Raw genomic sequence first — 57,671 nt, forward strand, 5'->3', positions numbered from 1 at the left:
ATTCGAACCCCTGACCCCTTGGGTGTAAACCAAGTGCTCTGAACCAACTGAGCTACGCGCCCATTCTTTAATGCGGATGCAAATATAGATTAGTTTTTCTATTGCACCAAGAAAAAACAAAAAAAATCAAATTATTTCAGCAACTGTAAAAGTACTTCCTCCAACAAAGACAAGATCTTCGTCTAAGGCACTATCTATAGCGGCTTCATAAGCTTTTGAAACCGAATCGAATACCCTTCCTTCCAAGCCAAATTGCGCTGATTTTTCAGCTAAAACCTCCGCTTCGAGACCACGGGGAATCTCAGGTTTACAGAAATAATATTGAGCATCTTTGGGAAAGAGAGGTAAGATAGATTCCAGATCTTTATCATTAACAACCCCCAGGACTATATGCAAATGCTGGAATTCTTCTCCTTTAATTTGTTTAAAAACAAGCTTTAGCCCCTTCTTATTATGGGCCGTATCACAAATTACCTTAGGTTTTTCCTGTATTATGTCCCATCGGCCTTGCAGGGAGGTATGGAGTTTTACACTGTTTAAACCGTTTTTTAAACAATCTTCAGGAATATTCCATCCTTTCTCCCTAAGCAACTTCACAGCTCCCAGGACACTCTTCATATTCTTATTCTGATAATCTCCTTTAAGATCGGTACTGTATTCAGAAAAATTGAGATCCTGAGCAAAAATAAGTTTTGCATTCAGATTTTTGGCGATTCCCTTAAAAACCGGGGTAGTTTCCTTATGCTTTTCTCCAATTACCACCGGAACATTCTTTTTGATAATCCCTGCTTTCTCCCGTGCTATTTCAGGGAGAGAACTCCCCAAGTGAGCCGTATGATCCAGGCTTATATTGGTAATTATACAGATTTCAGGAGTAATAATATTGGTTGAATCCAAACGGCCTCCCATCCCTACTTCAATTACCGCAATATCAACTTCCTGTTTAGCAAAATGATCGAAGGCCATACCAACAGTCATTTCAAAAAAGGAAAGTTTAGCATCGGTAATGAATTCTTTATGCGTTTTCACAAAGTTTACCACCGATTTCTTATCAATAAGCTGTCCGTTAATTTTAATCCGTTCTCTAAAATCCTTAAGATGCGGCGAAGTATAAAGCCCAACCTTGTAACCCACTTCCTGTAATACTGAAGCCAACATATGGCTGGTAGAGCCCTTCCCATTGGTTCCGGCCACATGAACCGACTTGAATTTTTTATGAGGCTCACCTAGGTACTTCGCAAACTGAAGGGTTTTGGTAAGATCTTTCTTAAAAGCTTCGTCGCCCACACGCTGGTACATAGGTAACTGCTGAAACATCCATTCAACAGTATTTTTGTAATTATTCACCTATTCTGAGAGTTTAAAATTATAAATAATTGTTCCCACTTGTCTGGAGGGAGCATTGTTATCACTGTTAAAACGAGTAGCCATAGCGGCCCGTCTCGCAGGTTCGGTAAGGCAGGAAGCAGAATTGGTAGTCCCTTTTACTCCCGGGGTTGCATTAACTACCTGTCCTGAACGGTTCACTTCAATACGCACCACTACAATTCCCGATTCATTACAATCCTGTACAAATTTTTCTTTATTCAAAGCCCTACGACCTCCAAGACGGTAATTACCGTCCCCATCGAGACCAGCACCGTTTCCATAATAGGAGTTTGCGCTGGGATCACCATCAGGCGAACCCTTGTCTCCGGCCAGGTTATCATTTCCTTCACCCCCTGTTTCTGAACCGCTGCGCTCAGGCCCATTAAGGATGCTACTCATCGCGTCGGTGGTAGATTTATCCGGTTTTGGTTCGGGTTTTTCTGCCGGGGGTTGTTCTTTTGGCTTTTCGGGAGTTTCTTTTTTCACCGGTTGTGGCTCCTTCTTCTTTTCGATAACCGGAGCATCCTCGATCTTTTGGGTAACTACTTCCTCTTCAATTACAGGTTCAGGTTGTGAAACTGGCTCGGGAGAAGTGGTTTTTTGCGGAGCAGATTTAACCGGCTCGGTGGGCTGGTTTTCTCCAGCACCAACTTCAGAGGTGCCAAAATTTATAGCAATTCCGTTCTCAGGAGGTGGATCTAAATATTTAAAACCTAAAAACAACATCAAAATAATCAAAAGCACGTGAAGTACCACCGTGATGGCAAAGGATTTTTTCTCGTGTTTTGTTTCAAGCATTGACATATTATTCAGGTTTTACAGCCAGTACGATCTTATAGCTATTTCGGTTGGCGATATCCATAACATTCACGGCCTTTTCAATAGGCACTCCTTCCTCAGCCCTTAAAATTATGGTTGGATTCTCTTCTCCAACGAGTTTTCTTTTAAGCGTTCTTTCTAATGCGCTGGCACTAACTCTTTCCTCATTCACATAAAACTGAAGGTCTTTAGTAATGCTAACTGCAATATTTTGCTGAGTTGTAGTTTTACCTTTTGCCTTCGGAAGAATGAGGTCTAAAGCTTCGGGAGTTATAACCGGAGAAGTTAGCATAAAAAAGATCAACAACAGAAATACGATATCTGTCATCGAGCTCATGCTGAAATCTGCACTAATTTTATTTCTGCTTCTTAAATTCATATTAAGCAGGTTCGTTTAATAAGTCTAAGAAATCTACTGCTGTAGCCTCCATTTGGTGGACCACTTTATCGGTTTTCACCACCAGATGGTTGTAACCTATATAAGCGATAATCCCAACGATAAGTCCGGCAACCGTTGTCGTCATCGCAGTATAGATACCTTCGGCAAGGGCTCCCATTTGTGCCTGGCCACTACTGGTAGCCAACTCATGAAAAGCAAGTACCATACCAATCACAGTACCCAGGAAGCCAATCATAGGAGCGGCTCCGGCAATGGTTGCCAGGATACTTACATTCTTTTCCAGTTTGTATACTTCCAGTCTCCCTGCATTTTCAATTGCCGTATTAATATCCTCCAAAGGGCTACCAATTCTGGAAATCCCCTTTTGAGTTAATCGGGCAACCGGAGAATCACTCTGTGCGCAACGCATTTTAGCCGATTCTATATTACCGTTTAAAACACTATCCTTGATTTGCAGCATAAAATTCTTATCTACCTGGCTGGCAGCTTTAATAGCAAAAAGCCTTTCAAAGTAAATATAGACTGCGGCAAATAAGAGTACAAAAAGAATAAGGATAATAATCTGGCCTCCAAGGCCACCGCTTAGCATTAGATCAAATAGCGAAAGGGTTTTTTCCTCTACTACAGGTTCGGCATCCTGAGCTGCCTGGGCAAGATCATCTTGCTGCAAAAAATATAGCATGTGTTCGATTTAGGTTTTTTATTGTAACGTGAGAATCTGAATTTAATTGTAAATATAGATTAGCCAATGCTTTCTCACAACTACATTGATCAGAATAAAAGAATAATTAATGGGCTACTAAAGAAACAAATGCTCGATAAGTACGAAACTAATTGCACCTACCAGAAATCCTGTAAGCGCCAGGGGAGCAATATTTTTAAGGTACCACATGAAGTCAATCTTCTCCATCCCCATTGCCGCAACTCCTGCTGCCGAACCAATAACCAACAAGCTACCTCCGGTTCCTGATGAATAAGCTATAAAATGCCATATCGAACTATCGACAGGGAAATCATACATTGCTATAGAGGCTGCTACTAATGGGACATTATCTATCACCGATGAAAGGATTCCCAACAATATTATCACTACATCCATACTGGGAATAGCATTTGAAAGGGAGTTTGAAGCGTAAAGCAAGGTTCCAGCCATTTCTCCATTTATGGAACCGAACACCAGGCTCTCCAAACCAGCCACGGCCAAAAGAATCCCAAGAAAAAACAGTATACTGGAGAACTCTATCTTCGATAAGGCTTTACTGGTAGAATATTGATATTTTTGGACCTTAGTAATATTCTTTATCGGTTTAACATATTCTGAAACCAGCCAAACCACTCCCAGACTAAAAAGAATACCTATATAAGGTGGTAATCCGGTAATAGCTTTAAACAATGGAACAAAAACAAATGCCCCCAATCCAACAATGAGCATTGTCTTACTGCTAAGGAGCCGTTCAGAGTCTGGGTCTATCACAGCTTTTTTAAGCACCGTCTGCCCTTTAAAGGCTTTTAGCCTGCTCCCTATAGCAAACGGAAGAATGAAGCTTATCAATGAAGGAATGATCACATATTCAATTAAACCAGGGGTAGTTACTTTATTATTAATCCAGAGCATGGTGGTGGTAACATCTCCAATAGGCGACCAGGCACCGCCGGCATTAGCGGCAATTATTATCATGGCCGCAAACCAAACCCGGTAGTCCCGCTTGGGAACAAGTTTCCTTAATAGGGTAACCAAAATTATAGTAGCTGTAAGATTATCGATTATAGCCGATAAAACAAAAGCCAGACCACCAATTATCCAAAGCAGTTTCTTTTTATTAGTGGTTGTAATTCTTTTTTTAATAAGGGCAAAGCCACGGTGAAGATCTATGATTTCCACAATGGTCATTGCCCCTATAAGAAAGAAAAGTATCTCGCTGATCTTGCTGAAATGATGCATCAGGTTATTATTAAACCCGTCCCTTTGTAATTTAGGGTCACCCTGAAGAATGTTGAAGACCTCTCCATGAGAATTGATAATAGAGAACCAACCCTGGTTAAAACCGTAAGCCATTATAGCCCATATAATGGTTGCCATCAGTAATGCCGATACCGCTTTGTCCAGCCGTAAGGGGTGTTCCAGGGTGATAAGCAGATACCCCAGAAAAAACAAGATTATTACAAAAGAAATCATTGAGTAATTTTTACACCAATTGTTTCAGAGCAATCTCAAAAGCTGTTTTGCTTACATCCGTTTTACTGCTATTATTATTGAAGGTATTCTGAATAGCATTCTTTATGGTCATGGAAGTATCGTTAAAGATAGACTCATCGGTCATTTGCACCCTTCGTTCCATAAAATATGCAAACACCCGGGCCATTCCACAGTTGGCAATAAAATCGGGGATAAGGCTAACCTTTTCATCGGTGTATTCCATAATAGGTCCAAAAAAGATTTCTTCATCTGCAAAAGGAACATTGGCTCCTGAAGAGATTACCTCCAGTTTTCGCTCTATCAAACTTGTGATCTGGTCTTTATTGATTAGTCGCGAAGCTGCACATGGCGCAAAGATCTCTGCATCCAGCTGCCAGATCTTTTCATTGATCTCCTTGAAAGGAATTAGGTTAGGGTGCTTAAGAGTATTTCCTTCTTTATTAAGGAATAGATCCTTTATTTCTTCAAAAGAAAAACCTTCCTGGTTTATCAAGCCGCCATCACGGTCAATAATCCCAACAATCTTAACACCCATTTGAGCAAGGTAATAGGCCGCAGCAGAACCTACATTTCCGAAGCCCTGCACTATCGCTCTTTTACCTTTAACTTCTCCGCCATAAATACCGTAGTAGTGCTTTACCGCTTCTGCCACGCCATAGCCGGTAATCATATCTGCCACAGTATATTTCCTGCTGGTATCAGGCGAGTACTTGGTATTTTCAAGCACCTTAATCACCCCCTGGCGCAACTGGCCAATCCTATTAATTTTATCGGCTTCACTAGGTTTGAAATGCCCGTTAAAAACCCCTTCCTGCGGATGCCAGACCCCACAGTTTTCGGTGATTGGGATCACTTCGTGAATTTCGTCTACATTAAGGTCCCCACCAGTCCCGTAATAGCTTTTAAGAAGTGGGGAAACCGCCTTATACCATCGTTCAAGTACGCCTTTCTTTCTTGGATCGTTAGGATCAAAATTAATTCCCGATTTCGCTCCTCCAATGGCAGGCCCTGAAACCGTGAATTTCACCTCCATGGTTTTTGCAAGAGATAGTACTTCGTTTTCATCTAGTCCGGGTCGCATTCGGGTCCCACCACCGGCGGCACCTCCACGTAGTGAATTGATTACCGTCCAGCCTTCGGCATCGGTTTCTGAATCGCGCCAGTGAAAAACGATTTCCGGCTCCTTATTTTCATATACTTTTAATAATTCCTTCATTTTAAGTGTGGTTTTTCACAAATATATAAACTAAGTTGCATATTATTGATATTTCAATAAATTTTTCAAAGATCAAAAATCACTCCCGCGGAGTGGTCTTTTTCTGCTCCTGTTACCGTTTTGAGGGTATTAACTTCACCCCTGATTTTCAACACCCCTAATAAACCAAAGATCAAGGCTTCTTTAAAGTCGATAATCTCTTTAGACGGAATGGTAAAATGGCATTGGGAATAATCCTTTAATTCTTTAATGATAAAACTATTGAAAGCACCTCCTCCGGTAACCAGTACATTGGAGTTTTGATCATTATCAAGAACACTTGCTATTTGCTGAGCTATATGGACTGAATAAGTATGCAATATGGCAGGGACATCATCCTCATATTTCTCGAGGACAGGAAACACTTCTTCAGAAACCCATTCCATTCCAAGCGACTTTGGAGGTTTTTGGGCATAAAACGGAAGTTGGTTCAATTCCTTTAAAAGTTTTTTATTTAACTCCCCCGCTGCGGCTAATTTCCCACCTTCATCAAATTCCTTCCCCAGTTTTCTGGCATAGTGATTTAAAACAGTATTTACTGCACAAATATCGTATGCGATTCTTTTTCCATTATCTTCCGTAGAAATATTGGCGAATCCTCCAAGATTTAGACAATATTTATAATCTGAGAACAACAACCTATCTCCAATAGGAACAAGCGGAGCTCCCTGGCCACCAAGTTCCACATCCTGTACTCTAAAATCACAAACCACCTTTTGCCCTGTTAGATAAGCCAACTCTTTCAAATTCCCAATCTGAAGGGTATACCCGTTCTCCGGTTCATGTTTAATAGTATGGCCGTGACTACAGATAAAATCAAGGTCTGTAATATTATATTTTTCGATAAATTTAGAGATCACCCCGGCAAGGTATCGGGTGTATTTAAGGTTTATATCTTCAAGGCTTTCTTCTGAAAAATTAATAGCAGCCGAAAGCGTTTCCTGCCAATTTAGGGGATACGGGCTGGTTTCAGCCTTCAGAATCTTATAAGACCATGCATTTTTATAATCGAAATTCACATAGACCAGGTCGATACCATCCAGGGATGTTCCCGACATTACACCTAAAATTTTATAATTCGCTTTTTTCATATTCGTAAAATTAATGAAAGTAAATTGAATATTACACATCAAAAAGTTATCTTTGGGAACCAAAATTAGATTTTCCTTAAACAAAATTAATATGGATTTCAAACTAACAGAAGAACATATAATGATTCGCGATGCGGCACGTGATTTTGCGAAAAACGAACTCTTGCCCGGCGTTATCGAACGAGATGAAAAACAAGAGTTTCCCACTGAGCAAGTGAAGATGATGGGTGAGCTTGGCTTTCTGGGAATGATGGCTTCCCCGGAATATGGCGGGGGCGGAATGGACACCGTTTCTTACGTACTGGCAATGGAAGAAATTTCCAAGATAGACGCCTCAGCTTCGGTTGTCATGTCGGTAAACAATTCCCTGGTTTGCTGGGGACTTGACACTTATGCCAATCAGGAACAAAAAGAGAAATATCTCGCTAAGCTTGCAACCGGTGAAAAATTAGGTGCATTTTGTCTATCAGAACCGGAAGCAGGAAGTGATGCAACTTCACAAAGAACCACTGCTATAGATAAAGGTGATCATTACCTTTTAAACGGTACCAAAAACTGGATCACTAATGGAGGAACCGCCGATTATTACCTGGTTATTGCCCAAACCGATAGGGAGAAAAAACATAAAGGTATCAACGCTTTCATCGTAGAAAAAGGTTGGGAAGGATTTGAAATAGGACCAAAAGAACAAAAAATGGGAATTCGTGGAAGCGATACACACTCCCTGAATTTTAATGACGTGAAGGTTCCCAAAGAAAACAGAATTGGGGAAGACGGCTTCGGATTCAAATTCGCAATGAAAACCCTTTCAGGAGGTAGAATTGGAATCGCAGCTCAGGCTTTGGGCATTGCCTCCGGAGCTTATGAGCTTGCTCTAAAATATTCCAAAGAAAGAAAGGCTTTTGGGACCGAGATCTGCAACCACCAGGCTATCGCCTTTAAACTGGCAGACATGCATACCCAAATTGAGGCAGCCCGCCATTTGGTGATAAAAGCTGCATGGGACAAAGATCAACATAATAATTATGACCTTTCTGGTGCCATGGCCAAACTCCATGCTTCAAAAACAGCGATGGATGTTGCAATAGAAGCCGTACAGATTCATGGTGGAAATGGTTATGTAAAAGAATATCACGTAGAACGCTTAATGAGAGATGCCAAGATCACCCAGATCTACGAAGGCACCTCTGAAATTCAAAAAATAGTAATTTCACGTTCTATCCTCAAGGATTAATTATTCTTAATTTAGATGTAAAAGCCCGGGCCATTTTTGGTGCGGGCTTTTATTTTTCATGAACTTGGTTATTCTATTTTAAAAGATCCTGAATTCATCCTGTGTTTAATTAAGCAATTATCATTTTACATTCATTTAATTAATTTTAATGAATTTATTTCTGATTTAACGCGATTATACCCTATTTTATTTATCGTTTTGGGTAATTTTGTAATAATTACTTAAGGACGAAAAGGACATGAAATTAAAAAAACAGGGGCTCTATTCACCCGAATTTGAGCATGACAATTGTGGAGCAGGATTTATTTGTAATCTTAAAGGAAAACGTACTAATAATATTATTCATAAGGCTATTGATATTCTCATTAGGCTGGAACATCGTGGTGCCGTTAGTGCCGATGGAAAAACCGGCGATGGCGCAGGAATTCTCATAGAGATTCCTCACGATTTTTTTAAAGAAAACTGTGATTTCAAGCTCCCGGATTTTAAAGAGTATGCCGTAGGAATGGTTTTTCTCCCCAGGTCTGTCAATCAGCGAAGAATTTGTAAAGAAATTTTTGAGAAAGAAATTACCGGCCAGGGACTTAATATTATCGGCTGGCGGGATGTTCCGGTGAACCGGGCCTGTCTTGGTAGTATTGCCTCCCTTTCTGAACCAAATATGCAGCAGGTTTTTATAGGGAAGGACGAAGAAATTTCGGCAACTACCTTTAATGCCAGGCTTTTTACAGCCCGAAAGATTGCAGAGCATCGCATAGAGAAATCAGGACTTTCTGAAGCTGATAGTTTTTACCTGCCAAGCCTTTCTACCAATACCATAATTTACAAGGGACTATTAATGCCCCAGGACATCAATGTATATTATAAAGATTTAAACGAGCCCGGAGTTGTCACCAAACTCGCATTGGTTCACCAGCGTTTTTCAACCAATACTTTCCCCACCTGGGACTTGGCACAACCCTTCAGGTATATGTGCCATAATGGAGAAATAAACACCTTAAGAGGGAACCTAAGCCGAATGAAGGCACGGGAAGAACTCTTTGAAAGCGAGATCTTTGGGGAAGACCTGAAAAAGATCGTCCCCATTACCGCCGATGGCAAATCAGATTCAGCTTCTATGGATACCGTTCTGGAATTACTGCTTCAAACCGGTCGCTCTCTGCCTGAAGCGATTATGATGATGGTTCCTGAAGCCTGGGAAAAAAATCCATCGATGAATGATAAAAAGAAAGCTTTTTATGAATATAATGCCTGTATCATGGAAGCCTGGGATGGTCCTGCTTCTATTCCATTCACCGATGGAAATTACATAGGAGCTTTACTGGATAGGAACGGACTTAGGCCTTCCCGTTACACCCTAACCAAAGATGGTTATGTAATAATGTCTTCAGAAACAGGAGTAATGGACATTAAACCAGAAAACGTTGAACTTCACGGCCGTCTGGAGCCTGGAAGGATGTTTTTGGTAGATATGAATGAAGGCAGAATAATTCGGGACGAAGAAGTTAAGAGCAAGATCGTTTCAGAAAGACCTTACCGAAAATGGCTAAACAACAACCTACTGCCTTTGGCCGAAGTTCCATATACCGGGAATAAAACCCCACAGGAAAAAATAGATTTCAACACCCGGCAAAGACTTTTTGGCTACACCCTGGAAGATATCAGTACCATTATTACACCTATGGCTACTCTTGGTAAAGAAGCGATCGGCTCTATGGGAGCCGATATTCCCCTGGCCGTACTTTCAGATAAGCCCCAGCTTCTCTTCAATTATTTTAAACAATTATTTGCCCAGGTTACCAACCCACCTCTGGATGGTATCAGAGAAGAGATCGTTACAGATATTAGCCTGGCCATTGGGGAAGATCGCAATATATTCGATATGATTCCGGAGCAGGCTAAGAAACTGCGTATACAAAATCCGGTAATCTCGAACGAGGATCTCGATAAGATCAAATACATAGACCAACCCGGTTTCAAGACCGAATCGATTTCTATTTTGTATGAAGCTGAGAAAGGTCTTAATGGGCTGGAGACCCGACTGGATGAGATAATTGATGAGATCAACGCTGCCGTAGATCGTGGTTGCAATGTGATAATTCTTAGCGACAGGAATGTGAACCCAAAACTGGCGCCCATCCCTTCGCTCCTTGCCTGTTCCTTTGTTCACCACCGGGTTAAGAAATACAACAAGAGATCTTCCTTCGGAATTGTTATCGAATCGGCAGAACCTCGGGAACCTCATCACTTCGCTCTTCTCTTCGGTTATGGTGCCAGCGCGATCAATCCGTATATGGTCAATGAAATAATTCAACAGCTCGTGGAGGACAAAGAAATAGATATTGAGAATGCTGAAGAAGCAGTTCAGAATTTCAACAAAGCCATAGGAAAAGGAATCGTAAAGATCATGAACAAGATTGGGATCTCTACCCTGCATTCTTATCGCGGGGCTCAAATCTTCGAGATACTCGGCTTAAATCAAAAATTTGTAGACAAATATTTCAGTAATACACCAACCCGAATTGAAGGGATTGGATTATATGAAATAGAAAAGGAAATTCAGAAGCGCTTTGATGCCGCCTTTAATCCACCTGAAACCGACACCGGCCTGGACCTGGAAATTGGTGGCGATTATCGCTGGAGGAGAAACGGGGAACGACATTTGTTTAATCCTGCCAGTGTTGCAAAACTGCAACAGGCTGTAAAACAAAACAACCCAAAAAGTTATCAGGAATATTCAAAGCTCATCAACGACCAAAATGAAGCTTTAATGACCTTACGCGGAATGTTCAAGTTCAAAGACCTGAATCCTGTTCCCATAGATGAAGTGGAACCCTGGACAGAGATCGTAAAGCGTTTCAAAACCGGGGCAATGTCATTTGGTTCTATAAGCAAGGAAGCCCATGAAAACCTGGCCATCGCCATGAACAGGATGAAGGGGAAGAGCAATTCCGGAGAAGGTGGGGAAGACCCACAACGTTTCAATAAGGACCTTGACGGGAACTGGAGAAACTCGGCCATAAAACAGGTTGCTTCAGGAAGATTTGGGGTTTCCATAAATTATTTAAGCAGTGCCAGTGAAATTCAAATAAAGATGGCTCAGGGAGCAAAGCCCGGGGAAGGCGGCCAGCTGCCAGGACAAAAGGTAAATCCCGACATCGCCAAAACCCGGAATTCTACTCCGTATGTAGGCCTGATCTCCCCACCTCCACACCACGATATTTATTCTATCGAAGATCTCGCGCAGCTTATCTTTGACCTTAAAAATGCCAACCGGGAAGCCCGTATTAACGTTAAGCTGGTTTCCAAAGTGGGTGTAGGTACCATCGCGGCAGGGGTGGCAAAAGCAAAGGCTGATGTGGTATTGATCTCCGGTTTTGATGGAGGAACCGGGGCCTCTCCCCTAACCTCTTTGCGGCATGCAGGATTGCCCTGGGAACTTGGTATCGCCGAAGCTCAGCAAACCCTGCTTTTAAACAATTTACGAAACCGGATTGTAGTAGAATGTGACGGCCAGTTAAAAACCGGTCGTGATGTAGCCATCGCTTGTTTACTGGGAGCCGAGGAATTCGGTTTCTCTACGGCACCATTAGTCGCTTCAGGTTGCATTATGATGCGCGCCTGCCACCTCAACACCTGCCCGGTAGGTATTGCCACGCAGGATCCGGAACTCAGAAAAAAATTCAAAGGTACCCCGGAGGATGTGATCAACTTCATGTATTTCATCGCCCAGGAATTAAGAGAGATCATGGCGAGTCTCGGTTTCCGAAGTATAAATGAAATGGTGGGGCAGAATCAGAAACTCGATATGAATCGCGCCATAGACCATTACAAGGCTCAGGGAATAGATCTTTCCAATATTCTGTATAAACCGAAGATCGATGAAGACATGCCGCTTTACAACACTCAAAAACAACAACACAATCTTGATAATGTCCTCGATTTTGAGATCCTGAAACAAGCTCATCCTTCAATTTATAGAAAGGAGAAAATGTCGTTGGATTTTGAAATCAGCAATATAAACAGAACCACCGGCGCGATTTTAAGCAACGAGATTTCCAAAATACACGGGGAGAAAGGACTTCCGGAGAACACCTTAAACCTTAATTTCACCGGCTCTGCAGGCCAGAGTTTTGGAGCATTCACCACAAAGGGTGTAAGTCTTAATGTTATTGGCAACACCAACGATTACTTCGGAAAAGGACTATCAGGGGCAACCCTTAGCGTTAAAAAGCCAAAAACAGCAAGTTTTAAATCCCACGAAAATGTGATAATAGGGAATGTCGCTCTTTATGGAGCTATTAATGGGCAGGCTTTCATCAACGGTATTGGAGGTGAGCGTTTCTGTGTAAGAAATTCCGGAGCCAAAGCTGTAATCGAAGGAATTGGAGATCACGGCTGTGAATACATGACCGGGGGAATAGCGGTGATATTAGGTAAGATAGGAAGAAATTTCGCGGCCGGAATGAGCGGTGGCATAGCCTATATTTTTAATCCTGAAGATAAAATAGATCATAATAATTTTAATATGGAAATGATCGAACTTGAGGAAGCTTCCGAAGAAAATAAGGCTGAAGTAAAAGAACTTATTGAAAAGCACAAAGCTTATACAGAAAGTGAGCTGGCGACAGAAATTCTGGAAAACTGGGAAGACAACAAGGACAAATTCATTAAAGTAATGCCTACTGAATATAAAAAAGCACTGAAACTACTGGAGGAAGAGAAGTTGAGAAATGCCGAAGTAGAACTCAAAACAGCATAAGAATGGGAAAACTAAGAGGATTTTTAGAATACGAAAGAAAGACGGAAGAAACGATTGAGGCTTCCCAACGGGTTAAAAATTATAAGGAATTCACCAAAGACCTGAGCCCAGAAGAGCTCCAGGACCAGGGTGCACGTTGCATGGATTGCGGCATCCCATTTTGCCATAGTGGATGCCCATTGGGGAACCTTATCCCTGATTTTAATCATGCCGTTTACAAAAACGACTGGAAAAAGGCACTTAAAATTTTACATTCCACCAATAATTTCCCTGAATTTACTGGAAGGCTATGCCCTGCTCCCTGCGAATCTTCTTGCGTACTGGGAATTATAGAACCCCCGGTTTCCATTGAGCTTATCGAAAAATACATCGTGGAACGAGGATTTAAGGAAGGCTGGATCACTGCTCAAATCCCGGAACACCGCACCGGAAAGGAAGTCGCCGTAGTTGGCTCAGGTCCATCCGGGCTTGCCGCAGCACAACAGCTTAACCGGGCCGGGCATTGGGTAACTGTCCTGGAAAGAAACAAAAAACCAGGAGGTTTGCTGCGTTATGGTATTCCCGATTTTAAGATGGAAAAACATATTATAGATCGCAGGTTGAAGATAATGGAAGAAGAAGGAATAAAGTTCGAGACCGGTGCAGAAGTAGGAAAAAATTATGAGGTTGAAAAATTAAAGAATTTTGACGCGGTTGTACTCTGTGGAGGTGCTACTGAACGAAGAAAATTACCAATCCCGGGAGCCGATACTAAAGGAGTGCTTCAGGCGATGGACTTTTTAAAACGCAATAATGAAGTTGTTGATGGTCTTGCTGAAATGACCGAAGACTTATCGGCTAAGGGAAAAGATGTCATTGTGATTGGGGGTGGTGACACCGGTTCAGATTGCGTGGGGACTTCCAACCGCCACGGCGCAAAATCGGTTACTAATTTTGAGATCATGCCAATGCCGCCGGAACACCGAAGCAAGGAGAACCCATGGCCTTACTGGCCCTTCACCTTAAAATCAACTTCTTCCCATGAGGAAGGCGTAAACCGAAACTGGAGTATATCCACCAAGGAATTCATCAAGGATAAAGAAGGGAATTTAAAGGCCTTAAAAACGGTGAATATCGAATGGGTTAAAGGGGAAAACGGAAGACCTCAATTAAAAGAGGTGCCGGATTCGGAAAAAGAATGGCCCTGCGATCTTACTCTTCTGGCCCTTGGTTTTACAGGTCCCGAAAAAAGCCTCGCTGAACAATTAGGCTTAGAAGAAGATACGCGTACAAATATTAAAGCTGAAAGAAATTACCAAACCAATATTCCCAACATTTTTGCGGCTGGAGATATGCGCAGGGGACAATCGCTAATTGTCTGGGCTATTTCTGAAGGAAGGGAAGCAGCTCATCATGTAGATAAATTTCTTATGGGAAAGTCTAAATTACCCACAAAAGGTCCGGGAGATCTACCGGCAGCGTAAGGAGCACCTGGAAGAATATTCGTGCATTAATTTAAATTAAGTTTATGAGACCCTGAATCAAGTTCAGGATGACGATTGCAACAATGAAGCATACGTCATGACGGACTTGATCCGGCATCTCATCATGCTCTGATTAAAAAGTTGAACTTTTTACCGTATAATGCCGAATTCCTTACTTCACTCTGTGAGACTCTGAATCCAGTTCAGAATGATATAGTTTCACACCTATTTTTTTGGAGGATAAGCTTCCAGGGCTTTTTGAACAATCTTTTGGAACTGGGTCTGGCGTTCCTTGGGAGAAGCATCCGGATTAAATTTACTCTCCACCACAGCCTGCCAGATAAGGGCATCGTCTTTTACATCAATAAAATCGAAAGTTATCTGCAGGTAGGTTTCAGGTCCTCCAAGAGGAATTCCGCCTGAAACTCCCACGCCCACATTTCGGCCACTTCCACCAACTCCTATACCTACGCTGTTTCGATTTTGTTCACGGAATTCATCGGTATAAACATTCACATACATATCTGCTTTTGAAGATGCAGAAAAACCTTTTTGCTGAAGTTGATTTTCCAGGCTTGCCAGGAGGCGTTTTTCATCCAATTGGCTTAGTCCAGAGCGAAAATCAGGGAATAGTGCATAAGTTGAATAGTTAGAAAAATTCACTTCCTGATCGTAATCGTACACCGCTTGCGGTGTATTACAGGACACTAGAAACAGAAAAAGCAAAAGTATATTGAAAGCCCTCATAAAGTCTGTATTTTAATGTATTAGCTTAAAATTACAGAAAAATGAGGGGTAAACCTTAGGGATTAACAAGAATTAAACAGGCTCCTTGTTAAGCATTTCCCACAACCTGTCCTTTAATTCCTGAAGCCCTTGCTGGGCCACCGAGGAGATAAACAACCAGGAAGCATTGAGTTTTTCATCGAGTTCAGCCTTAATTTCAGCCTTGAGTTCGGCATCAAGCATATCGCTTTTCGAAATAGCCACCAGGCGATCCTTTACAAGCATTTCCGGGTTATATCGTCTCAATTCGTCTAAGAGGATTTCGTATTGCTTCACGATATCAGGCGCATCGGCGGGTATAAGAAAGAGTAAAGTAGAGTTCCGCTCAATATGTCTTAAAAAACGGTGTCCTATGCCCTTTCCTTCAGCGGCTCCTTCGATAATTCCAGGAATATCGGCTACTACAAAGGTCTTGAAATCCCGGTATTGAACGATCCCAAGGTTAGGCTTTAAAGTCGTGAATTCATAATCGGCAATCTTAGGCTTTGCAGCGGTGATCACCGAAAGTAAAGTAGATTTTCCGGCATTGGGAAAGCCTACAAGGCCAACATCGGCAAGGATCTTTAATTCCAGAGTGATGTCTTTTAATTCCCCATCAATTCCGGGTTGTGCATATCGTGGAGTTTGATTTGTAGAACTTTTAAAATGCCAGTTACCAAGTCCGCCTTTTCCTCCTTCGGCCACAATTATTTCCTGACCATCTTCGGTGATCTCGTGCAGGATTTTCTGGGTATCGGTATCCCGAATTACGGTTCCCAGAGGCACTTCTATATACTCATCAGAGCCATCGGCACCAGAGCTACGTTGTTTGGAGCCGTTCCCACCGTGTTCGGCTTTTACGTGCCTTTTAAATTTTAAGTGAAACAAGGTCCAAAGGTTCTTATTGCCTTTTATGATAACATGACCACCACGACCACCATCTCCCCCATCGGGACCACCTTTAGTGATATATTTCTCGCGGTGTAAATGCGCAGATCCTTTCCCTCCCTTCCCGGAAGCCACATGAATCTTTACATAATCAACAAAATTCCCTTCAGTCATAATTCAATCTTATTTTCGTCCGTTTTACAGACGATTTATTTCTTCATCAATTCATCTACCACAGCACTCAGCCGGGCTGTAATTTCATCTATGGTACCTACACCATCCACGCCATAATACTTAGCTTGTTTTTTATAGTACTCTTTAAGGATAGCAGTTTCATCATAATAGACCTTGATTCGGTTTCTTATCACAGACTCATCGGCATCATCAGGTCGACCCGAAGTTTTACCGCGTTCCAACAGGCGTTCTACCAGCACATGGTCTTCTACTTCCAGTGCGATCATTGCGCTTACTTCAGTTCCTTTTCCCTGCAGGAGAGCTTCAAGAGCATCTGCCTGAGCCTCGGTACGGGGAAAACCATCAAAGATAAAACCATTACAACCCTCATTTTTAACCACTTCAGCATTTAGCATATTGATGGTAACCTCATCGGGTACAAGTTCGCCGCGATCGATAAAAGCTTTGGCACTTAGCCCAAGCTCTGTCTGGTTTTTAATATTAAATCTGAACACATCTCCTGTTGAAATATGTATAAGATTGTATTTCTCTTTTAAGATTGTTGCCTGAGTTCCTTTTCCGGCCCCGGGAGGTCCGAAGAGTACCAAATTTGTCATGTTGTTTTCTTTGCGTTTATATACCTGGCACAGATTGCGGCCAAGACCATCATAATCCAATCCGTAACCTACAATAAATTTATTGGGAATCTCAATCCCCACATATTTAATATTGAATTTTCCTTTATAAGCTTCGGGTTTATAAAAAAGTGTTGCAACTTCATAGCCAGCCACCCCTTCTTTCTCCAGAATTTCGTTAATGGTATTCAGGGTATTTCCTGTGTCTACAATATCTTCCAGCAAAATCACCTTTCGGCCTTTTAAGGAGTGGTTTAAGCCCATCAGGGTTTCCACATTCCCGGTAGATTCAGTTCCCTGGTAGGAACCGAGTTTGACAAAGCTAACTTCGCAATCTCCTTTAAATCTTTTAATCACTTCTGATGCGAACATAAAAGCACCGTTCAAAACCCCTAAAAAAATCGGGGTTTCCTCTTTATAATCTTCATTTAAACGAGCGGCAACCCGGAGGATAGCTGCATCGATTTCCTCTTCTGAAATATATGGTTCGAAACTGAGATCGTGTAATTTTATCAAAACTGAAATTTTTTAAAAACGCAAAGATAAGGATTCTCTATTACTAGATCGGCTGAATTATGTAAGATTAAGTAGGGCAATACGCCTTAAAAATTTATTTTTGCGTAAATAGGAAATTTTTATGCAAAATTATTTTTCTTCAGATTTCAAACTCGGTATCCTCGGCGGAGGACAGCTGGGGAAAATGATGCTTTACGAAACCCGCAAGTTCGATATCCACACCCATGTTTTAGATCCCAGCCCGGAAGCTCCTTGCAGAATATCCTGCAATTATTTTGAGCAGGGTGAACTTATGGATTATGATACCGTCATCAACTTTGGAAGAAAGGTAGACGTACTCACCTTTGAAATTGAAGGGGTAAACACAGATGCCCTAAGACAGCTTGAAAAAGAAGGTATAAAAACCTGGCCATCGGCAGACACCCTGGATAAAATCCAGAATAAAGCAACTCAGAAAAGATTTTACCGGGCTAAAGATATTCCAACTGCAGCTTTTGGAGTTTTCAATAATAAAGAAGAGCTACTATTGGCTATAGAAAAAGACGCGCTAAACCTGCCCTTTGTTTGGAAAAGTGCTACCGGCGGTTATGACGGAAAAGGTGTTGCTGTCATCAAAACCAAAGATGATCTCGACCAAATCGGCAAAGGTGAATGCATTGCTGAAAACCTTGTTCCCTTTAAAAATGAACTTGCTGTCATAGTAGCACGAAGTCCTTCAGGAGAGATAAAAACCTACCCAGTGGTGGAAATGGAGTTTCATCCTACGGCTAATCAGGTAGAATATGTAATCTGCCCTGCCAGAATAGAAGAAAAAGTCGCAGAAAAAGCCAGGTTATTAGCCAAAAAAGTTTCTGAAGCCTTTAATCATGTGGGACTTCTGGCCGTAGAAATGTTCCGGACTGAAGATGATGAGATCCTGGTCAATGAAGTTGCGCCAAGACCGCATAACAGTGGCCACTATAGCATTGAAGCTTCCTTCACCAACCAATTTGAACAACAGGTTCGAGCTATCTTAGACCTTCCTTTGGGAAATACAGAAAGCAAAGTTGGAGGAATTATGGTAAATTTAGTTGGCGATAAGGATCACGAAGGAGAAGTTATCTATGAAAATATTGAGAAAATACTGCATATGGATGGGGTAACCCCACACATCTACGGAAAAAAAATAACCCGACCTTTCAGAAAAATGGGGCACGTTACCATAGTCCATAAGGATCTGGCCGAAGCACGGAAAATTGCTGAGGAGGTTAAAAATTCAATAAAAGTAATAAGTAAATAAAATGAGTAAAGTAGCAGTAATAATGGGAAGCACCAGCGATATGCCGGTGATGCAGGACGCCATAGACATATTAAAGGGTTTTGACATTGAGGTGGAAGTAGATATCGTCTCGGCCCACCGTACTCCGGAGAAATTGTTTGAATACGGAAAAAAAGCACATGAGCGGGGCATCAAGGTAATTATTGCCGGTGCCGGCGGAGCTGCACATCTTCCTGGCATGATCGCTTCTTTATCTCCCCTTCCGGTTATAGGAGTGCCGGTAAAATCCAGCAATTCCATAGATGGCTGGGATTCTGTGCTTTCAATTCTTCAAATGCCGGGTGGGGTCCCCGTTGCAACCGTAGCCCTTAATGGCGCAAAAAATGCAGGAATACTGGCTGCCCAGATCATTGGAACTGCTGATAAATGCACCCTGGATAAGGTGATTTTTTATAAAGAAGGGCTCAAGCAAAAAGTGCTTAAAGGAGCTGAAGATCTTAAAAAGGAGAAATAAAAAAAGCCACGTTTTGCAACGTGGCCTATAGCAGTGTTAGTTCTAAAATCTGTAAAATAATTTATTAACCATTCTAAAATATTAATCCAGAAAAACTTTAAAAGAAGACCACACTGCCAAGTTTGTCTTATTTAAGCTCCGAATATACAAAATCCTGTTAAAGTATAGCCTTTGGATTAAAAATTATTGTAAAAACGTCAATTTAACTCTATGAATAACTCCAATCCTCTATTAAAGGAATTTGAATACGCCCCTTTTTCCAAAATTAAAACCGAACATTTTAAGCCGGCCATTACTGAAGCAATTGAAATGGCTCGCAGGGAAATTGAGCTTATAACAAAAAATAAAGAAAACCCGGATTTTCAAAATACTATTGAAGCCCTGGAATTTTCAGGAAAGGAACTCGATAGGATCACCAGCATTTTCTTCAATTTAAATTCGGCCGAAACCAATAAGGAAATCCAGGAGATCGCCCAGGAAGTGTCCCCACTCTTATCGGAATTCAGGAATGACATCATCCTTAACAAGGTTCTTTTTCAACGTGTAAAAGCTGTTAATGATAAAAAAGATCAGCTTAATCTCGATGAAGAACAAAAAACCCTACTTGACAAAAAATACAAGGCTTTTGCAAGAAACGGTGCTAATCTACCTGCAGAAAAACAGGACGAACTTAGAAAAATTGATAAAGAACTCTCTTCCCTGAGCCTGAAATTCGGCGAGAATGTTCTTGCTGAGACGAATAAATTTGAGCTTCACCTTACCCGGGAAGAAGACCTGAAGGGGCTACCTTCTAGCTTTAAGGAGGAAGCAAGTTCTGTAGCACAAACCAGAGGAAAAGAAGGATGGATTTTCACATTGGAATATCCAAGTTTCCTTCCGTTTATGAAATATGTTGAAAACCGTGAGCTACGCAAAAAAATGGCATTGGCTTTCGGATCTAAAGCATTTCACGGCGACGAGCTGGACAACAGGGAAAATGTACTGCAAATAGTGAAACTGCGCTATAAAAGAGCTCAACTACTAGGGTTTAAAACCCACGCCCATTTTGTTCTTGAAGAAAGAATGGCTGAAACTCCCGAAAAGGTAAACGGCTTCCTGGAAGAGTTACTTGAGAAAGCAAAACCAGCTGCCGAACAAGAATTCAAAGAACTGGAGGATTTTGCAAAGAAATTGGACAGTATAGATCGTCTTGAAAAATGGGATGCTGCCTTTTATGCAGAAAAGCTTAAACAAAAACGGTTTAATCTGGACGATGAGAAGCTTAAACCTTATTTTAAGTTAGAGAATGTGATCGATGGGGTCTTCGAAATCGCCGGCAGGTTGTATGGAATCCAATTCAATGAAGTTACCGATATTGACACTTATCATCCTGATGTAAAAACTTACCAGGTTAGTGATGAAAACAACAAGCCTATTGCACTTTTCTATGCCGATTTTCACCCTAGGCCAGGAAAACGTGACGGCGCCTGGATGACCGGTTATAAATCACAATACGTAAAAGATGGAAAACAGGAAAGGCCGCACATTTCAATAGTTTGCAATTTCACTAAACCTTCAAAAACCAGACCTTCACTTTTAACTTTCAACGAAGTAACCACCCTTTTTCACGAATTCGGCCATGCCTTGCACGGCATGCTGGCAGACACAACTTACCCAAGTCTTTCCGGTGCGAATGTTTATTGGGATTTTGTAGAACTTCCCAGCCAGGTTCTCGAAAACTGGTGTTATGAAAAAGAGGCTCTTGAGCTTTTTGCCAGGCATTATGAAACCGGAGAAGTTATCCCGATGGAACTGGTGCAAAAGATCAAGGAGTCGGCTAATTTCCACGAAGGCATGGCAACCTTACGTCAACTTAGTTTTGGACTACTGGACCTCAGCTGGCACGGCATAGATCCCACCGGTGTGACCGATGTCAAAGCACATGAAGATCAAGCCTTTGAACCTACAAAATTATATCCTGATGTTCCCGAAAATTGTATGAGCACCGCTTTTTCTCATATTTTCCAGGGAGGATATTCCGCCGGGTACTATTCTTACAAATGGGCGGAAGTTCTTGATGCCGATACTTTTGAATATTTCCAGGAGAACGGAATTTTCAGCAGGGAGATCGCTAATAAATTTAAGTCAATGATCCTTTCGCGTGGCGGAACAGAGCATCCTATGATACTCTACAAGCGTTTTCGAGGAAAGGAACCAAGCCCCGATGCCTTATTAAAAAGAGCAGGCTTGCTAAAGAAATAAAAGAACAAAACCGGGTTTTTGAGTAATTTCAACTAAATACCCGGTTTTCCCCTATTTAAACTTATATTATTTATACCTATAAATCGGCGGAAAGTTGTTAATTTTGAAAGGACATTCAAGAGACCTATGCCTAAACATTCGTTAGATCCCAACAAATGGGTAGATAAATACGCTGACTATCTTTTTAACTACGCAATTGTTCGGGTGAATGATCGCGAGATCGCTAACGACCTGGTTTCTGAAACTTTTCTTGCCGGTTTAAATTCAAAAGACAACTTTTTAGGCAAAGCCTCTGAGCGTACCTGGCTTATTTCTATTCTAAAGAGAAAAGTAATAGATTATTACCGAAGAATTAATTCGCAAAAAGGAAAGGCCGAAGTGCGCATAAATTATTCTGATGATGAAAACGACGGAGAATGGCTCGAAGAGCAGGTGGCCGATGATTTTGATCGCAGTGCTGAAGATGAAATGGAAAATGAGGAACTAAGGTTGGCTATATTGGAATGCCTGGACGAGATCAACCCGAAACATGCAGCAATTTTTAAAATGAAAACAATAGATGGCGCCGATACTGAAGCGGTGTGTAATGAATTCAAAATCACCCCGTCTAACCTTTGGGTAATAATTCACAGAGCCCGAACAGCTCTCGCCGCCTGTTTAGAAAAAAAATGGCTTTAATTATGCAGAAACCTAAATTTTTCATTCTCAATTGCTCCGATGCCGCCAACTGTTGTGACAAAAAAGAGTACAATGAGGCCAGTGTAAGGGAGAAAACCAGCATTATTATTCATAATCTTTTTTGCAAAAAATGCAGAGATTATTCTGCTAAGAACTCCAAACTTACTCAGTTGATCAAAAAGGCCAGGATAAAAGGCTGTACTTCAGAAGAGAAAAAAAATATTAAGGAGCGGCTTAAGCAGGAAATATCCAAGCAAGAATCATCTTCAAGCTAAACCAGAGCATCACCCAGGCAATAGGCAGGGCTTCCACCCAAAAAGCGGCAAAATACTCAGATTGCTTTCTACTAGAAAGCTTCAAGAAACATACACTTATTAGGACAATACCTGCAAGGGCAGCAAAATTCAGCATTTGAAACTCTTCTCTCAGAAACTCAATCAGCAAAATTAACACAAGCATTGCGTAGCCTAACTGGCGGGTTTTTTTTACTCCAAATTTCTGCGGAATTGTCGACAAATGCTCTGAATCAAATTCCAGGTCTCTTATCTCAAAGGGTAGAGTAATCACTATTATAAAAAGAGCTCTTTGAAAAAACATAAGAAGCTTATCCAATAAACTGACTTCAGGATGGTCCAGCATTGGTAGAATCACACTCACTCCGGCCCAGACCAGGGCTATTATAAATATTTTCATGCCGGCAAGGTCCCGTAGATTTCTCTTTTCTGTTAACACAGGAGCCGCATATAATAGCGTAAAAACCCCTAGGAAAGCACTTACCAACAGGACTTTCCAGGTTTGAAAAAAAGCCATATAACCCAAGCCCAGAAAAACCAAAAATGAAAAGACTTGTATAAAACGGAGATTTCCGGCAAGGCTTCTGTAATGAAGTTTAGCAAGGCCAGCATATTTGACGAAATTGTAGCCGGTAATACTTCCGAAGAAAATAAAAATAAGCAGATAGGGATCTGAATTGAGCCCATATTCCAGATAAGTCAATAAAGCTAAAGCAACCACCGCCAAAGCCACATGGACACTGGTGTTTATATACAGATCAAAAATATTCCTAAGAAGCTTCACGGAGCTAAAATAAACAATCTGAATTCAGTTGATTAGGAGCCTTAAAATCTTAACAAGTCTGATCTCTAAATTTTAAAAAATTAAGTTTAAAATCCGTAATTTCGCAGGACAAAACACAACTTTACTTTAATGAGAACAGATTCTTTTGCACTACGTCATATAGGCCCTAAAGAAAGCAATCTACAGGAAATGCTTCAAACCATAGGCGTAGACTCACTCGATCAATTAATATACGAAACAATTCCGGATGACATCCGTTTAAAATCACCATTAAACCTTCCTCCAGCTTTAAGTGAACACCAATATGCCGAGCATATTGGAAAAATTGCTGCTAAGAACAAGGTTTTTAAAAGTTACATAGGCCTTGGGTACCACCAGTCTATTATGCCAGCTGTGATCCAACGAAACATTTTAGAAAATCCGGGTTGGTATACCGCCTACACTCCCTACCAGGCAGAAATTGCTCAGGGAAGACTGGAAGCCCTTCTGAATTTTCAAACCATGGTGAGTGATCTCACCGGAATGGAGATCGCCAACGCTTCCTTACTTGACGAATCTACAGCAGCGGCAGAAGCTATTTCGCTTTTATATGCTTTGAGAGACCGCAAGCAGAAAAAAGGAAACGTAAATAAATTCTTTGTTTCTGAAGAAGTTTTACCGCAAAGCATTTCATTAATTGAAACCCGTGCGACTCCTCTAGGGATAGAAATCGTGGTGGGTAATCATGAAAAATTTGACTTTTCAGAGGAATATTTTGGAGCTTTGGTTCAATATCCTGGGAAATCGGGTCAGGTTTTTAACTACACCAATTTTATAACCAAATGTCAGGATGCAGGAATAAAAACCGCTGTTGCGGCCGATATTCTTAGCCTTGTCAAACTACAGGCTCCAGGAGAATTAGGAGTTGATGTAGTAGTTGGAACTACCCAGCGATTTGGAATTCCTCTTGGATACGGTGGTCCTCATGCGGCTTTCTTCGCCACCAAAGAAGAATACAAAAGAAGCATCCCCGGAAGAATTATTGGGGTGACCAAAGATATGGATGGCAATCAAGCCCTTAGAATGGCCCTACAAACCCGCGAGCAGCACATAAAACGGGATAAAGCCACTTCAAATATCTGTACTGCACAGGTACTGCTGGCTGTAATGGCGGGTATGTACGCGGTTTACCATGGTCCAAACGGATTAAAATATATCGCAGATACCGTTCACGCTTCAGCGGTGAGTCTTGAGAAAGAACTTAAGAAATTAGGATTTGACCAGGTTAACTCTGCATACTTCGATACTTTACAAATCAAGGCCAATGCCAGTAGTGTAAAAGAAATCGCAGAGAAGAACGAAATAAACTTCTTTTATCCAGATGACGAAACGGTCCTTATCTCGTTAAACGAAACAACCAATTTAGAGGACATCAATAAAATAGTTGCTGTTTTCGCTCAACTTGCAGCGAAAGATTCATCTCCTCTTGAAAAGCTTTCAGAAGAAGAAAAAATTCCTGCTGAATTAAGACGTACAACCGATTTCCTAACCCATGAGGTTTTCAACGCTTATCATTCGGAAACCGAATTGATGCGTTACATCAAAAAACTGGAACGCAAAGATCTTTCCCTCAACCATTCAATGATCTCATTGGGATCCTGCACGATGAAACTAAATGCGGCTTCAGAAATGCTTCCTCTAAGCAATCCGCAATGGGGAAACATCCATCCTTTTGTGCCGGTAGATCAAGCAGAAGGTTATCACTTTGTATTGCGGGAATTGGAAAAGCAACTAAATGAGATCACCGGGTTTTCGGCAACCTCATTACAGCCGAATTCTGGTGCTCAAGGAGAATATGCTGGATTGATGGTAATTAGAGCTTACCACGAATCGCGGGGAGAAGGTCACAGAAACATCTGTCTTATTCCTTCCTCGGCTCACGGAACCAATCCTGCTTCCGCAGTAATGGCAGGAATGAAAGTGGTAGTGACCAAAGCTTCAGATAACGGGAATATTGATGTAGACGATCTTAGGGAAAAAGCTATTGAGCATAAAGATAACTTAGCAGCCCTTATGGTTACTTATCCTTCAACCCATGGGGTTTTTGAATCAGCAATTCGGGAAATAACTACTCTTATTCACGATAACGGCGGCCAGGTCTATATGGACGGGGCCAATATGAATGCCCAGGTTGGCTTAACCAATCCTGGTGTTATTGGCGCTGATGTTTGTCATCTTAATTTACATAAAACTTTTGCCATTCCCCACGGCGGCGGCGGTCCTGGCGTTGGACCTATTTGTGTAGCCGAACAGCTAAAACCCTTCCTGCCGGGCAACCCGGTGGTAAAAACCGGAGGAGAACAAGCCATTGGCGCCATCTCTTCTGCTCCATGGGGCTCTTCGCTGGTTTGTTTAATCTCTTACGGCTACATTAAAATGCTTGGAAGCAAAGGCCTTCAAAAAGCCACCGAATACGCTATTCTGAATGCCAATTACGTAAAAGAAAGATTGAACGAGCATTTCAAAACACTTTATTCAGGAGAAAGAGGAAGAGCAGCCCACGAAATGATTCTGGATTGCAGGCCTTTTAAAGCTAATGGAATTGAGGTTACCGATATTGCAAAACGCCTTATCGATTATGGTTTCCATTCGCCTACGGTTTCTTTCCCCGTTGCAGGAACCCTGATGATTGAACCAACGGAAAGTGAAAGCAAGGCTGAGCTCGACCGATTCTGTGATGCCTTGATCTCCATTAGAAAGGAAATTGAAGAAACCTCGGCAGATGATGCCGATAATATGCTGAAAAATGCACCTCACACAGCCGAGATGCTTACTTCTGATGAGTGGAAATTCTCTTATTCAAGACAGAAAGCAGCATTCCCACTGGATTACATAGCCGATAATAAATTCTGGCCAAGTGTGAGAAGGGTAGACGAAGCCTTTGGAGACCGAAACTTAATGTGCTCCTGCCCACCTACGGAGGAATACGCTGAAGCATAAAAAAAGAGAAGGCGGAACGAAAGTTTCGCCTTTATTTTACGTCTTAATAAATAAATTAAATTAAGATTAGATATCTTTTACAGATCATTTTATTAATTTAGTTCTTAAACTGATAAGCCCCGGACATATGAACATAAAAATAAGCGGCACAGGAAGTTATATTCCAAACATAATCACCAAGAATGCCGATTTTCAGGAGCATGAGTTTTTAAACACTGATGGTTCTGGTTTTCCCCATGATAATAAAACTACGATTGAAAAATTTAAGGCAATAACGGGGATCGAGGAAAGACGATATATCGAAGATAATCTGAACACCTCAGATATTGCCACTCTTGCTGCTCAAAGGGCTTTGGAAGATGCTAAAACCGATCCGGAAACTTTAGACTACATAATCGTTGCCCATAACTATGGGGATGTTAAGGTGCAAAACCCTCAAAGCGATACCGTGCCGAGTCTTGCCACCAGAGTTAAATATCATTTGCGTATCAAAAACCCTAAATGTGTTGGCTATGATGTCCTTTTCGGATGTCCGGGCTGGATTGAAGGAATGATACAGGCACAGGCTTTCATCAAGGCTGGCATGGCTAAAAAATGTCTGGTTATTGGTGCCGAAGCCTTATCCCGCGTGGTAGATCATCACGACCGCGATTCCATGATCTTTTCAGATGGAGCCGGAGCAGCCGTTCTGGAAGCTACCGAAGAGGAAGGCGGTATCCTTTCTCATGAAACAGCTACACACAGTTTTAGTGAGGCAAATTATATTTTCTTCGGAAAATCCAACAATGCCGCCGCCACTGATGAGACAAGATATATTAAAATGAATGGTCGTAAGATCTATGAATTCGCCTTGAATCATGTTCCTGCAGCGATGAAATCTTGTCTTGAAAAAAGTGGTAAAGATATAAAAGACCTTAAAAAAATATTTATACATCAGGCCAACGAGAAGATGGATGATGCTATTATAAAGCGTTTTTACAGGATTCACAAAGAACCGGTACCCGATCATATAATGCCAATGACCATCCAGGAATTAGGGAACAGCAGTGTTGCTACCGTGCCTACCCTCTTTGATTTGGTTCGCAAAGGTAAAATTGACGATCAAAAGCTAAACAAAGGAGATGTGGTTATGTTTGCCAGTGTAGGAGCCGGGATGAATATCAATGCTATAGTATACCAATACTAGAATGTACGAAAACAGCTTCCCTAATAAACGTTATAAAAAAACGATGGAATTTTTGGAGGCTCACATTGATCATTCCGATAAGATATTAGATCTGGGGGTAGAAAATCCGTTTAGCAAAATGATGCGGAATCGTGATTTTAATGTGCATAATACTTCCGGAGAAGACCTGGATTTTAACACCAAGGCTGTTCAAACTTCAACATATAACGTGGTTACTGCGTTTGAAATTTTTGAACATTTGGTGGCGCCATTCAATGTTTTAAAAAACATAAAGGCTGATAAATTAGTGGCAACAGTCCCTCTTAAATTATGGTTTTCCAGTGCGTACCGAAGCAAAACTGATATGCGCGACAGGCATTTTCATGAATTTGAAGACTGGCAATTCGACTGGCTTTTGGAAAAGGCCGGATGGACCATTAAAAGCAGAGAAAAATGGACAAATCCAGTGAATAAATTAGGATTTAGGCCCTTTTTAAGATATTTCACCCCAAGATACTACGCAATCTATGCTGAAAGAACCTAAGCGAAATTATTCTTTTGGAGTTTAATAATAGCAACTTTTTAAAGTTCAGCATTTGAAAATTTATATAATCATTCCCGCCTATAACGAAGCCGGTTTTATTGGCGAAACCCTTCTGTCTTTAATTAACCAAACCTTAAAGCCAAATAGAATTGTAGTGGTGGATGATGGATCCACCGATAACACCCCGAATATTGTAGCTGAATTCGCTTCAAAATATTCCGAAGTATCACTTATTAAAAAAGATCCTGAAAGTGAAAAACATCTCCCCGGAAGTAAAGTAATAAATGCTTTTAATGAAGGTTTGAAGAGCCTTGATGAAGATTATGAGCTTATCTGTAAATTTGATGCAGATTTAATTTTTCCCAAAAATTACCTGGAGGTCATCACAAAACATTTCCAGGAAGATCCAAAAATCGGGTTAGCCGGTGGTTTCTGTGTAATAGAGAAACAAGGAGAATGGGTGTTAGAGAACCTTACCGGTAAAGATCATATTCGCGGAGCTTTAAAAACCTACAGGAAAGCCTGTTTTAAGGATTTTGACGGATTAAAACCTGCAATGGGGTGGGATACCTTAGATGAGCTGTTGGCGCAATACTACGGCTGGAAATTAAAAACAGACAAGAACCTATTGGTAAAACATCTTAAAGCAACCGGTAAAAACTACAGTAAATCTTCAAAATACAAACAAGGTGAGGCCTTTTACAGGCTACGCTATGGGCTCATAATAAGCCTGTTAGCTTCCGCAAAGCTCGCTTTAAAAAAAGGAAAACTCTCTTTTTTTAGCAATTATATGCAAGGCTTCTTCAAGGCTAAAAAAGAAAAACGGCCTTTTCTTGTAAGTGAAAAAGAAGGCCGTTTTATAAGAAAACTGCGCTGGGAAAAGATGCGCAGCAAATTATTTTAAACTACTCGTCCAGCATCATAAAGAGTGGTTTCCCGGAAGTTCCATTAGGAAAGGCTATCCCCAGCAAAGCTGAAACCGTAGGAGCTATATCAGTAATTTCTGAACGTTGGGTAGTGCTCCCCTGTTTCACTCCTGCCCCATAAAAGATCAAAGGAGCGTGGGTATCGTAAGTTAGTCCGCTGCCGTGGGTAGAACCTGTTCGGGAATATGTTATAGTAGCCGGATTTAAAACAAAAAGTACATCGCCACTTCTGCGCTGGTTAAACCCATTTTGCAATAAGGCCTGGATTCCCGTTGTATAACTCCCTGCGGTGAGTTCGCTTCTGGTAATTACTTTATCTATTTGTTCCTGTTTTAGGATATAAGCAGCAATAGTCTTTTCCAGGTTCTCTGCTTCAACTCCTGCTTCTTTCATTTTATCATAATCAAAAAATACCTGCCCATTGGAGACATTCATAATCAAGCCATCCTCACCAAATTCTTCAGAAACAAAATTCTCAAGCTTTTCAGTAAAAACAACATCATTAAAATAGCCTCCGGGAATATTAACAGATTGCAGATATGCAGGCACATCTACTGCGCCGTGATCAGCGGTAAGAAAAATAGTGTAATTACCTTCTCCCACATTTTCATCCAGGTAATCAATAACCTGAGCAATATTCAGGTCCAATCTTAAATAGGCATCCTGAACCTCTTTTGAATTTACCCCGAAGTTATGCCCAAGGTAATCGGTACTTGAATAACTTAAGGTGAGAAAATCGGTATACTCATCCTGTCCTAAGCTTTCAGCTTCAATAGCAGCAAGAGCAAAATCGGTGGTGAGATCACTGCCAAAAGGAGATATTTTGATAATTTCATAGTTTCCGTTATCATTTTTCAATTCCTTGAGATCATAAGGAAAGGAAGCCGTAGCTTTTCCTTTAAAGCCACCTTCAAAATCATTGATATCAACACCACTTTCAGCATAGGTTTTTATATCATAAAGCGGATTCCACACTTTAAAATACGACTCTGCTTTATTAGAATCATTAAAATCTTTTACCCATTGTGGCAGCTCGTCCATATAGAAAGAACTGCTAATCCATTTACCTTCATCCCTACCGTGGAACCAATATGCTGCATTGGCGGTATGCCCTGCGGGCAATATAGCGCCCCGGTCTTTTAGCCCTATCCCAATTGTTTTCCCTTTCATTTGAGTAAAAAGGCGGTTTTCGTCGGCAACACTGGTGGTTTTCATCCTGTGGGGAGACATTTTCCCAGCATCATCTGTTGTGCCAACAGGATTTACACTTTCATCACCGGCACAGTAAACAAACTGATTTTCAAATTTATTGAACCAGCTATTTCCTATTATCCCGTGATTCATAGGGCTGGTTCCTGTCCAAACAGAGGTATGCCCAGGCCCGGTGTAGGTAGGTACGTAGTTAAAATGATTATTTTTAAAGTTATAACCATCTCTTATCAATCTTTTAAAACCATCGTTGGAATAATGTTCCCAAAATCTGGTTAGGTAATCGTACCTCATCTGGTCTACCACAATACCAACTACCAAATTCGGTTTTTCTTCAGAAGATTTTTGTGCAAATAGCTGGAATGAAAACAAAAAGCTAAATACAAGAATAAAAGTATATTTCATTTTTATTAATTTTTGGAGTCCCTCAAAAATACTAAACTTCTAAAGCTAAAGTTTAATTCTACGTTAAATACTTTGGACTGTTTTTTTAGTATTTTAGCTTTACAAAAATTGGTTAATGAACTATTTGCACTCCGTTGGGGAATATTTTTTAATGCTGAAAGGGGTCTTTGGAAGAATGACTAAAAGATCGGTTCTAAAAGATCTTATTTTCAAGGAAATAGACGATCTTATTATAAGTTCTATCGGAATCGTAGCCTTTCTTTCCTTTTTCATAGGAGGTGTAGTTGCAATTCAAACCGCCCTCAATCTCACAAATCCATTAATTCCAAAAACACTGGTAGCATATGCCGCGAGGCAATCGGTTATTCTGGAATTTGCGCCAACTTTTATCTCTATAATTATGGCGGGAAAAGTGGGGTCTTATATCACTTCCAGTATTGGTTCTATGAACGTTACCGAACAAATAGACGCATTGGAAGTAATGGGAATCAACTCCCTTAATTACTTAATTTTCCCCAAAGTGATCGCGATGCTCACTTATCCTTTCGTGATCGCCATTTCTATGTTTCTTGGAATTGTTGGTGCCTACACGGCAGCGGTTCTTGGAGGCTTTGTTGGTCCCGATGCATTTATAGAAGGACTTCAGAACGATTTTAATCCTTTCCACCTCACCTATGCTTTTGTAAAAACCTTTTTATTTGCCTTTATTCTCGCCACAGTTCCTGCATATCATGGCTACTATATGAAAGGTGGAGCCTTAGAAGTAGGCCAGGCCAGCACCACCTCTTTCGTTTGGACGAGTGTGGTTATTATTGTAACCAATTATATTGTAACCCAATTATTATTAAGTTAGAAGGCGATGATAGAAGTTAAGAATATACATAAGGCATTTGAAGGGGAAGAAGTTTTAAAGGGAATAGATTTTGTCTTTGAACGCGGTAAAACCAATTTAATAATCGGGCAGTCCGGCTCAGGAAAAAGTGTATTACTTAAATGTATGTTGGGTCTTTTCCTCCCGGACCAGGGCGTAATTGAATATGATGGCAAGCCCTATACTGAGTTTAGTGAAGACGAGAAAAAAAACCTTAGTAAGCAAATAGGAATGGTTTTTCAGGGTGGGGCACTTTTTGATTCGATGACCGTTGAAGAGAATGTACTTTTTCCTTTAAGGATGTTTACCAAAGAAAGCCGAAAAAAGCTGATGAAGCGGGTTAACGAAGTACTGAAACGCGTAAACCTCGAAGGAAGCGAAAAGAAATATCCTTCCGAAATTAGTGGGGGCATGCAAAAACGTGTATCTATTGCCCGGGCGATTGTAAACCGTCCAAAATATTTGTTCTGTGATGAGCCAAATTCAGGGCTGGATCCAAAAACAGCTACGGTAATTGATAATCTTATCCAGGAAATCACCCGTGAATATGACATCACCACGGTCATTATTACCCACGATATGAATTCGGTACTGGAGATAGGTGAAAATATAGCGTTCTTAAAGAACGGGGTCTTAGCCTGGAAAGGTGACAAAGACCAGGTCTTTAAAACCGATGATGAAACCGTAACCGATTTTATTTATTCTTCCAACCTTTTTAAGAAGGTTAGAACTGCCCAGTTAAAAGGACTTTAATTAACCGTTTTTACGGCCAAAGTATCCAGCTTTAGCCTCACTTTTAACCAGGATTCAAACCTTTCTTTTTCCTGCTTTCTTTTAGCAGCAGAGATTCCCGGTTCCCAGGTTACTGTAAAAGTGGGGATCGTATCGGTCTTATCGAAATTTGTAGAAATAAGATTGGAATAGCCAAGCTCCTGAATTTCGCTGTAATTAATTTTTATTTCTCTACTTAAATCTGGGAACGAGAAATTATCCCCCCGGAATTTACTAAGCTCATTTTCCAGTAATACAATTCGGGCATCCTTATCTTCAATGATCTCCTGGTTGCGCACGTAGAGATCTTCCAGAATTCCACTTCGAACCTGAGTACTTAACTCGTTAATATCTCCACCCATTTCTCCCTGATGCACTATTAGTTTAGATTCCTTAAGTGCCTCCACACTTCCCATTTGTTCCTTCCAGGTATCAATGGTTCCTTGCGGCACCCTTTGACCTATAAGATAAACGTCAATGGTTTTCTCCTGATAATCCTGTGTGAATTTGATGGTCTCAGTCCCACTATAACGAACCACCTCGTTGATAAACTCTCTTGATTTCGATTCAAAAAGTTGCTTCTGTAGAAGATTTGCAAAAAGGATGACACTGGGGATCATAACAATAATGGCGATGGTAGAAGCAATTTGAGCAGTGCGCCGGCGCTTTCGGCTATTGGCATATTTCACCAGCGGAAAACCTAAGAGTTTGGTAACCACAAAGGTTGAAAGAGCAATAAACACGGCGTTTATTGAAAATAAATATAAAGCTCCACCTGCGTAAGACCAGTTGGCAATGGCCAGCCCATATCCCACTGTACATAAAGGTGGCATAAGCGCAGTTGCAATAGCAACCCCAAGGATGACACTTGCAATAGTTCCTTTTTTGGTTTTAGCAACAATGAGTGCCAAACCACCAAAAATAGCAACCAACACATCAAGAATAGTAGGGTAAGTACGGGCAATAAGTTCCGGAGTCTCTTCTTTTACCGGAGAGATAAGAAAATAAATATAGGCGGTGAGCACACTCAAACCAACCATTACACCAAGGTTAACAAAAGATTTCCGAAGGGTAATAACATCATTTATAGCAACCGACATGCCTACCCCTACAATTGGCCCCATTAAAGGTGAGATTAGCATCGCTCCTATCACTACTGCGGTGCTGCTCACGTTCAGACCAACCGAAGCCACAAATATAGAGAAGATAAGAATCCAGGCATTATGACCTTTAAAGGAGATATCTTTCTTAACGGCTTCAACGGTAGACTCTCTATCGGTATCATCCCGAATTTCAAGAAGGTCTTTGATGAAAATTTTCAGATTTTCAAAGAAACCGTGTGCATTTTTGCGCAATTCGGTTACATGGGGTTTATCCTGATCTAAAGAATTTTCCCCGGGTTGATTGTTATCCATGTAATCAGCCTAAATTATTTCCAAAACGCTCCTGAACTTTCTCCCTGAGCTCTTTTATTGATTGTTCCTTATCCTTGGGAAGCAGCAAAAGAACTTCATCAGTCTCCACAATTATATAATTATTGACTCCGTCGAGCACCACAACTTTCCCACTTTGGGTGCTTATTATATTCCCTGTAGAATCCAAAGGCAACAACCTGGAATTTATTACGGTGTTTTCCTGTTCATCCTGCGGAAGTTCTCTTTCCAGACTTCCCCAGGTTCCGAGATCATTCCATTTAAAATCCACCGGAATAACAAAAACTTTATCAGATTTTTCCATGATACCGTAATCTATCGAAATATTATCGGCCAGACCGTAGTTCTTTTCAAGGAACGCCTCTTCTTCAGGTGTATTCCAGATTTTATCCCCCTTTTCAAAAAGCCGGTACATCTCGGGAAGATACTTTTCGAAAGAATTAATTATGAAAGCTGCGCTCCAGATGAATATCCCGGCATTCCATAGATAGTTCCCGCTTTTCAGGAATTCTTCTGCTTTTTTAAAATTAGGCTTCTCAATAAAGTCCTCTACCGGGGCAAGCTTTGTAGTTTCTTCAGGGTTATATTTAATATAACCGTAACCGGTATTAGGAAAGTGAGGGCTTATGCCCAGGGTAATAAGTTTATCATCTTCCACAACCGCCTTAAATCCGGCCTCTACATTTTCAGAAAAATCCAGGTTATCATCAATCCAGTGGTCGCTGGGTGCTACAAGAATTAGAGCATCCTTATTCTTTTCTCTGATTTTAAGAGCCCCCAGTAATATACTTGGTGCCGTATTTCTCATTGCAGGTTCGGGAACTATCTGTTCGTCCTTTACCTGCGGCAATTGTTCTTTTACCAGGTGGGTATAATTCTTATTGGTAAGGATATATATATTTTCCTGCGGAATAAGTTTAGATAGTCGCCCAAAAGTAGTTTGGATAAGACTTTTTCCAGAACCCAGAATATCCTGAAATTGTTTTGGATTGGCCTGAGTACTTGCGGGCCAGAAACGGGAGCCCACTCCCCCGGCCATTAGAATCGCGTAATAATTTTTATTCTTCATATATCAGGCTTTTAGTAATTCTACTTCAGCATTAGGCTGAAACAGATAGATTCTACCTGTATTAATTTCAAGACATTCATATCTTTTAATCCGCCTTGGGCCTTTCTTAAAGGTTTTGCCGTTATAAATTCTGAAGATCCCACCGGTTGGAATTTCAAAAATATAATTTTTATCGTTTTCAGGATCAAAGCTTTTTAATGCCACCGAAAGTCTGGCGTCAGTATCACTGCTTGCGCGTGGATTCCGAAAATGATTCGCAATAACCGGTAAAAGACGTTGCGGAAAAACCTCTGGTCTTATAAACGGCAGCATCAATTCCCTGAAGGTTGATTTCCATTCGATTCCATGCGGTTTAATCGTTCTCCCATATTTTTCAAAAGCCAATAAATGGGAAATCTCGTGCACCAGTGTAATCAGGAACCGGTATTTATTCAGATTAGCGTTTACAGTAATCTGTTGAGAGCCATTGGGCATCCGTCTATAATCACCATGTCGGGTCTTGCGTTCATTAACTATTTTTAAATGAACATTATTCTCCCTGATGAGGCTAAAAACAGCAGGTATGGCCTGCACAGGTAAATATTTTTCAAGAATTTGCTTCATTAAATCTTATGGGGTGCTATTAGATACCTGCAACAATTTTCCGTTATAATATTTATTTCCGGTTAAACTAAAGTCCATGATATATTGCGCCATTTCTTTAGCTGAAAGCGGAGCCTTATATCCCGGAAAAGCTTCTTCCAGCATTTCGGTTTGTACCGCACCAAGGGCGAGCACATTAAAGGAAGGGCCGGTTTCCTTAAATTCTTCCGCGAGCAACTCTGTTAATGTAATTACTGCGGCTTTACTGGAACTATAAGCAGAAAGTCCCGGAAACTTAACACTTCCCTGCACTCCTCCCATCGTGCTAATATTAACAACATGAGAATCCTTATGAAAAAATGGGAGCAGCTTTTGAGTTAAACCTACCACGCCCATTACATTTGTTTTATAAATCTTCTCGAATTCCTCAAGGCTTATATCCTCAAAAGCTTTATTGATCAGAGCACCGGCATTATTTATAAGAATATCAACGCTATCAGCCTTACTTTTTAAGTAATCTGCAGCCCGATCTAAACCGGAAGATTCTGAAATATCGCAGGAAAGGCTGTGCACATTCTCAAGGTTAAGATCTAACACAGGTTTCTCATTTCTTGATAAAGCCAGCACCCTATGCCCGGCTTCAGCAAAAAGCTTTACTAGTTCAAAACCAATTCCTCTGCTTGTACCTGTTATTACAACTTGCTTCATTGCTCGTTTAGTTTTATTTCTTTTGTCTGAGTATTTGCCATTTTATAAATTCCCGGCTTTACTTTATCTATGAGGTCTTTCATATGTACAAAATCCAGGTTACCGGCTTCATCGGAAACGTGATGATAATACTCATAATTCGTAAAATCAAAAGTACTAATAGTCTGGGCGGGAATTTTAAATTCCTGGTAAAAGGGAAAATTATCGCTACGCTGAAATAATTTGAATTCTTTTGCCTGCGGGAGATAACCCAAAACCTCCTCTTGGGAATACTCATTGAATTTTTCTGCAAGGTTCGAGCTTTCATAGCCGGTTACATAAGCCAGATAATCTTTGCCTTCCATGGGCACTCCAATCATCTCAAAGTTTAGAACGGCATATAGCTCGAGTCCTTCTCGCTTTAGTTTTTCAGCTGCATATTTAGAGCCTTGCAGGCCCATCTCTTCCGCAGAGAAAAGCATAAACATCAGGCTTCTTTTATTCTCTTTAATTTTTGCAAAATGCTTAGCGAGCTCTACGAGCGCAACTGTTCCAGCGGCATTGTCATTTGCACCATTAGCAATAAAATCCCCGTTTACTTCTTTCCCTTCTCCAATATGATCATAATGTGCACCAACAAGAATAAACTCATCTTTTAAAACAGGATCTGATCCCTCTACAAAGCCAACGATATTATAGGCGTAGTGATTTTCGACCTGGAAGGTGTCCCGGTAACTGTCATAATAAGGCTGAATACCGTGGTCCCGAAAGGTTTTTTCTATCCGTTTTGCTGCTAAATCAATTCCTTCTCCACCGGTTGCACGACCTTTCAATTCATCAGAAGCAAGGTAACGCAACAAAGATTCTAAAGAATCTTCAGTATTATTTTTTTTCTCATCTTGTTCTTCTGTATCGGAGGTTTGAGCTGTTCCCTGGCAGCCAGAAACAGTTAAACCTAACAGGATCCCCAAAAAAAGCAGAAATTTTCTCATATGGCTAAAGATAAAAAAATCCCGCAATTAAGCGGGATTTTAAAGTTATAGAATGCAGTGAAAGTGGCTTTTAGGCCAGCATGGTCACCGGATTCTCCAAATATATTTTTAAGGTTTCAAGGAACGCTGCCCCGGTAGCTCCATCTACTGTACGGTGGTCACATGCCAGAGTTAGCTTCATAGTATTCCCAACAACGATCTGCCCGTTCCTAACAACTGGTTTTTCCACGATGGTTCCAACCGATAGAATCGCGGAATTAGGTTGATTGATGATACTGGTGAACTCTACTATCCCAAACATCCCAAGATTAGAAACTGTAAAAGTGCTTCCCTCCATCTCATCTGGCTGAAGTTTTTTATCACGGGCTTTTCCTGCCAGTGTTTTTACATTCCCTCCAATTTGAGTCATGGACATCTGGTCGGCAAACTTAAGAACAGGAACAACAAGACCTTCTTCCACCGCTACGGCTACACCCATATGAATGTGTTTAGCGATTTTAGTTGTATCTCCGGTCCACTGGCTATTCACCCGTGGGTGTTTACGCAATGCCATTGCACTAGCCTTTATTACCATATCGTTAAAGCTTACTTTAACATCTGGCATATTATTGATCTGCTTACGTGAAGCCATGGCGTTTGCCATATCTACCTCGATAGTCAGGTAATAATGCGGAGCGCTAAATTTAGACTCACCTAAACGTTTGGCAATTGTCTTACGCATCTGAGAATTCTTGATCTCCTCAAAGCTTTCTTCTCCCGCAGGCACATAAGCTTGTGTTACTGCTGGTTTCTTCTCAGCAGGAGCTTCAGCTTTTGTTGGTTTTTCTGAAGGTTTGTAGTCTTCGATATCTCTTTTTACGATACGTCCATTCTCACCGCTTCCTTCAACATCAGAAAGATCAATGCCTTTATCTTCAGCCATTTTTTTGGCTAGCGGAGAAATAAATATTCTTCCCGAAGATTTTTTACTCTCAGATTTACCGGAAGACTTCTCTTCTTTTTTATCTTTTTCCTCTTCTGGCTTTGATGTTTCTTCCTTCTTAGCAGCAGGTTTATCTTTAGCCTCACCGGTAGATATCCCTGAAACATCTGTTCCTTCCGGGCCTATAATAGCCAGAAGACTGTCTACTTTGGCAGTTTCACCTTCCTGAATGCCTATTTTAAGAAGCGTTCCCGTATAAAAAGATTCAAACTCCATAGTAGCCTTATCTGTTTCGATCTCAGCCAGGATATCTCCCTCTTCTACTTTATCTCCTTCTTTTTTGATCCATGAAGCAACAGTACCTTCCTCCATAGTATCACTAAGACGTGGCATGGTAATAATTTCTACCCCATCAGGGACTTCATTGTCACCACCTTCGTTTTCGCCCTCTTCCGTTTCATCAGACGATTCTTCTTTTTCTTCTGAAGATTTAGCCTCTTTATCAGCTTCTGAGCTTTCTTTTTTCAGCAGATCAGAAATATCTTCACCTTCTTCTCCAATAATTGCTAAAAGCGTGTCCACAGGAGCGGTTTCACCTTCTTCAATTCCAATATACAAAAGCGTACCTTCGTGAAAGGATTCAAATTCCATCGTTGCCTTATCGGTTTCGATTTCAGCAAGGATATCTCCCTCTTCTACTTTATCTCCTTTTTTCTTCAACCACTTTGCTACCACACCTTCTTCCATGGTATCGCTCAAACGCGGCATGTTAATTACTTCTGCCATAATTTATTCGGGTTTATGTGCTAAAAACGGATAGTCTTTCTGCTCGTATACGACATCATACATGACGTTTTTCTCAGGCCAATCAGATTCTTCTGCGAATTTCTCGCATTCAGAAACCTTGTCTTTAACTCGCTTGCTGATGGCTTTTATTTCGTCTTCTGAAGCATATTTCTTTTCCTTAATCACATCCAGCACCTGGCTGATAGGATCTATTTTCTGATATTCGGCTACTTCTTCTTTAGTTCTGTATTTTTGAGCATCACTCATTGAGTGACCGCGATAACGATATGTTTTTAACTCAAGGAAAGTTGGTCCATCACCTTTTCTTGCTCTTTTAATCGCTTCATCAAGTGCTTCAGCGACCTTAATAGGGTTCATAGCATCCACAGGGCCACAAGGCATCTCGTAAGCATTACCAAGTCTCCATATATCAAGACTCTTGGAAGTTCTCGCAACCGAGGTTCCCATGGCGTATCCGTTATTCTCTACACAGAAAACTACCGGAAGATTCCATTTTACCGCCATATTAAGAGTTTCGTGAAGCGAACCCTGTCTTGCCGCTCCATCCCCAAGGAAAGTAAGAGTAACGGCATTACGTTTAAAATATTTATCAGCAAACGCCAGCCCGGCACCAAGAGGTATTTGTCCTCCAACAATCCCGTGACCTCCATAGAACCTATGTTCTTTGGAAAAAATATGCATAGAACCACCAAGTCCCTGGGATGTACCGGTACCTTTTCCATAAAGTTCGGCCATAACCCTTTTTGGATCTACACCCATTCCAATAGGCTGCACATGGTTACGATAGGCGGTAATCATCTTATCCTTCTCCAGGTCCATTACATGCAGAGCTCCGGCCAGGATAGCTTCCTGCCCGTTATAAAGATGTAAAAAACCTCTCACTTTCTGCTGAATATAAACCTGCGCAAGTTTATCTTCAAATTTGCGCCAAAACAGCATATCCTCGTACCACTTTAAGTATGTGGCTTTTGTTATTTTTTTCATTTAACTCTATAATTTTAGGCCAGACAGATAGGGTTTGCCAAGCGGGTAACAAAAATACTATTTTCAATAAGAATGGAAAACAGTTTTAACCCAAAAATCACGAAAACGTTATAAGTAAGAATTATCAAAAATGAGTGGTAGCAAATCTTTTACAGATTTAGCTTTGACTATCGCCCCTGATTCTCCCATAAAATAAACTTCCATATCGGTTTTCTGTTTTACCTCATATTCTACCAGTGCCTGCCGGCAGGCACCACAGGGAGGGATAGGCGAAGTCACCGGTTTTTTCAGGGAAGTGGCCGAAATCGCTATACATTTTATTCTTGCATCCGGAAATTTCGCTCCCGCGTAATAAACAGCAGTACGTTCGGCACAAAGGCCGGAAGGATAAGAGGCGTTTTCCTGATTGCTACCGGTAACCACCTCTCCATTATCCAGCAATAAAGCTGCACCTACCTGGAACCTGGAATAAGGGGCATAAGCTTTATCCCTGGCTTCAAAGGTTTTTTGCATCAATGAGATTACATTATCAGGCAATTCTTCAAGCGAATCGAAAATTTCAAATTCTGAAGATATTTTAAACGATTTCATAGCTATAGTGAATATGACCCTGCGTGTTTAAAAAAGCAGGGGGATTTAAACCAAAAAAGCATCAAATGCAAATATGATACTTTTTAGAAATTATTCGGCAGAGATCTTTTTAATAAGAATATTGTTCCCCAAAGTTAAAAGTAAGACCAAACCTCAATGTACCTTCTAAAGGACTTTGCACATTAGATGTTGAGAATAAGTAGGAGATATCCACATTCACCTTTTCATAGGCGAAACCGGCACCAAACGAAAGAAACCGCCGCGATCCCTTGGTTTCGCTTTCATTAAAATATCCAGCCCTAAAAGCAAATGAGTCACGAAACAGATATTCGGCGCCCAGGGCCCATGTAACCTCTCTCATTTCTTCTCCAAAACCTCCCGGAGCATCACCAAAAGATTTAAAAATCCCTGTTATAGCCCCAATATCATTGTATTCGGCATCATCTTCAGCATTGATGGTTCCGTCATTATTGAAATCCTGAGGAGTAGGAACCAGCAATTTATTGAATTCAACATAAGTCCCTAACTTATTCTCCATATCAAAGATAAAATCGAAGCCTCCACCTATCTTAAGATTGGTAGGAATAAAATTTTCCTGGCCTGCATCATCATATTTCATTTTAGGTCCAATATTAGAGATATTTGCTCCGGCTTTCCATCGTCCATCGAAAGCGGTATAGGTCACCTGATTACTCTGGAAATATGCCGCGATATCCACCCCAAAACTGTTTGCCGCTCCAAGATCGGCTTCATCCTGCAAGCCAAGATCTGAATGCAGGTAGCGACCGGCCACGGCCATGGAAAAATGATCACTTAATCTAAGTGCATACGAAAGGTCTAAAGTAAGTTCATTGGGATTTACTAATATAGGTTCCTGCTCCCTTGTGGGCCGTGTTTCAATATCACCAAGACTGAAATATCGAAGACTTGCACCGAAAGCACTCCTTTCATTTATACGGTTAAAGTAATTTATATTCCCCAGGAATATATCATTCACAATATCGCTTAGATAAGGAGTATAAGACACCCCAATTCCATGTTCAGAAGTTGCAAAAGCATATTTGGCAGGATTCCATTGCTGAGAGAATACATCGGGGGAAGTAGCGACACCCTGGTCGCCCATCCCTGCAGCACGGGCATCAGCAGCCACCATTAAAAATGGCACTGCCGTGGTTATCACCCTATCTCTTTCCTCATCCTGCGCGCTGGCAGAATAGGTATTTGCAAGAAAGACCCCAAGCAGTAAGATTGTAATTTTCCTCATCACATTAATTAATGATTAACAAATATATATTAATATTCTCGTTAAGAAAGTGCCTTAGCGCTAAAATATACATCATAAGTTTATGTCAATTGCAGATAGCCTTGGGGAAATCACTGGGCACTGGAAAGTATTAATAACTTAAATTACAGATAATTATTGTATTCCAGTAAGGATATTAGATAAATTTTTATTGATTCTAATAAGCTTCAGTAAAAAACTATTAATTTTGCCCCAATCAAAAATGCAAAACCACCGTAATAATTAAGCTTACGAGACTGTTTAAAAAAAACAGCAAACACTCAACAACCTCAGGGACTTATAAGAACTTGAGGTATTCTGATTAAAATAAAATAATCTTGTACATTTATCGTTAATTACTATATTGCAAAGCCTAAATTTCTACCAAAAGAGATGATTAATATGAGAATTAATGTTGCTTTTAAAGCCTTAATAGCTGTCGCTTTAGCGGGTAGTTTTGTAGGCTGTAACAATTCGCGGGACTATAAGAATAATTCGCGGGCTACCGGTTGGGATATCAACTCTAAAGAAGGTGGTTTCCAATACAAAACCGATTATGAGGAGCAGGAAACCGGTCCCGGCCTTGTCTTTGTTGAAGGGGGAACCTACACCATGGGACGGGTACAGGATGATGTGATGCATGACTGGAACAACACCCCTACCCAGCAACACGTACAATCTTTTTATATGGATGAGACCGAGGTGACCAATATGATGTATATGGAATATCTTGATTGGCTAAAGAATGTTTTCCCTCCAAGTGAAGAAAATTACAGAAACATATATAAAGGAGCTTTACCAGATACTTTGGTTTGGAGAAACCGTCTAGGTTTTAACGAGACTATGGTAAACAATTACCTGCGCCATCCGGCCTATGCTAATTACCCGGTTGTGGGAGTTAGCTGGATTCAGGCAGTTGAATTCAGCAAATGGAGAACCGACAGAGTAAATGAAATGATGCTGGAAGAGGAAGGCTATATTAAAGAGGGCGCAAGGTACACCGATGTGAATGCCGGCTCCACCTTTAATACAGAAACTTATCTTAACGCTCCAAGCCAGGTTTATGGCGGAAACACAGAAATCAGCCAGGGTGGCCGGGAATCAGAAAAGATGATTGAACGGAGCGCCGACAATACCGATGCTGAAGGCAACGCCATTGGGGGACAAACATTTGTTCAGCGAAAAGACGGGATAATCTTACCGGAATACCGTTTACCCACTGAAGCCGAATGGGAATATGCAGCATTAGGCCTGGTAGGCATAAGAGATTATAATGTATATCGCGGAAGAAAAAAATATCCTTGGGATGGTCAATACACCCGTTCCGGAGATATAAAAAGACAGGGCGACCAGTTAGCAAACTTCAAGCAAGGTGACGGAGATTACGGTGGTATTGCCGGCTGGAGTGATGACGGTGCCGATATTACTGCTGAAGTAAAATCATACGAACCAAACGATTTCGGACTTTATGATATGGCCGGAAACGTGGCAGAATGGGTTGCCGATGTATACCGGCCAATTGTAGACGACGAATTCAATGACTTTAACTACTACAGAGGTAACGTTTACACCAAACACGAGATTAACGAAGATGGTAGCGTGAAAATTGTAACTCCTGATGATGTGCGATTTGACACCTTAAGCAATGGCCAGATCGTAGCGAGAAACCTACCTGGAGAGATCCTTCAGACACCGGTTACCGAAGAAGATACTTATATGCGTACTAATTATACCGATAGCGACCAGAGAAGCTTCCGGGATGGAGATAAGAGTTCTTCGAGATATTTTCAACCTTTTCAGGAAATAGATGATCCATCCAAAAGAATGTACAACTCCCCCACCTACGATAATATTACTTATGAAGACAGCACTGGGGCAGTAAACAGAGGTTATGATTCGGCACAGCGCACCACACTAATAAGTGACGAAGTGAGAGTTTATAAGGGAGGATCCTGGAAAGATCGTGCATACTGGTTAGATCCAGCACAACGCAGATTCTTCCCACAGGATATGGCTACCGACTATATCGGGTTTAGAAATGCGATGTCCAGAGTTGGTTCAAAATCCAAAGAAAAAAATAAGAAAGCAAGAAATTAAAGCTTAATATTTTAAAATATTCTAAAAAAGCCCTATTTATTTAGGGCTTTTTTTTAGCTTTAATTTTATGAATATAGCTAAACTCCACCAACGTTTTCTGGTTTGTAGCGGTGTTAGCACCGATACCAGAAAAATCCTTCCCGGAAGTATCTTTTTCGCCCTGAAGGGCCCAAATTTCAATGGCAACCAATATGCCGCCGAGGCTCTGGAAAGGGGAGCGGCTTGTGTTGTGATAGACCAAAAGGAATTCGAAGTCAAATCAAACAAATATATTCTGGTAAAGAATACCTTAGAAACCCTACAACATCTGGCTACTTTTCACCGCAAATTCCTCAACATTCCAATTATCGCCATCACTGGTAGCAATGGAAAAACAACCACCAAAGAACTCGTGGATACAGTTCTTTCAAAAAAATATAAGACTATAGCCACCAGGGGCAATCTTAATAACCATATTGGGGTTCCCCTAACCCTTCTTGAAATGGATGAAACCACCGAGATGGGAATAATAGAAATGGGGGCAAACCATCCAGGAGAGATAGAATTTCTTTGCAAAATTACCAGGCCTGATTATGGCTATATCACGAACTTCGGAAAAGCACATCTGGAAGGTTTTGGAAGTCTGGAAGGAGTTATACAGGCTAAAAGTGAGTTATACAATTATTTAAAAGAAAATAAAAAGCTTCTCTTTTTAAACCTTGATGATAAAAATCAAAGAGTCCAGCTTCCTTATAAGCATTATTTTGGTTTTGGCACTGGACGAACTTCACAGGTTCAGGTGAGGTATATCTCCGAGGATCAAACAGCCCGGCTACATTTTAATCAAACCGATTTCAGAAGCAAGTTAACAGGCACATATAATGCCTTTAATATGGCCGCCGCTCTCTGCATCGGCCTTTATTTTAAAGTTCCCCTTGATGAAATAAAGGAAGCCATAGAAAATTATACTCCTGAAAATAACCGCTCCCAGACCCTGAAGAAAAACAGCAATACACTTTTTCTTGATGCCTATAATGCCAATCCCACAAGCATGCGTGCTGCAATAGAAAACTTCGGGGAAACGAAGGTCAAGGGACAAAAGATTGCTGTACTGGGAGATATGCTGGAGTTAGGTTCTACCTCTGAGCCCGAACATCAGGATATTGTGGATCTTGCCGAATCCTGCAGGTTTGATGAAATTTATCTCGTAGGGCGAAATTTCAAAAAGACTAAAACCACGTCTCCAACGACCATAAAATTCGAAAACACCGAAAACCTGAAGAAGCATTTCAGTATGACCGAATTCAGGAATTGCTATTTTTTCATTAAAGGTTCCAGAGCAATGGCACTTGAAGATCTTGTAACAGTTTTATAAGCTATTTCAGGAAAGAAAAAATTTCGCAAAAAGCCCTCCGGCAAGCCATAAATAACAAATAAAAGCAATGTATTTTAAACTGGTCTCCAGCAAGTGGCTTTTAGGGGCCATTTCTTTCATATGCATTACATCTTTTCTCTTAAAAAAGCCAAGATAAATCAGCACTCCCGATATTACTAAAAAGAACATATTCAGCCAGAAGGTGTAGTCTATTTTAAAGTGCTCGGTATCTGTTATTTTTACTGAAGATGGATCCGGCAATAAATTAAACAGGTTAAACCCGTAGTGCAACAATAAAGAAGTCCCAATGAGCGCTGTAAAAAGGAGAAAAAGTATAAATAAAGACATTTTCCATCCATAATATTTTGCGTTGATTCTTAAAACCGGAAAAACAACCAAATCGCTAAAAATAAAAGCCATTACCCCAGCAAAACTCACTCCTTTTCCAAAGAGGAGTGCTGCCAATGGAATATTTCCCATAGAGCCAATAAAAGTTAAAAAAGCAGCTATTGGGCCAACAATTATGTGTTCAAGAATGGTAAAAAATCCAAATTCGGTATTTCCATTCCCGGTATTTATAAATAAAGTTTGAAAGAATGAATCCGGAACAAAAGCGGCGACAACCCCGGCTACTGTAAAACCTAAGGTCACATCCTTCCAAACCATTTTCCATTCCATGGCATATTGCTTGGATACTTTAGCCCAACTGGTTTCAGATTTTATTTTCTTCTTCCAGTGTTTCTCAGAATTCTCTTCATCATCCTTCTCTTCATCAAGACGTTTTCTGGCTTTTTTGATCAGTTTTTTTGGGTTAATAATCCTGATAAGGATCCAGCTAATAAGGATAAGCAATATTCCCCCTACATATTCCCCAACAACAAATTGCCAACCCAGAAAGATGGCTATTATTATTCCCAACTCAATAACAAGATTGGTAGAAGCGAGCAAAAAAGCAATAGACGAAGGAAAACTTGCACCTTTTTTAAACAGGCTTTTTGTGGAAGCCAGGGCCGAAAAACTACAGGAACTGCTAATAAATCCAAAGAACGTTCCCAGCAAAAGACTTTTAGATTCGTCTTTCCCCATTGTTCTTTCCATACTTTTTTCGGTCACAAAAATCTGGATACAACTACTTATCACGTAACCTAAAATAAAAGCCCATAACGCCATCCAAAAAAATCCGGCACTGGTGTAAGCCGCTTCTCCCCATTTGCTTAGAAAGTCCTGCATTTTCTCAAACTTTTGATTCCTCTAATTTAATCCAATTTTGTATTTTTTAATCTCAACGCATTCGCAATAACCGAAACAGAGCTAAAACTCATAGCCAAGGCAGCGATCATTGGGGACAAAAGAATTCCGAAAACCGGGAATAAAACCCCGGCCGCGATAGGGACTCCAATTGTATTATAAATCAGAGCGAAAAACAGGTTTTCTTTAATATTACGCATTACCTTTTTACTAAGGGTCTTGGCTTTTTTTACAGATTTTAAATCCCCCTTAACCAAAGTGATCTCTGCACTCTCTATAGCAACATCGGTTCCTGTACCCATTGCGATCCCAATATCGGCCTGTGCGAGAGCCGGCGCATCGTTTATCCCATCACCTGCCATAGCTACCTTCTTGCCTTCCTGCTGAAGTTTTTTAACTTCATTTTGTTTATCCTCTGGTAACATTCCAGCTTTAAATCCGCTAAGACCAAGTTCTTCAGCAACCGATTTGGCTGTTTTTTCATTATCCCCGGTAAACATGAAGACCTTAACACCATCATCCATTAATGACTTCAGCGCTTCTCTACTGGTTTTCTTAATGGGATCGGTAATCGTTAAATACCCCACTATTTTACCATCAACAGCAACATAAGAAACAGTTTTACCCTTCTCCTGCTCTTCAATAACCTTTTTATTTATTTCTGAAGAAATATCTACATCTTCGGCCTGCATCAATTTCTCATTCCCAATAACGACTTTTTTGCCTGTAACCATCCCGGTCACACCTTTTCCGGTTAAAGCATCAAAATCTGAGGCCTCGATGAATTTCAAATCATTTTCCCTGGCAAAATCTACCGTAGCTTTTGCTAAAGGATGTTCACTCTGGGAATTCACCGAGGCGATAAGTTTAATAACCTCCTCCTTATTTTCTTCTGAAATCACCTCTACCTTTTCCACTTTTGGTTTACCCTCAGTTATGGTTCCGGTTTTATCGATAATTAAGGTATCGATATCATCCATTTGTTCAAGAGCCCGGGCATTCTTTATCAACACTCCATTTTGGGCACCTTTCCCAACTCCTACCATCACAGACATTGGAGTAGCCAGACCCAAGGCGCAGGGACAGGCAATTATCAATACGGCAATAGCGTTTACCAAGGCATACACGTAGGAAGGCTCAGGTCCAAAAATTGCCCAGACAATAAAAGTGATTATAGAAATCATCACCACCACCGGAACAAAATAAGCTGCAATCCTGTCGGCTAACTTTTGAATTGGCGCCTGAGAACGACTGGCATCGTTCACCATTTTAATAATTTGGGAAAGAAGGGTTTCCTCCCCAACTTTTTCAGCTTTCATCGTAAAGCTACGATTACCATTTATGGTGCCCGAACTCACTTTATCCCCTTCAGTTTTATCTACAGGAATAGGTTCCCCGGTAATCATGGATTCATCAATGTTGGAATTGCCCTTTTTAATTACACCATCTACCGGGATCTTATCCCCCGGCTTTACCCTTAGAATATCTCCTGAATGGATTTCATTAATAGAAACTTCCTTTTCTTCTCCATCAACCACTTTTATAGCCTTATTAGGAGCCAATTTCAGTAATTCCTTAATAGCAGAATTCGTCTTACTATGAGCGCGTGCTTCGAGTACCTGCCCAAGCAAAACCAGGGTTAGGATCACTGTGGCAGCCTCAAAATAGACATGAACGGTTCCCATTTCAGTTTTAAACTGTTCGGGGAAAAAACCGGGAAATACGAGCCCAAAAACACTGAAAATCCAGGCAATTCCCGCGCCAATCCCAATAAGCGTAAACATATTGAGATTCCAGGTCTTTATAGATCGCCAGGCCCGCTCAAAGAACATCCAGGTGGCATAAAAAACTACCGGAATTGAAAGTGCAAACTGTACCCAGTTCCAGTATTTCATTTCCATTAATTTATAAAGAGGATTGTCTGGAATCATTTCAGACATGGCGATAATAAAAATGGGCAAAGTAAAGGCGACCGCTAATTTGAATTTTTTCAAAAGTCTTTTATATGATTTACTTTCCGAAGATTCTGGTTCCATTGGCACGAGTTCCATCCCGCATTTAGGACAGGAGCCCGGTTCATCCTGCACAACTTCAGGGTGCATAGGGCAGGTATACTGCGTTGCTGCAGGGGTTAGACTGGCTTCTTCTACAAGATCCATCCCACACACCGGACAGTCTCCAGGTTGGTCGTAAGTTTTATCTCCTTCGCAGTGCATAGGGCAGTAAAAAACCCCTGTTCCACCTGCTTTAGGTTTTTTCTTTTCGACCTTAACCTCCTCTCCATGCTGATGAATCTTATAGTTCCCGGCATCATCTTCCAGGGCCTTCTGAAATTTTTTAAGCGGAATATGCTTCTTCATCCTAATCTCCGCCTCAGCTTTCTCCAGGTCAACCTTAGCTTCCTCAACGCCTTCTACTTTATTGAGGGTTTCTTCAACATGAGAACGACAGCCATTACAGGTCATCCCACTCACTGTAAATTTCTTCGTAACGGGACCGGGAGGGTGAATTCCATATTTTCCACCGTCCTCTTCTAAAGCTTTCTGAAATACCTTAAGCGGAATATGCTTCTTCATCCTGATCTCCGCCTCAGCTTTCTCCAGGTCAACCTGAGCTTCCTCAACACCTTCTACTTTATTCAGGGTTTCTTCAACATGAGAACGACAGCCATTACACGTCATCCCACTCACCGCGAATTTCTTCGTAACGGGACCGGGAGGGTGAATTCCGTATTTTCCACCGTCCTCTTCTAAAGCTTTCTGAAATACCTTAAGCGGAATATGCTTTTTCATCCTGATCTCCGCCTCAGCTTTCTCCAGGTCAACCTTAGCTTCCTCAACGCCTTCTACTTTATTGAGGGTTTCTTCAACATGAGAACGACAACCATTACAGGACATTCCACTCACTGAATAACTATGACTCATAGGACCCGGAGCTTTAATTCCATAATTTCCCGGTATTTTTCTGAGTGCTTGCTGAAATTCTTCAATTTTAATATGATGTTCCATCTCGATTTGTGCTTTTTGTTCTTCGAGATCTACCCAGGCATCTTTAACTCCATTTACATTTCTAAGAGCCGACTCCACCTGAGATTTGCAACCAAGGCAGGTCATTCCTGTTATTTTATAGCTGTATTTCATATTGTTTTATGCTTAAAAAAACCCCGTTTAAGCGGGGTCCTATTGAATTTCTGTGGTTAAGCCAAATAGTCCTGGCATGCATCTACACAATGCCTGCAGGCTTCGGCGCATTTCTGGCAATGATCATGATCGTGCTTACTGCACTCATCAGCGCAATCATTACAAACTTCGATACAATACCTCACTAAACCGTCCACATTCCCGTAATTGGTTGCCAGCACCTGATTAAGGGCTGAACAAACCTCCGCACAAACCTTATCGGTCCTGATGCAGGTTGTCATCTTTTTTACATCATCTTCATCCAAACAGGCATCGGCACAGTAATTACAGTGGTTTATACAATTTCCCAATGCATGAATCAACTTCTCATTTCTCATAACTATCATTTTATTGGTTTACACCAAAGATAGCCACTCAAAACCGGAAAAGCTTTTAAAATTATGGTAAGAAGTTATAAGAAAATCGAAAATAAGCCTTTTCAAAAGAAACATATAACACTGAATTTAAACCACTTACCCTACTTAAGAATTGAAGCAAAGAGGGACAAGTCAAAACTCTGAAAATTTTTATCCAAATTAAAGAATAGGGTTTAAATACTATCCAGCGGATCTCTGGATGTGTGTTGCTGTTTATATTCAGATGGTTTTAAACCTGTTTCCTTCTTAAAGAAAGTGGAAAGATAAGCGGCACTTCCATAACCCATTTCATCGGCTATTTCAGCAATGCTCAGTTCATCGTATTCAAGAAGTTCCTTGATACGTTCGGTTTTAATTTTATTCTGAAAGCTCTGAATACTCTGATTCTCTGCTTTTGAAAAAATTCCGGTTAGGTGACTGTAATCGTAATGCAGTCTTTCGCTTAAAACCTCTGAAAGCTTTTTATTTCCAGAATCACTGCGATGGTAAACCATTTCTATAATAACCGCCTTAATGGTATTTACAATTTTATCGCTACGCTCTATTACAAGTTCAAATCCGGTATTGTTAAGTTCGCTTTCAAGCAAACTCAACTGCTCTTCAGAAATCTCCTCATTCAACTCTATCCTGCCAAGCTTAACATTCTTGTAAGACAAATTTTGAGTTTCAAGAATTTTTTTTACACTCGTCAGGCAGCGGTCACAAACCATATTTTTAATATGCAGAATCCTGTTGTTCAAATTTCTGAAGTTTAAAAACAAGGCTGTCCGGAAAAAAGTTTCTGTCAAGACAGCCTTATTTAATTTAATTATCTAATCGTTGCATCTACTCTACCACATTTCAACATTTTATCACCGTAGTAAGGATTATAAATGTCTTTTGAATTAGAAAACCAGTAATCTCCCTTGCCTTCAAAAGCCATAGGGCAGTACTGTTTGTATATTTCTCCTGAAGCAAGAGCGCTTTCAAGTTGCTTTTCCATTGCTCCTGTAAGATCAGAAAATGCTTCTCTTTGTTTGTTCACATCATCACTGGAAGCGATCTTTTTCGCAGCTGCAGTAATTTTTTCTGATGTCTTAGCTTCACTAAGTTCCTGGGCCTTTGTTTTTGCTATTTCAGCCTTGGTATTCACCAAAGCATCTTTAATATCAACATATAGCTCATAAGCAGTAGCAGTATTTTCATCCTTGAATTCGGCACTCATAGCTTCGTCCTGGTAGTTCTTCATTTTATTCTGACTGCTGCTATGATCCATCTCCATTTCCTGTTCCTGGTGCATTTCATTTTGCATAGGTTCTGCCGGTTCATCATTTTTGTCTCCTGAATCACGACAAGAGGTCATAGAGAGTGTTCCTGCTACAAGGCTTAGCATCATTAAGTTTTTTAAATTCTTCTTCATCATTTTTATTATTTATATTTAAAGTTACTCTTATTTAATTCGTTTCTGAAGTTTTCTTACCGAGGGAGACGAAATATACCAAAGTACAAAACCGCTTAACACCGTAATCAAACCCATCAATGAAAATATTCTAAGAACAAGATTATTAAAGTCATCCCGCCCTTCATAATCCATCGTGTGGGTCATCCAAAGGAAGTCGAACCAACGCCAATCTCTATGCCGTACCGATCTGAATGTAGCATCCTGTATGGAAACATATGCTTTAAGATCAGGCGGGTTCTCATAGGAGATCATATAAGCCGGCAAAGTCCCGCTTCGGTATTCATGATGTTTTCCGGTTTCAGTGATTAATTCAATTCCCGATACTTCAAGGCCATCCCGCATATTTATTTCAGCAATTTTCAATGCTTCTTCCGGGGTAATATCTGGCCTTTCTTCTCCGGTTTCAGGGTCGATTAGGTTTTTACCATTAACTAAGTAAAATGCCTCTCCCCCAATATCCCTGAGTTCAAGTGAAGTAACGCGCGTCCCCGATAACATTTGCCCAGGACCACCCAAGTTTGAAAATATAGTAGGTTTCACCACTTCTTTCCTAAAATGGTCTCCATGGATCTCATCAAGGTCTGTCCAGCTAAAATATATCCCGCTTATGGTCCACATAATGAACTGAATTCCTATAAAAAGCCCGAGATATCTGTGGGCCTGTCTTAGTTTTAGTATCGTTTTTCGTTTAACCACTTTGTAGGTTTTAATTCAGTAAACTTATACAAATTTTCATTTTTTTATTTTCTATTTATAGGTAAAACCCAAAACATTTCTTCATAGACAGAGACCCCATCATAAAATTAGGTTCTGCTAAATTTATCAGCTTGGTTTTAATCATTAATTTTTATTCTACAATTTCTGTTACTTCCCCACAGCTAAGCATGGCGCTACCATAATAAGGGTTCCTGATCTCATCCGAAAGGCTTAACCAATCGGCACCTCTATCCCTGTTTGCCATCGGGCAGTGTTGCACATAGAGTTTGTCGTTAAAAGGTTTAAGGCTTTGTGCCATCCTAATCATCACTATTGAAAATTCATCAAAATTCTCTCTTATAAGCGAAATATTTTCGGCGGAAGTGAGGCCTCCTATATTATTCTCGAGCTGAATTTTGTAGCTTTCCAATACCGCTTCTGCAGGCTTCTTAAATCCAGAAACTTCCAGTTGCTCAAGGCTGTTTTCCAATTCTTTTGCTTTTTTTTCAGCAAGTTTAAAATCATCCTCTACCAGGGCATCTTTCAAATTTAAATAATTAATAAAAACCGGTTGCAGCTTCGCTTTTTCTTCTTCTGAAAGGGAAATTTCTTTAATTGTTTCCTGAGTTTCTTCACTTTCAGGAGGGTTCATCATACTGGGTTTGCCCGCCAGTTGTACGGCGGCATCTACGGTAAAGGTTCCATTGACCACAATCTCATCGCCTTCCTGCAATCCCTCTTCAATAACATAGGAATCCCCTAAGGATGGACCTAAAGTGACTTCCTTAATTCTAAAACCTGCTCCACCTGAAGCTTCCTCCTTCAAATAAACCAGACTGCGTTTTCCGGTCCAGAGCACCGCCGATTTGGGAACTATGATCTCATGATGGCCGGCTTCCCCGATATTGTTTTTTACCACTCCTGTGGCAAACATCCCCGGTTTTAATTTCCCGCCACTATTATCTACTTCAACTCTGGCGGTAGCAACCCGGGTTTGGGAGTTCACTAAGGGATCTACAAAACTTATCTTTCCAGTAAAAGTCTCGCCTGGCAGGGATCGGATAGTATATTCCACCTCACTACCTTCATTTATCCAGCCCATAGTGCTTTCATAAAGGTCGAAAAGCACCCAAACATCAGAAAGGTCTGATATTTCATAAATTGGCATTCCTCGCTCCACATAATCCCCAAGGTCTACCATTTTTTCAGTCACTATCCCATTCACATCAGCAGTTATAGGAAAGCGTTCAATAACTCTTCCCTGAGAAAGAATTTGTTGAATCTGGTTCTCCCCAATTTTCCAGTTGCGCAGTTTCTCTTTGGCCGCATCAAACAAATCAGGCTGACTTTCCATTATTGAATAAGCCTGCAATAATTCTTCCTGGGCGGTAACAAGTTCAGGGCTGTAAACAACGCCAAGAGTCTGGCCTCGATTCACTTTCTCCCCGGTAAAATTAACTCTTAGATCTTCAATTCTTCCGGGGATGTGGGTCGACTGGGAATAGGTGTTGCGTTCATCAACAACAACTTTCCCGTTTAACCTGATTTCACGGGAAGCTTCACTTTGCCCTACTTTCATTGTAGTAATATTGGCAAGTTTCATCGCATTCTCGCTCATACTATAAACATTTGGAGCAGTCGAAGATTCTTCCTCCTCAAGGGGAATAAGGTCCATCCCGCAAATAGGGCAGGCTCCTGGTTCATTTTGTCTTACCGATGGATGCATAGAGCAAGTCCAGATAGTTTCCTGGTCAGTTTCGGCATGATCGTGATCTGCGGTATCATCACTGTCACCGCCAAAAATAGCCCAACCCAGCAGTATCCCAATAATGAGGATCCCTAAGGCCTTAAGTATATTATTTGTTTTCATCGTAATTTTCAGTTTTAGTTGTCAAATACTCCAATTTCGCCTGGGCGATAAACCTCTTTTTTAAAGCAGCAAGTTTTTGGGTATTTAGCATTAGAATATCCTGATTCATCCGAAGGACTTCCTCAAAGTCTTCGGTATTATTTCCAAAGCCGGAAACCAGTAAACTATTAGCCTGGTTTGAACTGTTGATCTGCCTGTCGTAAAGTGCCAGAAGTTTTTTTGCTTTATTGAGCTCATAGCGGGTTTGTTCATACACACCCAACAACTTATTTTTACGGGCTTCCCTATTTTGTCTAGCTGCGGTTTGCATTAATTCTGCTTCCTTTTCGGCCGCTTTATATTTTTTTCTAAAAATAGGTAAGCTCACCGAAAACATTGGCATAATGGCATCCTCCCCATTCCTGGATGGATTAGCATCGGTACGTTCGGAAATAATTGAATAATCCAGGCCCAGGCCCAGCTTTGGTAAGCCCTCCTTTTGCGCAACCTCAGCTCTGCTTTTGTAGGCTTCCCGCTCACGATCGTATCTTGTAAGTTCTGGGTGATTATCAAAATCTATCTCTTCAACTTCAGATGTTTCGAGGCTATTTATCAACAAAGTATCCTGAATAGTTACAGGTGCTTCCGGTTCCCTGTTCAGTAAATAATTAAATTGTTTCTTCAAACTTTCCAAGGCTTCTGCTTCAAGTTCAATTTCGGTGATGGCTTGCTCGCGTTTAATATCGACCCGAACTACATTCACCATAGAAGAACTCCCGCTTCTGAATTTACTAAGCGAAAGTTCCCGGTATGAATCCAGAATCTCCAGGTTTTCTACTTTCAATTCGATTGTATTTTCCAGTTCATAAAGCTCTGCATAGGCTTTTCTTACTTCATAAAACAGGTTGCCACGCATTGCCAGGTATTCCTGAAACCGGGCTTCTGCCATCAAATCGGCAGCCTGGGATTTAGCTTTCAAGGTTCCGAACCAGGGAAACATTTGCATCAGATTAAAACGAGCCTCCTGTGCCCCCAACCGGGTTTCTATCATCCTGCCGAAAGCACTCACGGTGAGGGTGGGATCCGGAAGAGAAGCTACCTGTGGTGACTGCAATAAAGCGGCTTCAAATTGAGTATAAGCAGATTGTAGTTCCGGATTGTTTTCCGCAGCAATCTTTAGATAGTTTTGAAGTTCCTGTGACTGAGCCTTATTTCCGAAGAAAAAGACCAGAACTATCACTATTATTTTCAGTACGTTTTTCATCTTAAATAGTTTTCTCAGTTTTTTTCACTACAGTTTCTCTCCAGTAGGCCTGTAATACCGGAACGACGAAAATGGTCATAATCTGAATCACCATTCCACCTACAATTGGGATGGCCATCGGCACCATGATATCAGATCCTTTTCCGGTGGAGGTTAGTACCGGGAAAAGTGCAATAATGGTTACTGCGGTGGTCATCATCGCGGGACGAACCCGTTTTAAACCGGCTTCCATCACCGCCGAACGAACTTCGGAGACAGTTTGCGGATTTCTTCGTTCAAATACCTGGTGGATGTAAGTTCCCATTAGCACTCCGTCATCGGTGGCGATCCCAAACAGCGCGATAAAACCAACCCAAACGGCCACACTTAAATTGATGGTTCCCATCTGGAAAAGATCCCGCATATTGGTTCCGGCTATGCCGAAATCCATAAACCAGCCCTGCCCGTAAAGCCAGATCATTATAAAACCACCAGCAAAAGCCACAAAGACTCCGGAAAAATGAATAGTTGAAGCAATAATGGTTTTAAACTGGAAATACAGCAATAGAAAAATAATGAGCAAACAGATAGGAATAAGAATAGCCAGGCGTTTCACGGCCCGTACCTGGTTTTCATAATTTCCTGAAAATTTATAACTCACGCCGGCAGGCACTTTTAATTCACCCGAATCTATCTTTGACTGAATATGGTTCCGGGCATCGTTCACCACATTTATCTCGGCAAAACCATCGCGTTTATCAAATAACACATAACTGGTAAGGAAGGTATCCTCGCTTTTTATCATTTGCGGGCCACGTATATAATTGAGTTGGGCCAGCTCCCCCAGAGGAATTTGAGCCCCATTCGGGGTAGGAATCAAAATTTGCTCCAGGCTGGATGGATCGTCACGCAATTCACGCGGATAACGCACCCTTACCGGAAAACGTTCCCGTCCTTCAACGGTAGAAGTAATCTCCATTCCACCAATAGCAGTTTCTATAGTCTGCTGAACCGCTTCAATGCTAAGTCCGTAACGGGCTATGGCGTTTCGGTCAATATCGATCTCCAGGTACGGTTTCCCCACCACGCGATCGGCGAAGGCAGCTTCGGCTTTTACTGATGGCACTTCTTTTAGCAAGCCTTCTAGCTCCATTCCAAAATCCTGGATAGTCTGTAAATCGGGACCAAAAACTTTGATCCCCATAGGGGCACGCATCCCGGTTTGCAGCATTACCAGACGGGTTTCAATTGGCTGCAGTTTTGGTGCCGAAGTTACTCCTGGCAGCCTGGTGCGTTGCACGATCTCATCCCAAATATCATCAGGGTTTTTAATGTGTTCCCGCCAGTTTCGGTAATATTCCCCATCTTCATCAAGGATGAGATTTTCAGCGGAAATATTTTGAAGAATTGCCTCCTCATTAGTCAGACTGTCACCCGATTTGGTGATAAAACGCTCGTCATCATCAACCTTAAATGCCTGAAGTTTCCCGTCTTCATTGAGAATATATTCAGATTTGTAATTGATAATATTCTCAAACATCGAAATAGGCGCTGGATCCAGGGCACTCTCCACTCTTCCGAGTTTTCCGACAGAAATCTCTACTTCCGGGATATTGGTTACTGCAATATCGAGTTGCTGAACGGTCTTCTTAACTTCTTCTATTCCCGCATGAGGCATAGTCGTAGGCATCAGCAGGAAGCTACCTTCATTAAGCGAAGGCATAAATTCCTTTCCAACCCCTGGAAAAGTATGAATCATTCCGCTCCAGGCTGAAGTAGTCCTTATATTCCAGCCTACTTTATCAAAACCGTTGGCTACAAACCCAAAAATTTTTGGGAAGCCAAACCAGATCATCATTCCGAAGAAAATAGTGATTAGAGGCAACAACAGGAATTCTCCTTTATGGAGCAGGCACCAGTTAAGGATGGGCCGGTAGAATTTCACCACGGCTAGCAATACGGCCAGGGTGATAGCCAGTAAAAAGATTACAAAGAAATAATTAGTAAACAAAGAAATACCAAAACCAAGTGGCATCCATTCTTCTGCCAGGAATAAAATGGTGACCAGAAGAATTATCAGCATCGTAATTTTTTCTGAATATTTACCAAGAAAATCCGGATTACGTCTTTCCAAAAGCTTCAGAACTCCTATCAAGGTCAGTGCGAGAGGAAGCCAGAATTTAAACCAAATGGCGAGCACCATCCCTGAAACAATTAAAATTATATACCAGGTCTTTCGGCTTTTTTCCTTGTTTATTTTAATATTAAAAGCAAAATAGGAAAGCATGGGCAGCAAAAGCACTCCCACCAGAAATGCTGCTACCAAAGCAAAAGTCTTAGTGAAAGCCAGTGGACGGAAAAGTTTACCTTCAGCATTTTCCATAAAGAAAACCGGAATAAAACTCACAATAGTGGTAGCCAGGGCAGTGGTAACGGCAGGTGCTACCTCGATTGTGGCTTTTTGGATCACCGCAAGCAACTTTTCACCCCGAACTCCGGTGTTTCTGCGCATTTCGAGATGCCGAATAGTATTTTCTACAAAAACAATCCCGACATCTACCATCACTCCAATAGCAATGGCAATCCCCGACAGGGCCACCACGTTGGCATCTACACCAAAGTAGCGCATCGCG

The 57,671-nt window shown here is 41.0% G+C and carries 45 protein-coding genes (1 of these 45 running past the window's edge); 15 read left to right on the forward strand and 30 right to left on the reverse strand.

Annotation, left to right across the window (positions count from 1 at the left end):
- Positions 1-126: 126 nt before the first annotated feature.
- From VIM94_RS09370 to VIM94_RS09400, 7 genes are all read right to left on the reverse strand, one after another.
- Positions 127-1,317: a folylpolyglutamate synthase/dihydrofolate synthase family protein gene (locus VIM94_RS09370; protein WP_332039109.1), complete on the reverse strand. Its 1,191-nt coding sequence runs from the start codon at positions 1,315-1,317 to the stop codon at positions 127-129.
- A 30-nt stretch (positions 1,318-1,347) separates the two neighbouring features.
- Positions 1,348-2,172 carry an energy transducer TonB gene (locus tag VIM94_RS09375; protein WP_332039035.1) on the reverse strand — a complete coding sequence of 275 codons (825 nt, stop codon included), beginning with the start codon at positions 2,170-2,172 and terminating at the stop codon, positions 1,348-1,350.
- A gap of 1 nt (position 2,173) precedes the next feature.
- Positions 2,174-2,566: a biopolymer transporter ExbD gene (locus VIM94_RS09380; RefSeq protein WP_332039036.1), complete on the reverse strand. Its 393-nt coding sequence runs from the start codon at positions 2,564-2,566 to the stop codon at positions 2,174-2,176.
- A gap of 1 nt (position 2,567) precedes the next feature.
- The gene (locus tag VIM94_RS09385; protein WP_332039037.1) at positions 2,568-3,269 is read right to left on the reverse strand and encodes a MotA/TolQ/ExbB proton channel family protein; all 702 of its coding nucleotides are present in this window, start codon (positions 3,267-3,269) and stop codon (positions 2,568-2,570) included.
- Between the two features lie 117 nt (positions 3,270-3,386).
- A complete protein-coding gene (nhaD, locus tag VIM94_RS09390; RefSeq protein WP_332039038.1) occupies positions 3,387-4,763 on the reverse strand; it encodes a sodium:proton antiporter NhaD in 1,377 nt (458 codons plus the stop codon).
- Between the two features lie 10 nt (positions 4,764-4,773).
- Complete coding sequence (locus tag VIM94_RS09395; protein WP_332039039.1) at positions 4,774-6,000, reverse strand: Glu/Leu/Phe/Val dehydrogenase dimerization domain-containing protein; 1,227 nt, start codon at positions 5,998-6,000, stop codon at positions 4,774-4,776.
- Between the two features lie 65 nt (positions 6,001-6,065).
- Positions 6,066-7,130, reverse strand: coding sequence for an anhydro-N-acetylmuramic acid kinase (locus VIM94_RS09400; protein WP_332039040.1), 1,065 nt, complete (start codon positions 7,128-7,130; stop codon positions 6,066-6,068).
- 91 nt (positions 7,131-7,221) lie between these two features.
- Here VIM94_RS09400 and VIM94_RS09405 point away from each other — a divergent pair, with 91 nt between their 5' ends.
- The 3 genes from VIM94_RS09405 to VIM94_RS09415 all read left to right on the forward strand — a co-directional run bounded on the left by VIM94_RS09405 (position 7,222) and on the right by VIM94_RS09415 (position 14,589).
- Entirely contained in the window at positions 7,222-8,364 is a 1,143-nt protein-coding gene (locus VIM94_RS09405) for an acyl-CoA dehydrogenase (protein WP_332039042.1), read from the forward strand.
- A 238-nt stretch (positions 8,365-8,602) separates the two neighbouring features.
- Complete coding sequence (gltB, locus tag VIM94_RS09410; protein WP_332039043.1) at positions 8,603-13,126, forward strand: glutamate synthase large subunit; 4,524 nt, start codon at positions 8,603-8,605, stop codon at positions 13,124-13,126.
- Between the two features lie 2 nt (positions 13,127-13,128).
- Positions 13,129-14,589 (forward strand): glutamate synthase subunit beta, encoded by a 1,461-nt coding sequence (locus VIM94_RS09415; RefSeq protein ID WP_332039044.1) that lies wholly within the window; start codon positions 13,129-13,131, stop codon positions 14,587-14,589.
- Between the two features lie 225 nt (positions 14,590-14,814).
- Here VIM94_RS09415 and VIM94_RS09420 read toward each other — a convergent pair whose 3' ends face one another.
- From VIM94_RS09420 to VIM94_RS09430, 3 genes are all read right to left on the reverse strand, one after another.
- Positions 14,815-15,336, reverse strand: coding sequence for a DUF4136 domain-containing protein (locus tag VIM94_RS09420; RefSeq protein WP_332039045.1), 522 nt, complete (start codon positions 15,334-15,336; stop codon positions 14,815-14,817).
- Between the two features lie 72 nt (positions 15,337-15,408).
- A complete protein-coding gene (obgE, locus tag VIM94_RS09425) occupies positions 15,409-16,416 on the reverse strand; it encodes a GTPase ObgE (protein WP_332039046.1) in 1,008 nt (335 codons plus the stop codon).
- A 35-nt stretch (positions 16,417-16,451) separates the two neighbouring features.
- A complete protein-coding gene (locus VIM94_RS09430; RefSeq protein ID WP_332039047.1) occupies positions 16,452-17,567 on the reverse strand; it encodes an adenylate kinase in 1,116 nt (371 codons plus the stop codon).
- A gap of 121 nt (positions 17,568-17,688) precedes the next feature.
- On the opposite strand from VIM94_RS09430, the gene VIM94_RS09435 reads away from it, so the two are divergent.
- The 4 genes from VIM94_RS09435 (at position 17,689) to VIM94_RS09450 (ending at position 22,258) form a co-directional block, all read left to right on the forward strand.
- Positions 17,689-18,846 (forward strand): 5-(carboxyamino)imidazole ribonucleotide synthase, encoded by a 1,158-nt coding sequence (locus VIM94_RS09435; RefSeq protein ID WP_332039048.1) that lies wholly within the window; start codon positions 17,689-17,691, stop codon positions 18,844-18,846.
- A gap of 1 nt (position 18,847) precedes the next feature.
- Positions 18,848-19,339: a 5-(carboxyamino)imidazole ribonucleotide mutase gene (gene purE / locus VIM94_RS09440; protein WP_332039049.1), complete on the forward strand. Its 492-nt coding sequence runs from the start codon at positions 18,848-18,850 to the stop codon at positions 19,337-19,339.
- 210 nt (positions 19,340-19,549) lie between these two features.
- Positions 19,550-21,580 carry a M3 family metallopeptidase gene (locus tag VIM94_RS09445; RefSeq protein ID WP_332039050.1) on the forward strand — a complete coding sequence of 677 codons (2,031 nt, stop codon included), beginning with the start codon at positions 19,550-19,552 and terminating at the stop codon, positions 21,578-21,580.
- 126 nt (positions 21,581-21,706) lie between these two features.
- Positions 21,707-22,258, forward strand: a complete 552-nt coding sequence (locus tag VIM94_RS09450; protein WP_332039051.1) for a sigma-70 family RNA polymerase sigma factor — start codon at positions 21,707-21,709, stop codon at positions 22,256-22,258.
- Positions 22,259-22,492: 234 nt separating this feature from the next.
- Here VIM94_RS09450 and VIM94_RS09455 read toward each other — a convergent pair whose 3' ends face one another.
- Positions 22,493-23,335, reverse strand: a complete 843-nt coding sequence (locus VIM94_RS09455) for a hypothetical protein (protein WP_332039052.1) — start codon at positions 23,333-23,335, stop codon at positions 22,493-22,495.
- Between the two features lie 129 nt (positions 23,336-23,464).
- On the opposite strand from VIM94_RS09455, the gene gcvP reads away from it, so the two are divergent.
- The 4 genes from gcvP (at position 23,465) to VIM94_RS09475 (ending at position 28,927) form a co-directional block, all read left to right on the forward strand.
- Complete coding sequence (gene gcvP / locus VIM94_RS09460; RefSeq protein ID WP_332039053.1) at positions 23,465-26,314, forward strand: aminomethyl-transferring glycine dehydrogenase; 2,850 nt, start codon at positions 23,465-23,467, stop codon at positions 26,312-26,314.
- 127 nt (positions 26,315-26,441) lie between these two features.
- Complete coding sequence (locus tag VIM94_RS09465) at positions 26,442-27,500, forward strand: ketoacyl-ACP synthase III (protein ID WP_332039054.1); 1,059 nt, start codon at positions 26,442-26,444, stop codon at positions 27,498-27,500.
- Position 27,501: 1 nt separating this feature from the next.
- Positions 27,502-28,023 (forward strand): methyltransferase, encoded by a 522-nt coding sequence (locus VIM94_RS09470; protein WP_332039055.1) that lies wholly within the window; start codon positions 27,502-27,504, stop codon positions 28,021-28,023.
- Positions 28,024-28,075: 52 nt separating this feature from the next.
- Positions 28,076-28,927: a glycosyltransferase gene (locus VIM94_RS09475; protein WP_332039056.1), complete on the forward strand. Its 852-nt coding sequence runs from the start codon at positions 28,076-28,078 to the stop codon at positions 28,925-28,927.
- Position 28,928: 1 nt separating this feature from the next.
- Here the strand turns inward: VIM94_RS09475 and pafA are convergent, their stop codons facing one another.
- Positions 28,929-30,563: an alkaline phosphatase PafA gene (gene pafA / locus VIM94_RS09480; protein WP_332039057.1), complete on the reverse strand. Its 1,635-nt coding sequence runs from the start codon at positions 30,561-30,563 to the stop codon at positions 28,929-28,931.
- Between the two features lie 115 nt (positions 30,564-30,678).
- On the opposite strand from pafA, the gene VIM94_RS09485 reads away from it, so the two are divergent.
- Both VIM94_RS09485 and VIM94_RS09490 read left to right on the forward strand, forming a co-directional pair.
- On the forward strand, positions 30,679-31,416 hold the full coding sequence (locus VIM94_RS09485; protein ID WP_332039058.1) for an ABC transporter permease: 738 nt from the start codon (positions 30,679-30,681) through the stop codon (positions 31,414-31,416).
- A gap of 6 nt (positions 31,417-31,422) precedes the next feature.
- A complete protein-coding gene (locus VIM94_RS09490; RefSeq protein ID WP_332039059.1) occupies positions 31,423-32,187 on the forward strand; it encodes an ABC transporter ATP-binding protein in 765 nt (254 codons plus the stop codon).
- Here the strand turns inward: VIM94_RS09490 and VIM94_RS09495 are convergent.
- The 9 genes from VIM94_RS09495 to porV form a co-directional block, all read right to left on the reverse strand.
- Positions 32,184-33,620: a DUF389 domain-containing protein gene (locus VIM94_RS09495; protein WP_332039060.1), complete on the reverse strand. Its 1,437-nt coding sequence runs from the start codon at positions 33,618-33,620 to the stop codon at positions 32,184-32,186. The two genes, VIM94_RS09490 and VIM94_RS09495, sit on opposite strands and share 4 nt — an antisense overlap.
- Before the next feature lie 4 nt (positions 33,621-33,624).
- Positions 33,625-34,707 (reverse strand): mannose-1-phosphate guanylyltransferase, encoded by a 1,083-nt coding sequence (locus VIM94_RS09500; RefSeq protein ID WP_332039061.1) that lies wholly within the window; start codon positions 34,705-34,707, stop codon positions 33,625-33,627.
- A gap of 3 nt (positions 34,708-34,710) precedes the next feature.
- A complete protein-coding gene (locus tag VIM94_RS09505) occupies positions 34,711-35,310 on the reverse strand; it encodes a SprT-like domain-containing protein (RefSeq protein WP_332039062.1) in 600 nt (199 codons plus the stop codon).
- Positions 35,311-35,316: 6 nt separating this feature from the next.
- Positions 35,317-35,997 carry an SDR family oxidoreductase gene (locus tag VIM94_RS09510; RefSeq protein WP_332039063.1) on the reverse strand — a complete coding sequence of 227 codons (681 nt, stop codon included), beginning with the start codon at positions 35,995-35,997 and terminating at the stop codon, positions 35,317-35,319.
- Positions 35,994-36,968: a M20/M25/M40 family metallo-hydrolase gene (locus VIM94_RS09515; RefSeq protein WP_332039064.1), complete on the reverse strand. Its 975-nt coding sequence runs from the start codon at positions 36,966-36,968 to the stop codon at positions 35,994-35,996. Before VIM94_RS09515 ends, VIM94_RS09510 begins: the two co-directional genes overlap by 4 nt.
- 70 nt (positions 36,969-37,038) lie before the next feature.
- Positions 37,039-38,676, reverse strand: coding sequence for a pyruvate dehydrogenase complex dihydrolipoamide acetyltransferase (locus VIM94_RS09520; RefSeq protein ID WP_332039065.1), 1,638 nt, complete (start codon positions 38,674-38,676; stop codon positions 37,039-37,041).
- A gap of 3 nt (positions 38,677-38,679) precedes the next feature.
- Positions 38,680-39,681, reverse strand: a complete 1,002-nt coding sequence (gene pdhA / locus VIM94_RS09525; protein ID WP_332039066.1) for a pyruvate dehydrogenase (acetyl-transferring) E1 component subunit alpha — start codon at positions 39,679-39,681, stop codon at positions 38,680-38,682.
- Positions 39,682-39,789: 108 nt separating this feature from the next.
- Complete coding sequence (gene cdd, locus VIM94_RS09530) at positions 39,790-40,272, reverse strand: cytidine deaminase (RefSeq protein ID WP_332039067.1); 483 nt, start codon at positions 40,270-40,272, stop codon at positions 39,790-39,792.
- A 109-nt stretch (positions 40,273-40,381) separates the two neighbouring features.
- Complete coding sequence (porV, locus tag VIM94_RS09535) at positions 40,382-41,536, reverse strand: type IX secretion system outer membrane channel protein PorV (protein WP_332039068.1); 1,155 nt, start codon at positions 41,534-41,536, stop codon at positions 40,382-40,384.
- A gap of 420 nt (positions 41,537-41,956) precedes the next feature.
- On the opposite strand from porV, the gene gldJ reads away from it, so the two are divergent.
- Positions 41,957-43,651 carry a gliding motility lipoprotein GldJ gene (gene gldJ, locus VIM94_RS09540; protein ID WP_332039069.1) on the forward strand — a complete coding sequence of 565 codons (1,695 nt, stop codon included), beginning with the start codon at positions 41,957-41,959 and terminating at the stop codon, positions 43,649-43,651.
- A 67-nt stretch (positions 43,652-43,718) separates the two neighbouring features.
- A complete protein-coding gene (locus VIM94_RS09545; protein ID WP_332039070.1) occupies positions 43,719-45,005 on the forward strand; it encodes a UDP-N-acetylmuramoyl-tripeptide--D-alanyl-D-alanine ligase in 1,287 nt (428 codons plus the stop codon).
- Between the two features lie 6 nt (positions 45,006-45,011).
- Here the strand turns inward: VIM94_RS09545 and VIM94_RS09550 are convergent, their stop codons facing one another.
- The 9 genes from VIM94_RS09550 to VIM94_RS09590 form a co-directional block, all read right to left on the reverse strand.
- Positions 45,012-46,235 carry a permease gene (locus tag VIM94_RS09550; protein ID WP_332039071.1) on the reverse strand — a complete coding sequence of 408 codons (1,224 nt, stop codon included), beginning with the start codon at positions 46,233-46,235 and terminating at the stop codon, positions 45,012-45,014.
- 26 nt (positions 46,236-46,261) lie between these two features.
- Positions 46,262-49,393, reverse strand: coding sequence for a heavy metal translocating P-type ATPase (locus VIM94_RS09555; RefSeq protein ID WP_332039072.1), 3,132 nt, complete (start codon positions 49,391-49,393; stop codon positions 46,262-46,264).
- Positions 49,394-49,449: 56 nt separating this feature from the next.
- Positions 49,450-49,770, reverse strand: coding sequence for a four-helix bundle copper-binding protein (locus VIM94_RS09560; RefSeq protein ID WP_332039073.1), 321 nt, complete (start codon positions 49,768-49,770; stop codon positions 49,450-49,452).
- Between the two features lie 212 nt (positions 49,771-49,982).
- A complete protein-coding gene (locus VIM94_RS09565) occupies positions 49,983-50,549 on the reverse strand; it encodes an AraC family transcriptional regulator (RefSeq protein WP_332039074.1) in 567 nt (188 codons plus the stop codon).
- A 68-nt stretch (positions 50,550-50,617) separates the two neighbouring features.
- The gene (locus tag VIM94_RS09570; protein WP_332039075.1) at positions 50,618-51,211 is read right to left on the reverse strand and encodes a DUF3347 domain-containing protein; all 594 of its coding nucleotides are present in this window, start codon (positions 51,209-51,211) and stop codon (positions 50,618-50,620) included.
- A gap of 27 nt (positions 51,212-51,238) precedes the next feature.
- Complete coding sequence (locus VIM94_RS09575) at positions 51,239-51,946, reverse strand: PepSY domain-containing protein (protein ID WP_332039076.1); 708 nt, start codon at positions 51,944-51,946, stop codon at positions 51,239-51,241.
- 151 nt (positions 51,947-52,097) lie between these two features.
- Complete coding sequence (locus VIM94_RS09580; RefSeq protein WP_332039077.1) at positions 52,098-53,816, reverse strand: efflux RND transporter periplasmic adaptor subunit; 1,719 nt, start codon at positions 53,814-53,816, stop codon at positions 52,098-52,100.
- The gene (locus tag VIM94_RS09585; protein ID WP_332039078.1) at positions 53,803-55,059 is read right to left on the reverse strand and encodes a TolC family protein; all 1,257 of its coding nucleotides are present in this window, start codon (positions 55,057-55,059) and stop codon (positions 53,803-53,805) included. The genes VIM94_RS09580 and VIM94_RS09585 overlap by 14 nt, the downstream gene beginning before the upstream one ends.
- A gap of 1 nt (position 55,060) precedes the next feature.
- A protein-coding gene (locus VIM94_RS09590; protein WP_332039079.1) for an efflux RND transporter permease subunit crosses the window boundary here: on the reverse strand, positions 55,061-57,671 show its 3' portion. 1,211 nt of this gene lie beyond the right edge of the window; the window shows 2,611 of its 3,822 coding nt (coding positions 1,212-3,822); the start codon falls outside the window, past its right edge; the stop codon is at positions 55,061-55,063.

The organism is Salegentibacter sp. (genome assembly GCF_036568425.1).
GTDB lineage: Bacteria > Bacteroidota > Bacteroidia > Flavobacteriales > Flavobacteriaceae > Salegentibacter.

Excerpts from the sequence above, each read along its gene's own strand:
- VIM94_RS09370 (WP_332039109.1), bottom strand. The coding sequence starts at position 1,317 with ATGTTTCAGCAGTTACCTATGTACCAGCGTGTGGGCGACGAAGCTTTT.
- VIM94_RS09375 (WP_332039035.1), bottom strand. The coding sequence starts at position 2,172 with ATGTCAATGCTTGAAACAAAACACGAGAAAAAATCCTTTGCCATCACG.
- VIM94_RS09380 (WP_332039036.1), bottom strand. The coding sequence starts at position 2,566 with ATGAATTTAAGAAGCAGAAATAAAATTAGTGCAGATTTCAGCATGAGC.
- VIM94_RS09385 (WP_332039037.1), bottom strand. The coding sequence starts at position 3,269 with ATGCTATATTTTTTGCAGCAAGATGATCTTGCCCAGGCAGCTCAGGAT.
- nhaD (WP_332039038.1), bottom strand. The coding sequence starts at position 4,763 with ATGATTTCTTTTGTAATAATCTTGTTTTTTCTGGGGTATCTGCTTATC.
- VIM94_RS09395 (WP_332039039.1), bottom strand. The coding sequence starts at position 6,000 with ATGAAGGAATTATTAAAAGTATATGAAAATAAGGAGCCGGAAATCGTT.
- VIM94_RS09400 (WP_332039040.1), bottom strand. The coding sequence starts at position 7,130 with ATGAAAAAAGCGAATTATAAAATTTTAGGTGTAATGTCGGGAACATCC.
- VIM94_RS09405 (WP_332039042.1), top strand. The coding sequence starts at position 7,222 with ATGGATTTCAAACTAACAGAAGAACATATAATGATTCGCGATGCGGCA.
- gltB (WP_332039043.1), top strand. The coding sequence starts at position 8,603 with ATGAAATTAAAAAAACAGGGGCTCTATTCACCCGAATTTGAGCATGAC.
- VIM94_RS09415 (WP_332039044.1), top strand. The coding sequence starts at position 13,129 with ATGGGAAAACTAAGAGGATTTTTAGAATACGAAAGAAAGACGGAAGAA.
- VIM94_RS09420 (WP_332039045.1), bottom strand. The coding sequence starts at position 15,336 with ATGAGGGCTTTCAATATACTTTTGCTTTTTCTGTTTCTAGTGTCCTGT.
- obgE (WP_332039046.1), bottom strand. The coding sequence starts at position 16,416 with ATGACTGAAGGGAATTTTGTTGATTATGTAAAGATTCATGTGGCTTCC.
- VIM94_RS09435 (WP_332039048.1), top strand. The coding sequence starts at position 17,689 with ATGCAAAATTATTTTTCTTCAGATTTCAAACTCGGTATCCTCGGCGGA.
- purE (WP_332039049.1), top strand. The coding sequence starts at position 18,848 with ATGAGTAAAGTAGCAGTAATAATGGGAAGCACCAGCGATATGCCGGTG.
- VIM94_RS09445 (WP_332039050.1), top strand. The coding sequence starts at position 19,550 with ATGAATAACTCCAATCCTCTATTAAAGGAATTTGAATACGCCCCTTTT.
- VIM94_RS09450 (WP_332039051.1), top strand. The coding sequence starts at position 21,707 with ATGCCTAAACATTCGTTAGATCCCAACAAATGGGTAGATAAATACGCT.
- gcvP (WP_332039053.1), top strand. The coding sequence starts at position 23,465 with ATGAGAACAGATTCTTTTGCACTACGTCATATAGGCCCTAAAGAAAGC.
- VIM94_RS09465 (WP_332039054.1), top strand. The coding sequence starts at position 26,442 with ATGAACATAAAAATAAGCGGCACAGGAAGTTATATTCCAAACATAATC.
- VIM94_RS09470 (WP_332039055.1), top strand. The coding sequence starts at position 27,502 with ATGTACGAAAACAGCTTCCCTAATAAACGTTATAAAAAAACGATGGAA.
- pafA (WP_332039057.1), bottom strand. The coding sequence starts at position 30,563 with ATGAAATATACTTTTATTCTTGTATTTAGCTTTTTGTTTTCATTCCAG.
- VIM94_RS09485 (WP_332039058.1), top strand. The coding sequence starts at position 30,679 with ATGAACTATTTGCACTCCGTTGGGGAATATTTTTTAATGCTGAAAGGG.
- VIM94_RS09490 (WP_332039059.1), top strand. The coding sequence starts at position 31,423 with ATGATAGAAGTTAAGAATATACATAAGGCATTTGAAGGGGAAGAAGTT.
- VIM94_RS09495 (WP_332039060.1), bottom strand. The coding sequence starts at position 33,620 with ATGGATAACAATCAACCCGGGGAAAATTCTTTAGATCAGGATAAACCC.
- VIM94_RS09500 (WP_332039061.1), bottom strand. The coding sequence starts at position 34,707 with ATGAAGAATAAAAATTATTACGCGATTCTAATGGCCGGGGGAGTGGGC.
- VIM94_RS09505 (WP_332039062.1), bottom strand. The coding sequence starts at position 35,310 with ATGAAGCAAATTCTTGAAAAATATTTACCTGTGCAGGCCATACCTGCT.
- VIM94_RS09510 (WP_332039063.1), bottom strand. The coding sequence starts at position 35,997 with ATGAAGCAAGTTGTAATAACAGGTACAAGCAGAGGAATTGGTTTTGAA.
- VIM94_RS09515 (WP_332039064.1), bottom strand. The coding sequence starts at position 36,968 with ATGAGAAAATTTCTGCTTTTTTTGGGGATCCTGTTAGGTTTAACTGTT.
- VIM94_RS09520 (WP_332039065.1), bottom strand. The coding sequence starts at position 38,676 with ATGGCAGAAGTAATTAACATGCCGCGTTTGAGCGATACCATGGAAGAA.
- pdhA (WP_332039066.1), bottom strand. The coding sequence starts at position 39,681 with ATGAAAAAAATAACAAAAGCCACATACTTAAAGTGGTACGAGGATATG.
- cdd (WP_332039067.1), bottom strand. The coding sequence starts at position 40,272 with ATGAAATCGTTTAAAATATCTTCAGAATTTGAAATTTTCGATTCGCTT.
- porV (WP_332039068.1), bottom strand. The coding sequence starts at position 41,536 with ATGAGGAAAATTACAATCTTACTGCTTGGGGTCTTTCTTGCAAATACC.
- gldJ (WP_332039069.1), top strand. The coding sequence starts at position 41,957 with ATGAGAATTAATGTTGCTTTTAAAGCCTTAATAGCTGTCGCTTTAGCG.
- VIM94_RS09545 (WP_332039070.1), top strand. The coding sequence starts at position 43,719 with ATGAATATAGCTAAACTCCACCAACGTTTTCTGGTTTGTAGCGGTGTT.
- VIM94_RS09550 (WP_332039071.1), bottom strand. The coding sequence starts at position 46,235 with ATGCAGGACTTTCTAAGCAAATGGGGAGAAGCGGCTTACACCAGTGCC.
- VIM94_RS09555 (WP_332039072.1), bottom strand. The coding sequence starts at position 49,393 with ATGAAATACAGCTATAAAATAACAGGAATGACCTGCCTTGGTTGCAAA.
- VIM94_RS09560 (WP_332039073.1), bottom strand. The coding sequence starts at position 49,770 with ATGAGAAATGAGAAGTTGATTCATGCATTGGGAAATTGTATAAACCAC.
- VIM94_RS09570 (WP_332039075.1), bottom strand. The coding sequence starts at position 51,211 with ATGATGAAGAAGAATTTAAAAAACTTAATGATGCTAAGCCTTGTAGCA.
- VIM94_RS09580 (WP_332039077.1), bottom strand. The coding sequence starts at position 53,816 with ATGAAAACAAATAATATACTTAAGGCCTTAGGGATCCTCATTATTGGG.
- VIM94_RS09585 (WP_332039078.1), bottom strand. The coding sequence starts at position 55,059 with ATGAAAAACGTACTGAAAATAATAGTGATAGTTCTGGTCTTTTTCTTC.